This window comes from Pseudoalteromonas sp. MTN2-4, from assembly GCF_042848605.1.
Lineage (GTDB): Bacteria > Pseudomonadota > Gammaproteobacteria > Enterobacterales > Alteromonadaceae > Pseudoalteromonas.
In genome coordinates, this window is sequence record NZ_BTGK01000002.1 from 807398 (window position 1) to 865068 (window position 57671).

General features: G+C 40.0%; 50 protein-coding genes and 1 pseudogene (2 of these 51 running past the window's edge). 30 read left to right on the top strand and 21 right to left on the bottom strand.

The window, feature by feature from the left end; genetic code table 11:
• Both ACGHEH_RS08465 and ACGHEH_RS08470 read left to right on the top strand, forming a co-directional pair.
• Nucleotides 1-554 carry the 3' portion of a class I SAM-dependent methyltransferase gene (locus ACGHEH_RS08465; protein ID WP_390443958.1) on the top strand. It extends 238 nt beyond the left edge of the window, so 554 of the gene's 792 nt are visible here — the last part of the coding sequence; its start codon lies off the left edge, out of view; the stop codon is at nucleotides 552-554.
• 154 nt (nucleotides 555-708) lie between these two features.
• On the top strand, nucleotides 709-1557 hold the full coding sequence (locus tag ACGHEH_RS08470) for a DMT family transporter (RefSeq protein ID WP_390443961.1): 849 nt from the start codon (nucleotides 709-711) through the stop codon (nucleotides 1555-1557).
• Nucleotides 1558-1648: 91 nt separating this feature from the next.
• On the opposite strand, the gene ACGHEH_RS08475 is transcribed toward ACGHEH_RS08470, so the two are convergent.
• On the bottom strand, nucleotides 1649-4165 hold the full coding sequence (locus ACGHEH_RS08475; RefSeq protein ID WP_390443964.1) for an alpha/beta hydrolase family protein: 2517 nt from the start codon (nucleotides 4163-4165) through the stop codon (nucleotides 1649-1651).
• A 219-nt stretch (nucleotides 4166-4384) separates the two neighbouring features.
• Here ACGHEH_RS08475 and ACGHEH_RS08480 point away from each other — a divergent pair, with 219 nt between their 5' ends.
• The 4 genes from ACGHEH_RS08480 (at nucleotide 4385) to ACGHEH_RS08495 (ending at nucleotide 12077) form a co-directional block, all read left to right on the top strand.
• Nucleotides 4385-5620, top strand: a complete 1236-nt coding sequence (locus tag ACGHEH_RS08480) for a glycosyltransferase family 4 protein (RefSeq protein ID WP_390443966.1) — start codon at nucleotides 4385-4387, stop codon at nucleotides 5618-5620.
• Nucleotides 5621-5746: 126 nt separating this feature from the next.
• Nucleotides 5747-6973, top strand: coding sequence for a threonine/serine exporter ThrE family protein (locus ACGHEH_RS08485; protein WP_390443969.1), 1227 nt, complete (start codon nucleotides 5747-5749; stop codon nucleotides 6971-6973).
• A gap of 918 nt (nucleotides 6974-7891) precedes the next feature.
• Nucleotides 7892-10450 (top strand): TonB-dependent receptor, encoded by a 2559-nt coding sequence (locus tag ACGHEH_RS08490; RefSeq protein WP_390443972.1) that lies wholly within the window; start codon nucleotides 7892-7894, stop codon nucleotides 10448-10450.
• 283 nt (nucleotides 10451-10733) lie between these two features.
• Nucleotides 10734-12077, top strand: coding sequence for a TonB family protein (locus ACGHEH_RS08495; protein ID WP_390443974.1), 1344 nt, complete (start codon nucleotides 10734-10736; stop codon nucleotides 12075-12077).
• On the opposite strand, the gene ACGHEH_RS08500 is transcribed toward ACGHEH_RS08495, so the two are convergent.
• Nucleotides 12061-14118: a winged helix-turn-helix domain-containing protein gene (locus ACGHEH_RS08500; RefSeq protein WP_390443977.1), complete on the bottom strand. Its 2058-nt coding sequence runs from the start codon at nucleotides 14116-14118 to the stop codon at nucleotides 12061-12063. The genes ACGHEH_RS08495 and ACGHEH_RS08500 overlap by 17 nt on opposite strands.
• Before the next feature lie 167 nt (nucleotides 14119-14285).
• Between ACGHEH_RS08500 and ACGHEH_RS08505 the strand changes: the two genes are divergently transcribed.
• The 3 genes from ACGHEH_RS08505 (at nucleotide 14286) to ACGHEH_RS08515 (ending at nucleotide 19887) form a co-directional block, all read left to right on the top strand.
• Nucleotides 14286-16877, top strand: coding sequence for a TonB-dependent receptor (locus ACGHEH_RS08505; RefSeq protein ID WP_390443980.1), 2592 nt, complete (start codon nucleotides 14286-14288; stop codon nucleotides 16875-16877).
• 95 nt (nucleotides 16878-16972) lie between these two features.
• A complete protein-coding gene (locus ACGHEH_RS08510) occupies nucleotides 16973-19027 on the top strand; it encodes a S9 family peptidase (RefSeq protein WP_390443983.1) in 2055 nt (684 codons plus the stop codon).
• 176 nt (nucleotides 19028-19203) lie between these two features.
• Nucleotides 19204-19887, top strand: a complete 684-nt coding sequence (locus tag ACGHEH_RS08515) for a LipL32 family surface lipoprotein (protein ID WP_390443985.1) — start codon at nucleotides 19204-19206, stop codon at nucleotides 19885-19887.
• Nucleotides 19888-19950: 63 nt separating this feature from the next.
• On the opposite strand, the gene ACGHEH_RS08520 is transcribed toward ACGHEH_RS08515, so the two are convergent.
• The 4 genes from ACGHEH_RS08520 to norR all read right to left on the bottom strand — a co-directional run bounded on the left by ACGHEH_RS08520 (nucleotide 19951) and on the right by norR (nucleotide 23448).
• Nucleotides 19951-20283: a zinc ribbon domain-containing protein YjdM gene (locus ACGHEH_RS08520; protein WP_390443988.1), complete on the bottom strand. Its 333-nt coding sequence runs from the start codon at nucleotides 20281-20283 to the stop codon at nucleotides 19951-19953.
• A gap of 356 nt (nucleotides 20284-20639) precedes the next feature.
• Nucleotides 20640-21128, bottom strand: coding sequence for a bacterioferritin (gene bfr, locus ACGHEH_RS08525; protein ID WP_130255369.1), 489 nt, complete (start codon nucleotides 21126-21128; stop codon nucleotides 20640-20642).
• 3 nt (nucleotides 21129-21131) lie between these two features.
• Nucleotides 21132-21602 carry a bacterioferritin gene (gene bfr, locus ACGHEH_RS08530; protein WP_130255370.1) on the bottom strand — a complete coding sequence of 157 codons (471 nt, stop codon included), beginning with the start codon at nucleotides 21600-21602 and terminating at the stop codon, nucleotides 21132-21134.
• 238 nt (nucleotides 21603-21840) lie between these two features.
• A complete protein-coding gene (gene norR / locus ACGHEH_RS08535; RefSeq protein WP_390443991.1) occupies nucleotides 21841-23448 on the bottom strand; it encodes a nitric oxide reductase transcriptional regulator NorR in 1608 nt (535 codons plus the stop codon).
• A 183-nt stretch (nucleotides 23449-23631) separates the two neighbouring features.
• Between norR and ACGHEH_RS08540 the strand changes: the two genes are divergently transcribed.
• Nucleotides 23632-24849, top strand: coding sequence for an NnrS family protein (locus ACGHEH_RS08540; RefSeq protein ID WP_390443993.1), 1218 nt, complete (start codon nucleotides 23632-23634; stop codon nucleotides 24847-24849).
• A 586-nt stretch (nucleotides 24850-25435) separates the two neighbouring features.
• Here the strand turns inward: ACGHEH_RS08540 and ACGHEH_RS08545 are convergent.
• A complete protein-coding gene (locus ACGHEH_RS08545) occupies nucleotides 25436-25888 on the bottom strand; it encodes an Lrp/AsnC family transcriptional regulator (protein WP_390443996.1) in 453 nt (150 codons plus the stop codon).
• A gap of 96 nt (nucleotides 25889-25984) precedes the next feature.
• Between ACGHEH_RS08545 and ACGHEH_RS08550 the strand changes: the two genes are divergently transcribed.
• From ACGHEH_RS08550 to ACGHEH_RS08580, 7 genes and pseudogenes are all read left to right on the top strand, one after another.
• Complete coding sequence (locus ACGHEH_RS08550) at nucleotides 25985-26578, top strand: LysE family translocator (RefSeq protein ID WP_390443998.1); 594 nt, start codon at nucleotides 25985-25987, stop codon at nucleotides 26576-26578.
• A 110-nt stretch (nucleotides 26579-26688) separates the two neighbouring features.
• Nucleotides 26689-27828, top strand: a complete 1140-nt coding sequence (locus tag ACGHEH_RS08555; protein ID WP_390444001.1) for an alpha/beta hydrolase-fold protein — start codon at nucleotides 26689-26691, stop codon at nucleotides 27826-27828.
• Between the two features lie 93 nt (nucleotides 27829-27921).
• On the top strand, nucleotides 27922-28266 hold the full coding sequence (locus ACGHEH_RS08560; RefSeq protein ID WP_390444004.1) for a HopJ type III effector protein: 345 nt from the start codon (nucleotides 27922-27924) through the stop codon (nucleotides 28264-28266).
• Nucleotides 28267-28326: 60 nt separating this feature from the next.
• Complete coding sequence (gene sigZ, locus ACGHEH_RS08565) at nucleotides 28327-28872, top strand: RNA polymerase sigma factor SigZ (protein ID WP_390444006.1); 546 nt, start codon at nucleotides 28327-28329, stop codon at nucleotides 28870-28872.
• A gap of 79 nt (nucleotides 28873-28951) precedes the next feature.
• Nucleotides 28952-29635: pseudogene (gene arsH, locus ACGHEH_RS08570) on the top strand (arsenical resistance protein ArsH); the annotation flags it as partial.
• A gap of 456 nt (nucleotides 29636-30091) precedes the next feature.
• The gene (locus tag ACGHEH_RS08575; protein ID WP_390444008.1) at nucleotides 30092-31000 is read left to right on the top strand and encodes a hypothetical protein; all 909 of its coding nucleotides are present in this window, start codon (nucleotides 30092-30094) and stop codon (nucleotides 30998-31000) included.
• Nucleotides 31001-31099: 99 nt separating this feature from the next.
• Nucleotides 31100-32002, top strand: a complete 903-nt coding sequence (locus ACGHEH_RS08580; RefSeq protein WP_390444011.1) for a TolB family protein — start codon at nucleotides 31100-31102, stop codon at nucleotides 32000-32002.
• Between the two features lie 62 nt (nucleotides 32003-32064).
• Here ACGHEH_RS08580 and ACGHEH_RS08585 read toward each other — a convergent pair whose 3' ends face one another.
• Nucleotides 32065-32958 (bottom strand): LysR family transcriptional regulator, encoded by an 894-nt coding sequence (locus tag ACGHEH_RS08585; protein ID WP_390444014.1) that lies wholly within the window; start codon nucleotides 32956-32958, stop codon nucleotides 32065-32067.
• Nucleotides 32959-33050: 92 nt separating this feature from the next.
• Here ACGHEH_RS08585 and ACGHEH_RS08590 point away from each other — a divergent pair, with 92 nt between their 5' ends.
• Nucleotides 33051-34115 (top strand): alpha/beta hydrolase, encoded by a 1065-nt coding sequence (locus ACGHEH_RS08590; RefSeq protein ID WP_390444016.1) that lies wholly within the window; start codon nucleotides 33051-33053, stop codon nucleotides 34113-34115.
• Nucleotides 34116-34159: 44 nt separating this feature from the next.
• Here the strand turns inward: ACGHEH_RS08590 and ACGHEH_RS08595 are convergent, their stop codons facing one another.
• A complete protein-coding gene (locus tag ACGHEH_RS08595) occupies nucleotides 34160-35029 on the bottom strand; it encodes a PhzF family phenazine biosynthesis protein (RefSeq protein WP_390444018.1) in 870 nt (289 codons plus the stop codon).
• A gap of 94 nt (nucleotides 35030-35123) precedes the next feature.
• Complete coding sequence (locus tag ACGHEH_RS08600) at nucleotides 35124-37148, bottom strand: methyl-accepting chemotaxis protein (protein WP_390444021.1); 2025 nt, start codon at nucleotides 37146-37148, stop codon at nucleotides 35124-35126.
• Nucleotides 37149-37399: 251 nt separating this feature from the next.
• Here ACGHEH_RS08600 and ACGHEH_RS08605 point away from each other — a divergent pair, with 251 nt between their 5' ends.
• Entirely contained in the window at nucleotides 37400-38788 is a 1389-nt protein-coding gene (locus ACGHEH_RS08605; protein WP_390444025.1) for an ATP-binding protein, read from the top strand.
• A 4-nt stretch (nucleotides 38789-38792) separates the two neighbouring features.
• Here ACGHEH_RS08605 and ACGHEH_RS08610 read toward each other — a convergent pair whose 3' ends face one another.
• The 7 genes from ACGHEH_RS08610 to ACGHEH_RS08640 all read right to left on the bottom strand — a co-directional run bounded on the left by ACGHEH_RS08610 (nucleotide 38793) and on the right by ACGHEH_RS08640 (nucleotide 43673).
• Complete coding sequence (locus tag ACGHEH_RS08610; protein WP_349287578.1) at nucleotides 38793-39146, bottom strand: hypothetical protein; 354 nt, start codon at nucleotides 39144-39146, stop codon at nucleotides 38793-38795.
• A gap of 50 nt (nucleotides 39147-39196) precedes the next feature.
• Nucleotides 39197-39679: a GNAT family N-acetyltransferase gene (locus tag ACGHEH_RS08615; RefSeq protein ID WP_390444027.1), complete on the bottom strand. Its 483-nt coding sequence runs from the start codon at nucleotides 39677-39679 to the stop codon at nucleotides 39197-39199.
• 346 nt (nucleotides 39680-40025) lie between these two features.
• Nucleotides 40026-40412 (bottom strand): VOC family protein, encoded by a 387-nt coding sequence (locus ACGHEH_RS08620; RefSeq protein ID WP_390444030.1) that lies wholly within the window; start codon nucleotides 40410-40412, stop codon nucleotides 40026-40028.
• A gap of 34 nt (nucleotides 40413-40446) precedes the next feature.
• On the bottom strand, nucleotides 40447-40806 hold the full coding sequence (locus tag ACGHEH_RS08625) for an aldehyde-activating protein (protein ID WP_349287574.1): 360 nt from the start codon (nucleotides 40804-40806) through the stop codon (nucleotides 40447-40449).
• An 11-nt stretch (nucleotides 40807-40817) separates the two neighbouring features.
• A complete protein-coding gene (locus tag ACGHEH_RS08630) occupies nucleotides 40818-41225 on the bottom strand; it encodes a VOC family protein (protein ID WP_390444032.1) in 408 nt (135 codons plus the stop codon).
• Nucleotides 41226-41247: 22 nt separating this feature from the next.
• The gene (locus tag ACGHEH_RS08635) at nucleotides 41248-43275 is read right to left on the bottom strand and encodes a transcriptional regulator (protein WP_390444034.1); all 2028 of its coding nucleotides are present in this window, start codon (nucleotides 43273-43275) and stop codon (nucleotides 41248-41250) included.
• Between the two features lie 2 nt (nucleotides 43276-43277).
• Nucleotides 43278-43673 carry a MerR family transcriptional regulator gene (locus tag ACGHEH_RS08640; protein WP_390444036.1) on the bottom strand — a complete coding sequence of 132 codons (396 nt, stop codon included), beginning with the start codon at nucleotides 43671-43673 and terminating at the stop codon, nucleotides 43278-43280.
• Nucleotides 43674-43779: 106 nt separating this feature from the next.
• Here ACGHEH_RS08640 and ACGHEH_RS08645 point away from each other — a divergent pair, with 106 nt between their 5' ends.
• The 11 genes from ACGHEH_RS08645 to ACGHEH_RS08695 all read left to right on the top strand — a co-directional run bounded on the left by ACGHEH_RS08645 (nucleotide 43780) and on the right by ACGHEH_RS08695 (nucleotide 54027).
• Nucleotides 43780-44112 (top strand): hypothetical protein, encoded by a 333-nt coding sequence (locus ACGHEH_RS08645; protein WP_390444039.1) that lies wholly within the window; start codon nucleotides 43780-43782, stop codon nucleotides 44110-44112.
• 110 nt (nucleotides 44113-44222) lie between these two features.
• Nucleotides 44223-45566 carry a TolC family protein gene (locus tag ACGHEH_RS08650; protein ID WP_390444042.1) on the top strand — a complete coding sequence of 448 codons (1344 nt, stop codon included), beginning with the start codon at nucleotides 44223-44225 and terminating at the stop codon, nucleotides 45564-45566.
• Nucleotides 45563-46525, top strand: a complete 963-nt coding sequence (locus tag ACGHEH_RS08655; RefSeq protein ID WP_390444045.1) for an efflux RND transporter periplasmic adaptor subunit — start codon at nucleotides 45563-45565, stop codon at nucleotides 46523-46525. The genes ACGHEH_RS08650 and ACGHEH_RS08655 overlap by 4 nt, the downstream gene beginning before the upstream one ends.
• Before the next feature lie 9 nt (nucleotides 46526-46534).
• On the top strand, nucleotides 46535-49657 hold the full coding sequence (locus ACGHEH_RS08660; RefSeq protein ID WP_390444048.1) for an efflux RND transporter permease subunit: 3123 nt from the start codon (nucleotides 46535-46537) through the stop codon (nucleotides 49655-49657).
• Between the two features lie 642 nt (nucleotides 49658-50299).
• Nucleotides 50300-50581 (top strand): hypothetical protein, encoded by a 282-nt coding sequence (locus ACGHEH_RS08665; RefSeq protein WP_390444050.1) that lies wholly within the window; start codon nucleotides 50300-50302, stop codon nucleotides 50579-50581.
• An 11-nt stretch (nucleotides 50582-50592) separates the two neighbouring features.
• Nucleotides 50593-50973, top strand: a complete 381-nt coding sequence (locus ACGHEH_RS08670; RefSeq protein WP_390444197.1) for a hypothetical protein — start codon at nucleotides 50593-50595, stop codon at nucleotides 50971-50973.
• Nucleotides 50974-51288: 315 nt separating this feature from the next.
• Nucleotides 51289-51414, top strand: coding sequence for a hypothetical protein (locus tag ACGHEH_RS08675; protein WP_257720524.1), 126 nt, complete (start codon nucleotides 51289-51291; stop codon nucleotides 51412-51414).
• Between the two features lie 128 nt (nucleotides 51415-51542).
• Nucleotides 51543-52142, top strand: coding sequence for a Crp/Fnr family transcriptional regulator (locus ACGHEH_RS08680; RefSeq protein ID WP_390444053.1), 600 nt, complete (start codon nucleotides 51543-51545; stop codon nucleotides 52140-52142).
• 91 nt (nucleotides 52143-52233) lie between these two features.
• Nucleotides 52234-52860, top strand: coding sequence for a nitroreductase family protein (locus ACGHEH_RS08685; protein ID WP_390444056.1), 627 nt, complete (start codon nucleotides 52234-52236; stop codon nucleotides 52858-52860).
• Nucleotides 52857-53309: a DMT family transporter gene (locus ACGHEH_RS08690; protein ID WP_390444058.1), complete on the top strand. Its 453-nt coding sequence runs from the start codon at nucleotides 52857-52859 to the stop codon at nucleotides 53307-53309. The genes ACGHEH_RS08685 and ACGHEH_RS08690 overlap by 4 nt, the downstream gene beginning before the upstream one ends.
• A gap of 4 nt (nucleotides 53310-53313) precedes the next feature.
• Nucleotides 53314-54027, top strand: coding sequence for a GNAT family N-acetyltransferase (locus ACGHEH_RS08695; RefSeq protein ID WP_390444061.1), 714 nt, complete (start codon nucleotides 53314-53316; stop codon nucleotides 54025-54027).
• Between the two features lie 15 nt (nucleotides 54028-54042).
• Here ACGHEH_RS08695 and ACGHEH_RS08700 read toward each other — a convergent pair whose 3' ends face one another.
• The 4 genes from ACGHEH_RS08700 to arsB form a co-directional block, all read right to left on the bottom strand.
• Nucleotides 54043-54447, bottom strand: a complete 405-nt coding sequence (locus ACGHEH_RS08700) for a GFA family protein (protein ID WP_390444063.1) — start codon at nucleotides 54445-54447, stop codon at nucleotides 54043-54045.
• 43 nt (nucleotides 54448-54490) lie between these two features.
• Nucleotides 54491-55369 carry an HDOD domain-containing protein gene (locus tag ACGHEH_RS08705; RefSeq protein ID WP_390444066.1) on the bottom strand — a complete coding sequence of 293 codons (879 nt, stop codon included), beginning with the start codon at nucleotides 55367-55369 and terminating at the stop codon, nucleotides 54491-54493.
• Nucleotides 55370-55452: 83 nt separating this feature from the next.
• Nucleotides 55453-57012, bottom strand: a complete 1560-nt coding sequence (locus ACGHEH_RS08710; RefSeq protein ID WP_390444069.1) for a DEAD/DEAH box helicase — start codon at nucleotides 57010-57012, stop codon at nucleotides 55453-55455.
• A gap of 130 nt (nucleotides 57013-57142) precedes the next feature.
• Nucleotides 57143-57671 carry the 3' portion of an ACR3 family arsenite efflux transporter gene (gene arsB, locus ACGHEH_RS08715; protein ID WP_390444071.1) on the bottom strand. It continues 485 nt past the right edge of the window, so 529 of the gene's 1014 nt are visible here — the last part of the coding sequence; its start codon lies off the right edge, out of view; the stop codon is at nucleotides 57143-57145.

The following is a 57671-nucleotide window of genomic DNA, read 5'->3' on the forward strand; positions in this document are numbered from 1 at the left end:
AAAGCATCGATGTGGTGATATTTCAATTTCCATTGATACCGGCATTTTCTAATTTTGATGATTTTAAACAGCAGAGTCTGTCGGTAAATACCTTAAACAGACGTTTATTACGGTTATACATACACTTCGCTCACAAGTACGTACTTGACCCTGCAGGTCCCATGTTGTGCATTATCACGTCAAAAGATGTGAAGCCTTATTGTGAGTGGGATTTAGAGTCCTCACTGACGAAGGGCTTGGATATTAACTATCTTGGTCAAAGTATATTTAATATCAATGACTTTCCAGGTTATAAAATCAGAAATGTAGATAGAGATAAGCATGTAAAAGACACCAGTGGGATCAGTTATGTGTGGTCGGCAAAAACAACATCCGATGAATTACCTCACCTGAGCCAACCGCATTATCTTTTAGATAATCATTGTAGCTCCTGTCGCGCAGGCCCTTTCCTTACAGACAAAGATAAGCTCGCGCATACAAATTCTAAAAAGCATAAGAATATGAAAAAGCACCATGACGATTGGATGGAATATTTAAAAAGCGAGACTTTTTAATAAATGTGAGTATTTATCTATCTTAAGAAAACAGTATGTTAGAAAAGTAGATGCTCACCGCAAAAGCTATGAATAATGTATACAAGCCTATTGAGCAAAGTGAATTTCACGATTAGACTACGCCTCTGATTTAATATGAGAGTAAACATAACCAATGGCAAATAGAGATTTGCTTTTCGCGGTGGCTTGCTTACTGTGTGCAATGATCACCATTCAATCCGGTGCATCTATTGCCAAACAACTCTTCCCCTATGTTGGGCCAGAGGGCACGACGGCTTATAGACTTGGGTTCTCAGCCCTTATTTTATGTCTTATTTTTAGGCCATGGCGACACGTACCAAAAAAATGGGGACCAATTGTTGTCTATGGCCTTTGTTTAGGCGGCATGAATATCACTTTTTATTACGCCATTGAACGAATACCGCTTGGGATAGGTGTTGCCCTTGAATTTACCGGCCCTCTTGCGGTTGCTTTGTTCTCATCGAAAAGAAAACGTGACTATTTATGGGTTATCTTTGCTATCGCTGGCATTGTATTACTACTCCCTGATATGAGCACTCAAGAAGGGCTCGACCCAATTGGCGTCATACTTGCGCTAGTCGCAGGTGGATTTTGGGCGGGTTATATTTTATTTGGTAAAAAAACCGGTAATCAAGGCTCAGGTGGCGCAACCGTTGCAATTGGAATGGCAGTTTCAGCACTCGTATTAGTGCCATATGGCGCAGCCTCACAAGGTGTTGCATTATTGAATTGGGAGCTTATCCCGCTTGGTATTATGATAGGCATTTTATCAAGCGCGCTGCCTTATAGTTTAGAAATGGTTGCGCTTAGAAATATGCCTGCACAGGGATTCAGTATCATGATGAGTTTAGAGCCCGCTGTTGCCGCTGTAGCCGGACTTATTATCTTAGGAGAGCTTTTAACTGTATGGCAATGGTTCGCAATTTTTATGATTATTATTGCCTCTGTGGGCAGTTCATTTGGTAATACAGAGAAGCACTAAATTTAAGATTTGTAGAGCAACTAAAATTTTGACGGTCGAATTATAAATTAAATAAAGCCGAGGTCGTCCTCGGCTTTATCATGTTTAATGCTTAGTACTGTTGGAAGTCTGCATTATTTAAAAGATAGTCTTCTGGCTTTGGCATCACCCACTTTTCTAGCCACTGCTCTTGTTCCCATAACACATGTAAAATAGCTTCTATTGATTGATAATCATGTGATTCATTCGGAAGTAGTACTAAGCGAGCTTCTTTATCTAAGCTCAATAAGGTTTGATATAACAGCTCAGCTTGTAGTTTTGTCGCCATATCATCATCTTTACCATGGATAATCAAAACCGGTACATTAATTTTATCTACAGAGTTAAAAGCAGATACACCACTAAACAAAGACGCCTTTTGCCAATAAGCCTCATCACTGTCTAAATACCCTTTACTCGCCATAGTCACATTATATTGACCACTTCTTAAAATGCCTGATGAAAAGTAATCCGTGTTTGCCAATGCAAGTGAAGCAAGCGTTGCACCTGCTCCATGACCAGCGATTGATATTTTGCCAAGTTCAGCAACCCCTTTTGCAATTAGCGCATCTGTTGCCGCTTTAAAGCTAGACTTTAGATCTGTCATAAACGCTGCGCTTGAAGCTGCATTTTTTAAACTTGGCATGCTTGGGTTTTCTAGAATTGCGATACCTTTTGCAACATATGCCACCATATCTTTGTGGTTGCTCGTTACAAACTCACCCTTCTTGTTGTAGATATCATTACCTAACCAAAATAAGACAGCTAAGCTACCTTGAGTTGCATCGTAGTTGTTTGGTAAGTATAAGTTTGCTGTTAACGTTTGACCATCGGCGCGACGATATTGTAATTGCTCTTTTTTCACACCAATGAAACCTTCTATTGGGTGCGTATTTCTCGTTAATTGCTCCAAAGTATTGAAGGTCAAGTCACTAATAAAAAAGTTAGTAGGCTGCAACTGAGTCTCTTTACTAAATAAATAACGCATACCTTCATCATCAAGCATTGCAATTAAAGACTCTGAGAATTCAGGCTTAGATTGCCATACAGTTGATTTACTGTTTGTTTTTGCATCAAAGCGTTCGAGTAATTGAATGACAGAGTCACCTTGAATTTGTTGGCTATGCACAAACAAATATCGACCTCCAACGACTTTGAGTGCTTCTGTCCCTAAGTCATTCCTTTGTTTAATAAATTTATGCCAAGTTTGAGACGAGTTTGTTGCAGTGAATGTTTTAAATTCAACACGACGTTGGTCTGCATCCCTCGGAGTAATGATACTTTGTCGACGCTTTTTATCGTCTAACGACTGTTCAGTAAGCAATGCCAAACTGTCGTTAAACCAATCTATCTTATCTAGCTTCCAATCTAATGTTGCGAACGCTTGAGGCGCTTTACGAAACGGTGCACTGACAGTAAATAAGTTATCCGAACCATCAGGTTTAGCTTCGGCCCATAAAACCGTTGCGCCTTTATCCAAACGCCACTGGAACCTATTTTTTTGTAGAACGGGTGAGTCCAAAGCTTCAACGAGTGGGTTTGCTGCTAATTCATATAAAGCATGACCTGTCATGCCCCAGACTTGCCAAACGTTGGCAGAGTTTTCAAGCGGTCTATCTGATGTAATAGGATCATCAATCATATTGACGATTAAATTGGTTGAATCAGGTGACACATCGAAATGATTTAAAAAGGTCGCTTGACCAATCGGCTTTGCAAGTCCACTTAAGCTGATTTTAATCAGTTGACCTTGTGCAAAGAATTTGAACTGATCGGCAATCGGATCAGGTTCAATCTCTTCAAAAGCCGGCAGTCCATTTTCATCAAGCTGGTTTGTCACGTTGTTGGATTCAGGTTGCGAAGTTATTTGTAATGCATCACTGGTAGTTAGCTCGCTTTGAGTTGGTTCAGCAACTTCCTCTACAGGACGAAAGTACTCAGTGATAACTAAGCCATCTTGATTTGGGATGTTAATACGTTGCTCTTTTTGAGGCTCAATGGGCTCTTCTAATAACGGTTTGCCATGATTCACAGCAATATTAACTACAAACCCCGTGCTATCCGGTAACCATTGATAAGGAGACGTTGTTAAGAAGCCATTTAAGGTCGATTGAGTGACTTGCTCTAATCGTCTGGTCTTAACGTCATAAACCCATAACGTTGCAGAATTGACTCGCTCTAAAACAAGACTTAAATAACGACTATTCGCAGACCATTGCACGTCTCTAATTTCACCTTCAGGTAGATTATTGATGTTAAGCACTGAACCTGAAATAACATGACGTATTTCAATATCAGCATAACGCTTGAGTGATGCGTGCGAGTAATTATATGGGTTAAAGTTAATACCAAATAAAGACAGTTGCGGTTGTACTTGTTTAGATGAACCAATCGCATGCTGTGACAACTCAACTAACCAGTCGTTGTCTGGGCTCATTAAAATATCTGGTGTAGATTGCACTTCGACTAAGCGCGCAAACTCTTCCGTTGGTGTCTTGAATCCGATTGTGTTGGCATTCGCAATGGCTTCAGATGATAATAACAATGTAACGAAAAAAGCGCCAAATACAGACGATATTGTGCGATTCATACTGTTCCCCTAATCAATTAGTAGCGAAATAATATACTTAAATCATTAAAATTGCAGCTATTTACGTAACTTTGAATAATTCAAGATTTGCAGGGTATTTCAGAAAATTTAATACATTTATGTCTGTAGAATAGCCCTCATAATGACAGTACAACGTCGAGTTTTAGATTAAATTCAGGTAGACTTCGCGCCTCCAAAATCAACATCTATGAGAGTACAATGAACAAACGTGTTTTAGTAATTGGTTATGTGTGGCCTGAACCGAATTCTTCCGCGGCAGGCACACATATGATGTCTTTACTTAAGACGTTTCGAAATCAAAACTGGCAAGTTGAGTTTGCTACGCCCTCGCAACCAACAGAGCACATGGTTGATCTAAATGATTTTGGGATCAGCAGTAAAGAAATAGCGTTAAATTGTTCGAGTTTTGATGATTACATCACAAATTATAATCCCGATATTGTGATGTTTGATCGCTTTATGATGGAGGAGCAATTTGGTTGGAGAGTCGATAAGTTTGCCCCTAATGCTGTTAAAATCTTAGATACTGAAGATTTACAATGCCTCAGACAAGCAAGACATACTGCCCACAAAGGCAAACGTGACTTTACCTTAGCCGATTTGCAAAGTGATATTGCCAAACGTGAGATTGCCGCTATTTTGCGTTGTGATGTGAGTTTAATTATCTCGAGTTATGAAATGTCATTGCTCGAATCTCATTTCAAAATTGATTTGAACCTATGCCACCACCTACCGTTTATGGTTAATCTTGATAATTTGCCAAAGTCTTTACCTGAATTTGAGCAAAGAGCCCACTTTATGACCATAGGTAACTTTAGACACGCACCTAATTGGGATGCGGTTTTGTACTTACAAGAAATTTGGCCTCTAATTAAGAAACAACTACCTGAAGCTGAGCTACATATTTACGGCTCGTACCCGCCCCCGAAAGCCACAGCCTTGCATAACTCAAAAACGGGCTTCCTAATTAAAGGCTGGGCGGAAGATGCAAATAATGTCATGCAAAATGCCAGAGTATGCTTAGCACCTTTAAGGTTTGGTGCCGGTATTAAAGGCAAGCTATTAGAAGCGATGATAAACCAAACACCGAGTGTGACCACAGACATTGGTGCTGAAGGCATGACTGAAGACCATGCATGGCCTGGTTTAATTGCTAATAGTGCCCAGACGTTTGCTGATGCAGCAGTAAAGCTTTACCAAGATAAAAAGCTGTATGAGGAGAGTAAAAATGCTTCAGAAACGTTATTGAGGTCTTTTTACAATCAACAAGAGTTAGAAGCGTCATTAATGAAGCGAATTATCGATATTGCTGATAATTTAGAGGCGCACAGAATGCAAAATTTCATGGGGCAAATGTTAAAACATCACACCATGAAAAGTACGCAATATATGTCGCAGTGGATTGAGGCAAAAAACAAAAACAATTCACTATAAATTGCTAGACATAACATCAAAAGTGATTAGAATTCGCACCATTTCTAACAAAGCATACCAGTTGGGTTAACTTCGGCTATAGTTAACCTAATATTTACTTTTACTACCCTCATTTGGTTTAAAAACTTGAACACAGCTAGTTTTACGCAAAAAAGAAAGTTTATCGTTAAGCTTGGCAAAATGCTGCACAAATATGGTACGCCAGCCTATCGACTTGAAGCGCACTTAATGGAAGTCGCAACGCACTTAAACTTAAAATCGTCTTTCGTCATGTCACCGACTTCTGTGACCTTTGTTATATGGACAGACGGCCACGAAGAAGAGTATACGCATGTTGCGCGTGTCGAACCTGGCGATCATGATTTAGGTTCGTTAGCAGATACCGATGATGTAGTAACTCGTATGTTGGCTGGCGAATTAACTATCGAAGAAGCCGATGCGAACCTTGAAACTATAGATACAAGCAAGAACCCGTTTAATAATTGGTTTACTGGTTTTGCTTTTATGGTCTCTGGTGCCGCTTTTGCAATGCTAATGGGCACCAGCTGGAACGATGTCTTATGGTCAGGCTTGATTTCACTTGTCGTGTTTCTGTTTGTACTCTGGTCAGCCCGCTCTAAACGCGTGACCCATATGTTGGAGCCGTTGGTTGCCATTGCAGCTGCAATAGCAGCATGTGCAGTAAGTAGCTATATTGACCCGGGGGTCAACATACGACTCGTGGTGTTATCATCGATCATTGTATTTATTCCAGGCCTCGCTTTAGCACTGGGTTTTGCGGAGTTATCGGCAAGACATTTGGTATCGGGGACAGCGCGTGTGATGGATGCTGTCATGCTGCTGTTTAAACTTTATTTTGGCGCATTTCTTGGAATTAGTATTGGTTTTGCATTATTTGGACAAACTGACTTTATTCAGCCAGAAGCACTGCCTAAATGGACGGCTTGGCTCGCTGTATTACTACTTTGTGGTAGCTTAATAATTATATTCAGAACCAAGTTAAAACACGCGAGTTGGTCGGTTGCTTCAGGTTTTATCGCTTATGCAGCTAGTATCAGCGCTGCGGTTTACTTTGACTACAGCATAGGCGCATTCGTTGGTGCTTTTGCAGTCGGCGTGTTTAGTAATTTGTTTAACCGTGTGGTAAATGCCCCAGCCTCAATAGTGGCAATGCAAGGGCTTATTGTTCTGGTGCCTGGTTCTAAAACATACATTGGTTTGAATTCATTAATTGAAGGACAAAGTTTCGTGAATGCAGACCAAATTGGTCAACAAACATTTTTGATATTTATGTCACTGGTCGCGGGGTTAATTTTCGCAAACGTGGCGCTGCCACCAAAGAAAAGTCTCTAAGCTATTAATCAGGGGCTGATTGCTTCAGCCCTTATCTTTCAAAAATTTCAAAGTACCGTTTTACGGTCTCATCTTTAGAACTCTTGCAGCCCTATCCATAGCAAATTCTCTTTTGAACTGAACTATTAGTGTTCAAAATTTTTTACCATTCCTGTTAATTAGAAGATCTATTTTGAAGCTAGGAAAATTACTCAATAAAACCGTTCAAGCTTCCTGCAATCTCTGACAAACCGATTTTAGTATAGGCAATGCGAAAATTTTGCGATTAAGTTATTCTCGATAATTGCTCCAGCATTGCTCTATCTTCTGTATCCATACAGTCGTAAATAAAAAGTTTTTAACGAAGAACGCGTCAGTTTTGGTCCCTCAAAATGATGAAGTATGAATGATGTTTAGTATTAGTTCTGCTTTTTGATTAAACGATTTATTGAAGGTGTATATCTTATGATGCTTCTCAATGATACGTTTTCATCCCAATCACAGCGGCGTTGCTGTCTAAAGAATACGCTTAATCCGCATTCAATAAGTATGTAGTTGCCCTCAACCAATACAGGTTTCAGTTTTCCATCTCTATGTTTCAACAAGTTTAGTGAATTATTTTAATACTCAAGAGATTGAACATTATGAGAAGTGACCTTCTCAAGTGAAATATCATTGTAGGAAAATGTAATCAAACAAAAGAGTTAAAAAAACATTAATTTTTATTTGTGAATTCCACCTTGATTACATTTTAAAACTTATAAGTAAACTTAATTCATAAAAAATAATAACCTTAAAAATCAGAGCTTTAAATTAAAGATCCAACTAATCACAATTAATCATTTCGTTTCAAGATTTCCTATTAAACAAGTATTAACTTATTAAACATTGCAAAGCACACGCAATTGTTAATTAAATGCTTTCAAGGGGAATCAAAGCATGAGTACAAATAATAAAAAGCCGCTTGCTGTTTTAATCAGCAGCATTCTTATGGCATCAACAGCAAGTTTTAGTTCATCGAGTTTAGCACAAGGTGCACAAACAGATGAAGTTGAAGTGATCCAAGTCAGAGGGATCCGTGGCAGTGTTGTTAAATCAATCAACGCTAAGCGCTACGCGAACTCTATAGTCGATGCGGTTTCTTCTGAAGATATTGGTAAATTTCCAGATCAAAACGTAGCCGAATCGTTACAGCGTATCACAGGTGTCTCAATGAGCCGTAACTTTGGTGAAGGTGAGCGTATTAGTATACGTGGTACATCTGAAAACCAAAACCGTACCTTATTAAACGGCCAAGCCGTTGGTTCAGCTGACTGGTGGGTAGACTCATCAGCAAGCCGTGGCTTTAACTACACAATGCTCCCTTCTGAAATTGTATCAGGTTTAGAAGTGTATAAATCACCAGAAGCAGATATTGATGAGGGCTCAATCGGTGGTACGGTGATTGTTAAAACCCGCAAGCCTCTTGACTTAGATGCAAATAAAATTGCTGGTTCAGTCATTATGCAACACAGTGAAGTATCTGGTGAAACAGATCCGCAATTAGCTGGTTTATATAGCTGGAAAAATGATGAAGAATCAATTGGTGCCTTAGTCTCTGTATTTAGACAAGAGCGAAACCTGCGCCGCGATGGTATCGAAGCTTGGAGCTGGACGCATCGTGATGAGACGCTTGAGGATGGTACTGTTGTAGAAAATGTTTATACACCAGGTGGCGGTGGCTCTGCCATGTTTACTCAAGCTCGTGTTAGAACTGGCTTTAATTTTACGCTTCAATATCGCCCTTCGGATAACATGGACGTTACTTTTAACGCATTAAATTCGACATTAGAAGCAAATAACGCAAACCAAAACTTCCTGTGGTTACCAGGTTACGGTGGTTCAAAATATCAATCTCTAGATATCGTTGACCACGCCAAAGTAGGCAAGTTTGCGCAGGCTGGTACACTTGGTTTGTCTCCAGATGGTAGTAATATCTTAGATGAAACCAAAATTCGTAACTCTAAACTTAAAACAAATTCTTATGATCTTAAGCTAGTTCATGATGGCGAAATCTGGAAATCAAGTTACCACATCGGCGTAACTGAAGGCTCTGGTGGTACTCAAACAGACCGAAGTGTTGGCTGGGAAGGTAATGCTGTTCATAGTTACAATGCACAAAACGTCGAAAGCATTGAAACTAGCTATGCAAAAGATCCTGCTGACGGAAAACACTGGAATTTAGGGTTTTTGCGTTATGACTCAAATGATGCTTTAGATAAAGAGTATTATGGTCAGACTGACTTTGAACGTGCCATCGATGTTGCTGTGTTCAGTAAGATCAAAATGGGTGTCAAATATCGAGATCACAAACGTGAAAACGTTCGACTTCGCTCACAAACGCGTACTGATTTACACTGGAGCCTAGCGGATTATTCTTTTGAAGCACCGAGTGACTTCTTATCCGGTATTGGCACATCGGGTACTTTAAAAAATTATGCCATGACGGACTTAGCTAAAACCAGAGCAGCGGGTGACGCATTATCTTGGCAATACGATTACCTTTATGACAGCAACTTCGCAATCACTGAAAAGATCTTAGCCAGTTACATCAAAGCCGATATAGATGCTGACGGAATGCGTGGTAATTTGGGCGTTCGTCTTGTTGAAACTAAACAAACAACCGGTGCTTATGTAGGCCCTGCTGATGCAAAGGTTTGGCAAGAAGAAAATAAGAGCTATTTTGATATTCTTCCTAGTATTAACCTTGCTGTAGACATTGAAGAAGACATGATCTTACGCTTCAGTGCTGCACGTGTTATGACTCGCCCTGATTATGCAGCAATGACAAATGCAACCACGTATAACACAGAAACACGTGTAGGTACGGGTGGTAACTCAAATATAGACCCTTATCGCGCAACACAATTTGACGTTGGTTATGAGTGGTACTTCTCTGACGCAGGTATTTTCTCTTCTGCCCTTTTCTACAAAGATTTGCAATCAACACTTGGCGAAAATACCCAAACTGAAACTTTTGATAACGTTGAGATTGAGATCAGCCGCCCTATTAATGGCCCGGCAGGTACTCTGAAAGGTATCGAATTAGGCTATCAAACTGAATTGGCTGAAGGTTTTGGTATTGCTGCAAACTATACGTTTGTAGATGGTGAATCAAAAGATCTTGAGGGTAATGACATTCTTATCCCAGGCATTTCAGAACATACTTTCAACTTCAGCACTTACTACGAAAATGAGACTTACAGTGGTCGAATTTCATATAACTACCGTACGGGTTATGACACTGGCCGAGCATGGCCTGGTTATCAAGATGCGTATGGTCAAATTGATGCCTCATTTAATTACAACATCAATGAGAATATTACCGCTGTTTTCGAAGTGATTAATTTAACAGATGAGCACACTTTCAGTTACCAAGAAGAAGGTGTGAAGCAAGCGCTAACAGGTGTTTACAAAGACGGTAGACGCTTTATGGCTGGTTTGCGTTTTAGTTTTTAAGTCATTTCAGCTAACACAGGTATGACTTAAAAGTTTGGGCAAGCTCGCTTGCCCAAACAAGGTGCTAAGCCCGGAGCACACCCTAAAGCTGGTGTACGAAAGTACATCGGCTTTATTTTTTAGTGTTCGTTAATGTTGGTAAGAGTTTATAAAATACAACAAAAACTCGCACCATATGTATCCCATAAACTATACAAGACTAGTGATTTCATGTCATAGTTGAGTCTTTGCTTTTATTCAGATTCATCTCAACTTCGTTAAGATAGGTATTCATCTCGTATTTATGGACTTTTTGCGTTTAACAGGACCATTACTGCTATTACTTATCTGTTTTTCAAAGCAAAGTTTTGCCGATTTATTCAGCGCGACGCAACACTATCAACAAAAAAATTACTCCCTTGCTCATTCAGAGTTCCTTGAACTCAGTCAATTTGGTAATACTGACGCCATGTACAATTTGGCAGTTATGTCATTACATGGACAAGGCACGACTAAAAGTTTACCTAAAGCTTATGCATGGTTTTTACTTGCCAGTGATTTTGGTTTAACGGATGCAAAACAAACAGCTGAATTAGTAAAACAACAATACCCTGATAAGCAGGTGCTAGAAGACATATATTTAGCACTCAAATCGCAATATGGCTTTAATGTTATTTCTGAAAAATTTTATCCAAGTTCATTTAATAAGAGTAAGTTAGTCTTAAACAAAGTGAGAGACCATAAACCCAATTACCCCGAGCAAGCAATTAGACAAGGTGTAGAAGGTTGGGTATGGGTAGAATTTGATATCGACGAGAGCGGCGCAGTCACTGACATCAGTTTAATTGCCGCACATCCAAAACATATTTTTTCGACCGAATTAATTAATGCAGTAAGCCTTTGGCGCTATGACACTGACATACCAATAAAAAATCGTTCGCTTACATATCACTTCACAACGTTTAAAGGAAAACAATATAAAACGGCATTTCAAAATCAAAGAAAGCAATATAAACAATCAATTAGTGAGCATATAGACGCTGCAGAAAAAGGTAACAGTGAGGTTCAATTTTATATCTCTCAATGGTTACAATCGAGTGAATACAATGCCAGTCAACTTTTGAAATATCACTGGCAAGATGAGCAAGCTGCACAAAGCTTATTATTTGCTTCGGCAAAAAATAATTTCCCGTTGGCACAGTACAAGCTTGCAACTAGCTTGCTAAATAACAATACCCAAGACTCAGACAGAAAAGTGGCCATAAACTGGTTACGAGTTGCAGCTCAGAAAAATAGCTTACCTGCACTTTATCGATTAGGAACATTGTTTGCCGATCATAACAGCCCAGAATACAGCCCAAACCGCGCATTAAATTATTTCAAACAAGCCGCTGAACAAGGTCACTTTAGAGCAATAAAAGAAATGTGTTTATTACTTAAAACCATGCCAAATCAGCAAGAGGCCCTTAAACAATGCTTAGAAGCCGGGTTAGACATAGATAATGAACATCCCACGCTTTTACTGTTAAGAGCACAAACCCTGACGAATAAAACCTTGTCTATGAAATACGCCAAACAGGCACTCAATGTCGCTAAAGATAGAAATTGGTCGACCAAAGCAATCTCAGCATTTATTCAACGCCTTTAACACTTTTATGAAGCACAATATCCATTTCAATATCATCAATACGATTAAATAAAATTTGTTGCCCATCTTTACTGGTCGTTAAAGCAAGCGGCGTATTGATATCGTAAAGGTAAGTTCCAAGCTCCTTCAGTAAGTTAACTTCTCCAGTTTTATTCACATACTCATATAGAGACAACTTATGTCCCGATCTAATAACAAAATACGCACCATATTCGTGAAGTACTGGCAGATATAAAGCAAACGAAGCCGTCAACTGAGGCTCATCAAAATACGCAGTTAGTCTTGGGAGAAGGTACGACTTCAAATCTTCAGAAAATTGCGTAAATGTAATATTCCGCTCTCTTAATGGCGGCCACTTCTGAGGTGTACTTAGTAACTTATTGCCAGAATCAAGTAAGTCGTATTGCCAGTTTAATGGTTGGCCATTTTCATCAGAGCTCGTAAAGAATAATGAGTGACTATCTTTAGCCCAATAAACATTCCTTAGCGCAGTAAACTCTGTTGCGATTTTCACCGCAGATTTGGCAAATAAATTTATTACTAACAGTTTGTTAGACTCAGTCATCAAAGCTAAATACTGGTTGTCAGGTGAGAATAGCAATGATCTCGCTAATTCATTGTTTTCGAGCGTATAAGCAAGCTCAGCATTCGCTCTCAGCTTATTTCTTACCCACACCTCAGAGTTAAGGTTTTGCTGGGCTTGTATAGACACAAATGCATAATAGTTGCCATCACTAGATACACTCGGGCTTATATCAAGCCGAGTAGCTGAACTAATTGGTACCAAGTATTTATTACTATTTAAGTTATCTAATCTATATACACTGACTTGTGCATAGCCTTCAGAATGCGCGAGTGAGTGACTTGCTTTGCTTAATGCTAAATCACCAACCAGACTAGCGTTTGCCGTTATCGGCAATGCAGTATTCATAGCCGTATTTTGGATTAATAACTTATCTCGAACAGTGATGACTTGATCTGGCTGATACCATAACGCGAGTGACGCATTGAAGCTGCTAAATACACTTTTTTTTGTTTTTGGGTTTTCTAATGTCTGTGTGACTAAATCAAATCCGTCCCGACTTTTTGATTTTAATAATAGCTTCGTTGACCCTGGGAGCACGTCAATAATCTCGCCAGTTACATCTGGATATTGATGCAAATTAACTATGTTCAATTGTTGATCAAGCTCATATGATTCAACGATGAGATTATTTATCTTTTGGGTGCTGAAAGCGATGTGATTGTTACTCAGCCAATATAGCTTTCTTGGACCATAGCCAAGCTCACAATCAAAGAGTTTTTTCTCTCTTTCTAAGCGCCACATTTCTATAGTTTTATCCACAGCTATAACGCGAACTTCACACTTAAATGGATCAAAACGATAGTAAGCAAGCCACTTTCCATCTGGCGACCAAACCGGAGCTTCCTCACTATAGCTGCTGCTTTTTAAACTATGCACGATTTTGCTCTGACTGTCGTAAATAGCCAAATCAAATTGTGACTGGTTTTCACCTAAATGACTGAATGCCAAATAGCGTCCATTAGGAGAATAACGTAAGTACACTTCGAGGCCAGGCGCTGATGTTAATCTAGACTCATATTTAAATGGACTTTTTTGTACAATTGGCTGACTAAAATAGTTGACGCCCACTGAAATCAAAACACCAAAGAGACAACCAAATAACAACCAATTAACGGGCCTATTGATACGTGGCGCAATAAGTTTTTCTTGTATGCTGGGTGGTTCTGAGATTGACGCGACAAGCTGATACCCTTCTCGCGGAATAGTTTTTATAAATTTAGCTGCTGCTTTGTTGTCTTGTAGTGTTTTCCTAAGTTGCGCGATTAACTGTGAAACAGAGTTATCACTGACTAAAGTATTCGGCCACAACTTTTGAATAATGGTATCACGACTTACACAGTGACCTTGATGTTGAATCAATAGCAACAACAAAGCTAACTGCTTAGCCTCAATTGCTTGCCATTGTCCTGAAATTTTTATTTTCAGTGCAGCAGGTTCAACTAAGACATCATTCACTAAAATCCGTGACGACTGCAAAATTTCAAAATACCTTATTCTGTGGTCTTACCGTAAAGTAATGGTTAAATTCGTTATAAAAGCGTATATTGTTTCTCATAATACACACTCAGTATTGAACCCCATACAACTATTTTTGAGTTTGGTTTTTCTTGAGGTTTGCATAAATGACAAATAAAAATACAAAATCTCTCATTATCTTAAGTTTATTTTGCACTCAAGTTGCCGCTAATCCCTCTGAAAAAGACAATGAAAATCTCTTAGAAACCATTCAAATTAGAGGCTTTCATGACAGCGTTGTCAAATCTTTAAGTTATAAACGTTTAAATGATCAAATAAGCGACACCATCAGCGCCCAAGAAATAGGCAAGTTTCCCGATAAAAATGTAGCCGAAGCGCTTCAAAGAATCACCGGTATTTCACTTTCTCGTGTACAAGGAGAAGGAGAGCGCATTGGTGTTCGCGGCACAACGCCTGAACAAAATAGAACCTTTTTAAATGGCCAATATTTAGCTTCGGCAGATTGGTGGATTTCTTCTCAGCCAAACCGTGGCTTCAACTTTACTTTGCTGCCTGCAGATATTGTCTCCTCGTTAGAGGTATATAAAACACCTCAGGCAAACCAAGATGAAGGCTCTTTAGGTGGCAGTATTAATATCAAGACACTCGATCCTCTCTATACAGATAACGATCTAGCCTTGATAAGTACACAGCTACAGTACAATGACTTATCAAATGAATTTGACCCACAAATTAGTACTGTATTTAATTGGAAAAACAACAATCAAGATTTAGCACTTCTATTCACAGCGAGCCGTTTAAAACGCTCATTAAGGCGTGATGGGCTTGAATCCTGGGGCTGGCATGAAAGAAGTTTTAATAGAGTGGGTGAAAATCAATATACCAGTAGCAACGATGGGCAGGCCGACTTAAAAAACATTTGGACGCCTGGCGGTGGTGGTTCAGCAGTATTTCAACAACAGCGTATCTTAACCACGCTAACTTCAGGTGTTTCATATATTCTGAACCCACATTGGCAATTTAAAAGCCACCTTCTTTATTCACAATTAGAAGCCGACAACTCAAACCAAAACTTTTTATGGCAACCTGCCATTGTTTTAAACAACAGCGGTACACTTACAAACCCAAAATTCATTGATAATACACTAGTATATGGCGAGTACGGTAAGTTAGACGATGCAGAATTTAACACCAGCATGGAAGCCATTTGGCGAAAATCGCAAATTGATACCAGCAGTATTCAGCTTGAATTGAGCCAATCAATCCCTAGATGGCAAAATCAGTTCCGATTTGGTTTCACCCATGGTGGCGGTGGTACCAGTGAGGATTTTACGTCACAGTTTTCTGCAAATACCGACTATTCGGTTAGTACTGAACAACACAAAAATATTATTGCGAATTATACTGTGTCTCCTTTAGATGCTGCCCAATGGCGTTTAACTGAGGCAAGAAAAGATGCACAGGATGCAACAGACTCTTTAATTTATCTTCAAGCTGACTTTAATTATGAGCTGATACATACAGCCCTTTCTGACCTTCAATTTGGCTTTAAACTTAAACAACATAACCGTGAATTTTCTAGATTACGATCGCTTGACGGTGGACTCGATGGATTATCCGGTGCAATTAATACCAATTTATCAGAGCATCCTGATGCATTTGTCGATAACTACCTATCGCAAATTGGCAATCATGAAACCCTAAAGCTTTACAGCTTTGTTGATATTTCAAGTCTCAGTCAGGTATTTTCCCCCCTCCCTTTTAAACAAGAAGTAGAAACTGCAAGCCGTTTTGACATTGAGGAGCAATCGCTAGCTGGTTACCTCAAACTGCTTCTTGAAGGTAATGATTATCGCGCAAATATAGGCGTAAGAATCGTTAATACTTGGCAAGATGCATCAGCCTTTAAACAAACCGACTCGCAAAACAGTAACGGCTTTCAATGGTTAACTGACGAAAAGAGTTATACAGATATTTTACCAAGCGCAAATGTAAAATTTGACTTAGATGGCGATTTAATTGCCCGCTTCTCTGTTGCGCGTGTGATGTCTCGCGCTCAGTTTCATCACTTGATGCCATCAACTAATTATAATGTGACCCAAGCGCAAGGCCAAGGTGGTAATCCAAATTTAGATCCTTACCGTGCAACTCAATTTGATGCAGGCCTAGAATGGTATTTTGAAGAAAGCGCACTGGCCTCGCTAGCTATATTTAATAAAGACGTTGAATCCTTTATTGAATTTAAAAGACAGCTCGAAAACCATGAAGGTATTATCATGTCAATCGACAGACCAATAAATGGCAATGGTGGTAGCGTGAGGGGGATAGAGCTTAGCTATCAACAGCATTTGTTTAATGGCTTTGGGGTTATTGCTAACTATACCTTTGTCGATGGCAGCCGCACCCAGCACTTAACTGACACCTCAGCGCTCATACCTGGCACATCAAAACATAGTTTTAATGTTACATCATATTACGAAAATAGCTGGCTTAGTATTCGCTTTGCTTACAATTACCGTACTAAATTTGCCACAGGTATTGGCGAAGTCACCATGGATAATTATGGACAACTTGATGGCAATATCACTTTCTCAATTAATGACAAAACTGATCTGGTATTTGAATTCATTAATTTAAATAATGAAATAGCGTACACCTACGAAAGAAACCAATACGCACCAACGGGCGTGTACGCTAACGGCAGACGTTTTTATTTTGGTGCCCGTTATCAGTTTTAATTTATCGATTTTTATTCTCGATTAATCGCAAACATTGGTAATCCTATGTTTTCCCTTTAAAATAATGCGCAACAAGTGAAGAACAAGGTCAAAAAATGAAATTAATAAAATCGACAATTGCTCTTGCCGTGGGCTTAGTTACCAGCTCTGCATTCGCAAATGACACTATTACAATAGAAGACATTCCTAAAATTCAATCAGTTATTCAAACCGCAGTTGACCCTGAAGGTGAGCGAGTAGCTTTCACACGTTCAGTGCCTAGAGAACTTTATATTGATGCTAACGGTACAAACTATTCAGAGCTATATGTTGTTGATGATAGAGGTGTTGAACGCCCTTTCATCACTGGCAAAGTAAATGTTCGCAGCATTCAGTGGTCTGCTGATGGTAACTTCATCTATTTTTTAACTAAAAAGAAAACTGATAAATTCACGTCTTTGTATCGTATCGCTGCTAACGGTGGTGAGTCACAAAAAGTATTATCAATAAACGGTACTTCAATCTCTAGCTACAAGCTAAACCCTAATGGCAAACAAGTTGCTATCTTAGCTATGCCAGCTAAAAATAAGACTGAAAAAGAACTTAAAAAGCTCGGCTTTATGGCTGAAGTTTACGAGTTAGGCCTAAAGAACAAACAGCTACACCTTGTTGATTTAGTGCAATCAGATAAAGCAACGAAACCTACTGCGGTAGAGATTGAAGGATATGTAAGCGATATTAACTTCTCTGATGAAGGTGACAAGTTACTTGTTAAAACTCAGCCTACGGCCCTGATTGATGATAAATACATGAAGTCACAGTGGCACGTGATGGATGTAGCTTCGCAGAAAATTACCACTTCTTTTAAAACAGAAGGTAAGTTAGGTGCTGCTGAATTCTCATACGAAGGCGATTATGTTGCCATTCTTGGTGCTGAGGACAAGCATGACCCTGCGACTGGTCGTCTATATCTAGGTAATGCAAAAACGGGCGAAATTGAAGAGTGGATCCCGAACTTCATGGGCCACATTGGTGATTTCGAGTGGGCTAACCGCCGTAACACATTAAACTTTGTTGCAAACGTGGGCGCTGAAAGCTTCGTTGGCCAGATCAAAGTTGGCTCTAACAAGTACAAGAAGATCGTCAAAGAAGGTAAACTGATTGCCTCTAACCTATCTGTATCTGATTCAGACAAAACAATTATTCTTCGTGGTAACACTGACAAGCACCCGAACGAAGTTTTCATGCTTCGCGGTAAAAAGACAAAACGCCTGTCAGATTCAAATGATTGGTTAAATGATAAACGCTTTGCTAAACAAGAAAATATTTCATTCAAAGCACGTGATGGTGTAGAGATTGGCGGCGTATTAATTTACCCACTTGATTACCAAGAAGGTAAGCGCTATCCACTAATTATGGCGGTTCACGGTGGTCCTGAAAGCCATGACAAAGACGGCTGGTTAACAAGCTACTCAGATCCAGGTCAAATGGGTGCAGCACGTGGCTATGCTGTTTTTTATCCGAATTATCGTGGTTCGACAGGTAAAGGCGTTGATTACTCAAAACTTGGTCAAGGCGACTATGCGGGTAAAGAGTTTGACGACTTAGTTGATATGAAAAACTATTTAGTTGAAATGGGCTTAGTTGATAGCAAGCGCGTTGGTATCACTGGTGGTTCATACGGTGGTTATGCTTCAGCTTGGGGTGCGACTAAACTGACTGAGCACTTCGCAGCAAGTGTTATGTTTGTAGGTGTAACAAACCAACTATCTAAGTTTGGTACAACTGACATCTCTAATGAAATGTACCTTGTACATGCACGTTCATACCCTTGGGAAAAGTGGCAATGGTACCTAGAGCGCAGCCCTATTTACTGGGCAGGTCAGTCTGAAACACCATTACTTATCATGCACGGTAAAGACGATCCTCGAGTTCACCCAGCTCAGTCAATGGAGCTATACCGTTACATGAAAGTACAAGGTAAAGATGTTCGCCTAGTGTACTATCCTGGTGAAGGTCATGGTAACCGTAAAGTAGCTGCTCAATACGACTACAGCATTCGTTTAATGCGTTGGATGGACAACTACCTTATTGAAGGTAAGAAAACTATGCCGACTTATGAAATCGATCATGCTGCAAATTTAAAAGCAGCAAAAGAAGCTAAAAAATAATTTAACTTCGTTAAAAACAACAAAAAGCCACCTATTTTAGGTGGCTTTTTTGTATGAGTTACACTCAACTTAGATTAGCTAAGATGAAAAATCTCCATAAACTAATACTTTAGTAATAAAAATTTCACGCGTATACTCTATGCTCATTTCTCATACAGTGACATGGAGTCAAATCAATGAAAATTTCTCGTCTAGTTTTACCATTTGTAACTGCAGCTGTTTTAGCAGGTTGTTCAGCAACAGGTCCACATCTTAAAAGCTCGGTATCTGAAGGTGTAGCGGGCATTGAAGCGCGTTTGCCATATGCTAACTACTCAAACTACTATGGTTATGTAGACTCATCAGTTCAGCCTGAAGGCAAGTATAAAGGCAAAGATACTTATTATCTTTATGCTTGGGTACCTGCTGCAGTAGATGAAATCGGTGTATCAATGATCTCACCAGCGGTTTCAACACCTGAAGGGGCTGACTTTATTCATGCTAACTTCACACCTGGCATGCAAAAAGATGCTGATAAATTCTTTGATACTTATATTGTATTTGATCGTTTAAATATCATCGACAATACAAAAATCAAAAACGGTGGCAAGGTGCTACAAAACTTAGGGCGTAACGACGATACATCAGAGTTACCTGCAAACCCAAGTGGTGCAAACTACAACTCTCTTCTTCGTAAAACAACGTCAATGAATAATCCTAGTGAAGCACTTGTTCGCGGTGTTTACCGTATTTCATTTACGTCTTTCCGTTCAAACGTAGAAGGCTCATTTGAAGCAACAATAGGTACTAACGTACCGGGCGTTAAAATCGCAGCATCACTTGAAGAGTTACATGAACTAGTAAATGGCAATAAGCTTTAAGCTTAGCCTTTAAGATGACAAAAGGCCCAATTTGGGCCTTTTTAATTTAATGCATTATAGCTATCAAGCTTTTTTAACGAATTTAGCTGTTACCATCATTTCGCCAACACCATCAACCTTACAGTCAAGCTCATGATCTTTTTTATCTAATACGCGACGAACAAGAGCTTTAGTACCAATTTTTATCACCTGTGAGCTGCCTTTGATTTTAAGATCTTTAGCAACGGTCACTTTATCACCGTCAGCAAGCACAGTACCGTTTGCATCTTTCACTTCAAATGCATCTTCATCTATTTCATTAGGATTCCATTCGTGTGCACATTCTGGACACACTAGGTTTGTTTGATCTTCGTATACGTATTCAGAATTACATTTAGGGCAAGGAGGTAATGACATATTTCACAACTTCTAAAATTACAATTCCGCTATTCTAATAGTTAAAAAAATATCATGCGAGGAGATTTTGAAAAAACCTGATCGAACATCAGTTTTATTCGATGATTAATTCAGGTTAAATACGCGTTTTGCAGTGAATGCTGTTGTAGAAGTAATTACCCAGATTAGTCATGAAATAAAGCGAGCTGAACTTTAAAGCTTTAACAGACCGCTAAAAAGGAGGTAAAAACGGCCCTGTGCAAATTAAAGACTGACAATAAAGTTAGCTCATATAAAAAATTTAGGGCAAGTGTTGAATAAAAACAATGCCCTAAACATTGTACTTTTGTCTATAAAAACATCAAAAGTACATTCAATTACGCATCTGGTGCACTATTGTCCATCTGCAATTGTATGTAGTTTGGCAGACCCATAAGTTTGATTAAATTCAAGTGTTGTTCAAGCCAATAAATATGATCCATTTCGGTATCATCTAGAAGTTTCTCTAGAATTTCACGAGTCACATAGTCTTGTGCTTTTTCGCACTCACCTATGATGTTTTTTAAACTCGCAGCGACTGTCATTTCAGCCGCCAGATCGTTTTCAAGCATTTGCTGAACATTATCACCCACATTAATTGGCTGACGAGAGGCTGTGTCAGGTTTACCCTCTAAAAATAGAATACGTTCAATAATCGCTTTTGCATGATCAAGCTCTTCATCATATTCATGCGCCAATTTGTGTCCTAACTTTCCCAATCCCCAGTCTTCATACATTTTAGAATGTGCGAGATACTGATCCATTGATGTTAATTCTAGCGTCAACTGTTGATTTAGTAGGTCAATGATTTTTGGATTACCTTGCATGATTTACTCCTCAACCTGCGACTGCAGATAATTTTGAATACCTGTATGTTGAATTAGGAATTGCTGCGCTTCAATCCAATCGACATACTCTTCTTCGTATTCAAGGATCTCTTCTAACAGTTCGCGAGAAATGTAATCTTGCTCTTTCTCACACAATTCAATTGCCGCTTTTAAGGCAGGGATTTGCTCTAACTCGAATGCCATATCGCACGCAAGCATTTCTTCTGCATGCTCACCGATACGCAATTTTTCGAGGTGTTGTAAGTTAGGTAAACCTTCTAAAAACAAGATACGTTCGATAAGATCGTCCGCTTGTTTCATGTCTTTTATAGATTTTTTATAGGCTTTTTCGTTTAGCTCTTCTAGCCCCCAGTTTTTGAACATACGGGCGTGAAGGAAATATTGATTTATCGACGTCAGTTCTAATGTCAGAATTGCATTTAATTGCGCAATGACTTGTTTGTTACCCTGCATAGGGCCCCCTAATAAAAGTTACGAGACGCCCTATAACACTAGACTAAAATTTAGTCACTGCAAGACCAATTAAAGATAAGCAAAGAATTAATATATTCTTTTAAAATAAACAACTTATAACATTATTGAGAGTGATTTAGATTAGCAAAAACACTCTTAACACCATACTTTTTCACTAAACACATAAACATAGCCAACACAAAAATTGAAATAGATATTAACTATATAATTTGTATAGTTAAATTGTTTTTTTCACTGCAATACCTAAGCGTTTAGCCAAACGTACCAGATTTGCTCTATCCAGCTTTAATGTCCTAGCTGCTGCTGCCCAATTTAGTTCATGCTCTAATAAAGCCTGCTCTATTAATTTTTTTTGAAATTGCTCAGTAGCAGACTTTAATGAAGCTATTTGGCTTAAATCAGTGCTAGTTTGATTAAAGCTTTCCGCTTTTGTGCTTTCAAAACTAGAGCAGCTATTAGTAGAATTGTTATGCTCTTGGCTTACTGTAAATAGTTCGCAGTCACTTTCATCTACACTAATAATGCTACTTGGCCACTGTTTTTGTTTTGCTTTTAATGCTGCACGGCTTATCACATGTTCAAGTTCACGAATATTGCCTGGCCAATTGTAAGATTGTAGTAATTGATACAAACTCGGTGACAACTTTAATTGCGCAATGCCAAGTTGCTTACTGACTTTTTCAGCAAAGAAGCCTGTCAGTAACGGAATATCATCTAAGCGCTCGTTTAAAGATGGTACTATAATCGGGAATACACTGAGTCGATGATATAAATCGGCACGAAAACGCCCTGCCTCAACCTCCTCTAATAGGTTTCGGTTGGTCGCTGCGATAACTCGCACATCAACAGATTGGGTTTTATCTGCACCAACAGGTTGAATTTCGCCGCTTTGTAATACTCTAAGTAATTTACTTTGGGTGTTTAACGGCAACTCACCGATTTCATCTAAAAAAATAGTGCCGCCATCAGCAAGCAGAAACTTACCATCACGATGTGAGTTTGCCCCCGTAAAAGCACCTTTTCGATAACCAAATAACTCACTTTCGGCTAGTGTTTCAGGTAATGAAGCGCAATTTACTTGAACGAACACTTTGCTCGCACGAAGAGATTGATTATGCAGAGAGTGAGCAACGAGCTCTTTACCTGTGCCTGTTTCACCCGTGATTAGCGTCGTAAAGTCAGAACCTGCTACAAGTTGAATGTCTCTTTGTAATTGCTTCATGGCCAGACTTTGCCCGACCATTTCGTATTGGCCTTTACTCAGTTCGGTGATTAAGTGACTGCCCTGCTGCGCCTTAGTGAGCAGGTCTTGAGTCAGAAGTATGGCACTAACATGTCTGCTCAAAGCCTCATTGACCATTTGCAGAAAGGAAGACGCATAGTCTTCAAAAGTGCCCGCATTTAAACTGTCTACCGTGATCACTCCAAGCAATTGCTCTTGATGCTTAATCGGAAACCCCATACATGCGTGTACGGGAATATCACCTTCTTGTGCAATCAGCAACCCATCATAAGGGTCAGGGAGTTCACTATTGGCATTGAATCTAACAGCCTTATCTGACTGACTAATTGCCTGTAAACGCGGATGCTTGTCTATCACAAAATGTCTACCCAACACATCTGGCATCAATCCTGATATGGCAACAGGTACCAATTTACTGTTTTGATAAAGTAGTAAGGCGATGGCATCACTAATAAAACACTCTTTAACAGCCTGAATAACGGCTTCAAAACAATGCTCTACGTCAAATTGCGCAGAGTTAGGTAATGCCCGAGCTAACGCTCTATTAAGCATAAGCAGTGAAGATAACGAACGTTGCTCCATGTATTTTTGACTCTTTAATTATCAAAAGACACGCAAAGTTTAAGTCAAAATGACTTTCTCATTCAAATTATTATTTATTAAACCTTACTAATAATATGATTTTAATAAGAATAATATTTGGCACAGTAAATGCCATTACTCTCACAAGCCCTAAAAAGATAATTTAAATGCTGTGGAGTAGTCATGAGACCTATCAATCTAACTGAGCCGGTGCCTAGTGAGTTTAAACTTTTCAAACCACATCAATGGCCATTATTCATGCTTGGCTTTCGGCCATTCTTTTTATTAGCTGGGCTTTGGTCAGTGCTCGCTATTTTGCTATGGCAATTTATTTTAAATGGCACACTCTCTTGGCAAGCACAAATTCCTGCGACACTTTGGCACGCACACGAAATGATCTTTGGCTTTGCTTCAGCGGTGGCTATTGGTTTTTTACTCACAGCAGCACAAACTTGGACTGGTGTGCCTGGACTTTCTGGTAAAGGCTTAATTACCCTCAGCGCGATTTGGGTTTCTTGCCGAGCTATTTTCTTTTTTTATGCAGACAACCAATTACTTTTGCTACTTGGGCAAATATTTTTCTGGCTCTTTGCCATTGCTTATTTGAGTCATATGCTGGTGTCATCGGCTTCAAAACACAATTACATCATGATTGTTGTGCTGGCCTTACTCACTCTCTTTAATAGCGCATTCTTAATGAGTACTTGGTTAGGTGAATATTCTTTCGCTCGTTTATTCACACAATTGGCCGTACTTGGCTTTATGTTATTAATTGGCATTATTGGTGGACGTGTCATTCCATTTTTTACAGCCCGTGGTTTAAACCGAGATGAACAAGTAAAAACACCTAAGCTTGATAAATTGTTGCTGTTATTTAGCCTATTGGCGATGACTGGGTTTGCTAGCATCAAACTCTTTTCTCTAGATATCAATGTTGGTTTGGTTTTACTTCCTGCTGCCACTTTACATTTAACTCGCACCATTTTGTGGTTTGATAAAGGAGTATTCAAAGTACCGCTGCTTTGGTCACTGCATTTAGGCTACTTTTTAAGTGCAGTTGGCATTTTATTTCTCGCGTTTAGCTACCTGACAGGCCAAATTAATCCGGCCGATGCACTGCATTTAATTACCATTGGTGGCATTGGATTAATGATCTTGGCAATGATGGCAAGAGTCTCACTTGGTCATACTGGTAGAGCATTAAAACCGGCAAACATGGTAGCTTGGGCATTCGCTTTCATAGCTTTAAGCGCACTAGTTCGATCATTCATGCCAATTGTTTATTCTCCTCATCTGGCGTGGAATATCAGCGCTTATTTGTGGGTTGTCGGCTTTGCCATCTTCTTGTGGTTTTATACACCCATTTTAATGAAGAAAAGGGTTGATGGGCGTAGAGGTTAAAAAGCCGAGTTGGAGTTAACAATAACGACTCACTCTCTTAAATCAACACGGTAGCGCCGACTTTATGTCGGGTTAATAGAGTTGGCCAGTTGCCGTTAACAATAACGGCTTACTCTCTGAAATCAGCACTGTAGCACCGACTTTATGTCGAGTTAATAGAGTTAGCCAGTTGGCGTTAACAATAACGACTCACTCTCTAAAATCAACACGGTAGCACCGACTTTATGACGGGTTAATAGAACTGACCAGTTGGCGTTAACAATAACGACTCACTCTCTTAAATCAACTCGGTAGCACCGACTTTATGTCGGGTTAATAGAGTTGGCGAGTTGGCGTTGACAATAACGACACTCTCTAAAATCAACACGGTAGCACCGACTTTATGTCGGGTTAGTAAAGTTGGCCAGTTGGCGTTATCAATAACGACTCACTCTCTGAAATCAGCACGATAGCACCGACTTTATGTCGGGTTAGTAAAGTTGGCCAGTTGGCGTTATCAATAACGACTCACTCTCTGAAATCAGCACGGTAGCACCGACTTTATGTCGGGTTTATCACATTGGCGAAAAGCTCTAAAACAATAGCGCTACTGTCTTGTGTCTTTTGGAGAATCCATCACAACATGGGTGGTGATGGTTCTCACTTGAGAAATTGATCCCAGCACATCAGCGTGAAGTGCTTTGAATGTATGTAAATCTTTAGTTTCTATTCGCAAAAGATATTCATATGGGCCTGTCACATTGTGGCATTCTTTTATTTCATCAACATCCTGAAGAGCTTGCTCAAACGCGAGTTGAGAAGGTGTTGAGTGCTCAGTCAACCCAACAGCCACATAAGCGATAAAACCAACGCCCATTTTTTCGGGATCGACGACTGCCTTGTAGCCTTTAATCAGGCCTAACTTTTCCAATTCTTGCACTCTTCTTAAGCAAGCTGAAGGTGACAAGCCAATTTGCTCAGCAAGCTCTGTGTTGGCTATTCGTCCATCCCTTTCTAGAATGCACAATATTTGTTTGTTATACCCATCAATTTTCGTCATTAATTGCAAAATCCAAGTTTATAAAAGTGAAATTCGCGTGATAATTGAGCATTAAACACGTTAAACTTGTTTTATCACAATTAAAGGAATAATCCTATGACACAAGAAATCATTCTCGCGTTTGCGGCGTTCGCGTTTGTTTCATCTATCACGCCAGGACCAAATAATTTAATGCTGATGAGCTCTGGCGCAAACTTTGGTTTTAAAATGACTGTGCCACACCTAATGGGTGTCGTGGTTGGCTTTGCTATTATGATTGAGTTAGTTGGGTTAGGCGTCATGCAGCTATTCAATGCTTTCCCAGTGACTTACGACATTTTAAAAGTGGTTTCTATTGTCTATTTGCTTTACCTTGCCTATAAAATTGCAACTGCAACCCCCAGTGAGAGCAAAGATATTGCAGAAAAAAGCAAGCCTTTTTCATTTATGCAAGCCGCACTCTTTCAATGGGTCAACCCTAAAGCATGGACTATGGCACTCACTGCGGTGAGCGTTTATGCGCCAGAGCAAAACTTACTCACAGTCACTGTAATCTCTGTTATTTTCGCAATCGTTGGCTTCCCTTGTGTAGTGAGTTGGATTGTTTTAGGGCAAAAAATGCAGGCAATATTGAAACAGCCAAGTCACATGAAAAAGTTTAACTGGGCCATGGCGGGTTTATTAATCATCTCTATTGTTCCAGCGCTTTAAAAAACGGCTATAAACTTTTCATCAGCAAAATATCAGTTTTATATCAGTAGAAAATCAATTAATTACCAGTATTTACTTTCATCATGGTGGCAACTATTCAAGGAGTCACCATGAACATAATTAAACACTTCACGTTTTTCATATTTTTACTCGCCTGCCTATTAAACTCGCTCGCACACGGACAAGAACAACATGGTAAGGGTGTTAAAACAATAAAGCATCAACTTCAATCTAAGGCCGCCAAACAAACGATTACATTCGATGTTATATTGCCTTGGGGATATAACAAAAAACAAAAATACCCTGTACTTTATACCACATCAGGAGGCAGTCGACTTGATATGCTTGCCTATCAAACCGATTGGCTAAGTCATGTTGAAATGGGCCCAATGCCCGCTATGATCATTGTGCAACTGCCTCAACTTGATGTTGAGTCAACACTGCATCCTAAATTTGTATCGGCTTCCGGCATTGCTAGCCCCTTAACTTTAAATGTGCTTAAAAACGAACTCATCCCATTTATCGATAAAACCTATTTAACGTACGAGTATAAGGTACTGGAAGGCTATTCAAGTAATGGTAATTTTGTTCTGTACGCGTTTGAACAATCGCCGACTTTATTTAATGGTTTTATAGCTAGCTCACCAGCATTAGAGTTAGACAAGTCAGGACTTGTTGACAGGCTTTCAAAGCTAAAGTATTCAGAACAATACCAAGATAGGTTCTTTTATCTTTCTCTTGGCTCCTTCGTTAATAACGCACCACTGTTTGAAAACATCAAAGCGAATGTTAGTCAGCAAGCGTTTCACGCTCGATTTGCAAATTATAGCCAATATAATTTTTTATCGGTTGCAAGTCTAAGTATTACCGATGCCATGGAACACCTATTTGCTGATAAAACCCCAGAAATAGCGCAATTTGCAAATGCAGGCCGACAAAGTGTCATTGTTTACTTTAAAAAACTCTCTGAAAAATACCAGCAAACGCTCAGTCCAAACCCAAGCTTAATCGATTTAAGTTTTTACTATGTAGCGCACAAACAAGGTGAAAAAGCGATTTCAACTATGCAATATTTAGTAAATTCGCACCCAGAAAATACCTTCTATTTGAGCAGGCTCGCAAAGGTTTATGAACAATTAGGAGAAACTGAAAAGAGCCTCCTCACATTACAACAAGGGGTTAAGCTTGCAACAAAGCTTAACAATGAAGATGCCCTCACCTATTTCAAAGGTGAATTGAGCAAACTTTAGACTCAGTTTGTTTAGGCAAATTAAGCAGCTTAGTTTTATTCAATTGAGCTGCTAAGCTCTGCACGTTAAACTCAGCAAAAAAGGAACAAACTTATGACATTAAACGACTTCTTAGCTCAGCTTAACGCCAAACCAGAAACCATTACTTTTGAACAGTGTCAGCAAATAATTGCTGATAGTTACACTTATACAGCGTCAGCTTTTAACAATAACGGCTTGCAAAGCAGTGCTGAGCAAAACCAAGGCTCTTGTAAAATCTTAGCTTTTGCACAACTCAATAATTTAAGCAAAGAACAAACACTGCATTGCTTTGGTGATTATTATCGTATCGACGTTGTTCAACATCCTGAAAATGACGACCACAGTAATATACGTACACTTTTAAAAGCTGAATCGAGTGTCGCAGCAGTTACTTTCAACGGTACACCGCTTCAGTAGACTTTTAGTCATTCAGATAGTGGTTTAAGATAAAAAAGCTATAAACCACTATTTGAAATTATGTCTATCGAACAAATTTGGGCTGAATACAAAAACAGCCTCCACGCTTTTTTACTTTCAAAAGTGTCTAACCCAGCAGACGCAGAAGAGTTATTACAAGACATCTTGTTAAAAACACATTTGCAGATCCACCAGCTAAAAGATCAGGCCAGTATCAAACCTTGGCTTTTCCAAATTGCCAATCACGCCATTATTGATTTCTATCGCAAACACAATAATTACCAGCATACCGAGTTGTTCGAGATAATTGAAAAACAAGACGCAAACATTCGTGCTGATTTAATTAGATGTATCGAGCCATTTCTGCAAGCCATGCCTGAAGATGAAGCTGACTTAATAAGAAAGATTGACTTAGAAGGCTGCTCGCAAAAACAACAAGCTGAACAGCTTGGAGTAAGTTACTCCACCTTTAAGTCTAGAATGCAAAAGAGTCGAGCTGACTTAAAAGTGTTATTTGACCGCTGCTGTGACTTTGAATTAGATAAACAAGGCAATCTAATTGACTATCATAGAAAACCACAACAAACCGAAAAGAGAATTAAATAAAAACTTTATAATAGTTTCGTCTTTTTGAACCGTGCTTCGTCTTAATAAGTGAATACAAAACACCACTATTGGAGATGAAATGCATTTATTAAGCAACCAAGCTTTTGACGTAACCCCTAAGCAATTCTCAATCAGCAATCATAAACCGCGTGTATTGGTGCTATACGGCTCACTCAGAGCACAGTCAATGAGCCGTTATGCAGCAGAAGAAGCGGCAAGAATACTTGAGCATTTAGGCGCTGAAGTTAATTTGTTCAACCCAAAAGGGCTGCCTCTTTTTGATAACGGCGTATCTGTTGAAGACGAAAAAGTACAAGAGTTACGTGCTTTAGTAGAATGGTCAGAAGCACAGGTTTGGTCTTCTCCCGAAATTCACGGCAACATGTCGGCTGTACTTAAAAACCAAATTGATTGGATCCCACTCTCAGAAGGTGCAGTAAGACCGACACAAGGAAAAACACTGGCCGTTATGCAAGTATCAGGTGGCTCACAAAGCTTTAATGCGGTAAATAATATGCGTTTACTCGGGCGTTGGATGCGTATGTTAACCATACCGAATCAGTCTTCAGTGGCTAAAGCTTGGCAAGAATTTAACGAAGACGGTACCATGAAGGAGTCCGCCTACCATGCACGTATTGTCGATGTGATGGAAGAGCTGATGAAATTCACATTGCTGACTCGAGATAACCTTGATTGGTTGGTTGACCGATACAGTGAACGAAAAGAAAGTATCAATACTGCCGTTAACGAACAGGTGAGTCAGGCTGATGTTCTTGAAGTAAGTATCAAGTGTACAAAAAAGAAACAAGATGCTGAAAAAAGCACTGCCAAAGTAGCTTGCTGTTGATTAACTTTAAAGCGTGCTATTTAGACCTTACAAAACTTTATCCTAGCCAAGTTTCAAAAAGAAGATTAAAGCTCAAGGCCTAAGTCGATGAAAGACAATTTCCCTCTGAAATTGTCTTTCTATTTCTTCTATTTTATTTGGCTCTACAGAGCCTTTCTCCATAAACAGTACTTTAATAAATTGCTATTCAAGCAATATAACCCTACTCATAAAATCATAACCTACTGAAATAAATACCAATAAAAATAATCAGCAAGACGTCAGAACGATTTCATAGCCCTTTCATGTTTTTTATTTTTGCAAAGTGGAATATCAATTCGTCAACACAAATAACATTGACTTGCATTGAGTCTAGTTACAGGAATAAACACCATGTTAAAGAAATTGATCGTTTTAACTTTATCTATATTACCTCTTTCACAGCTACATGCTGAGCAGACAGAATTCGCCACATTCAAAGGCGCATATATGGGCCAGCAAACGCCGGGGTTAAATGCTGAACCCTTTGCACCAGGTATTATTTCAACTCAGGGTTGGGAACTTGAAGGTGTATTCGCACCCGGTATGAAGGAGTTTTACTACACCATTGACCTTGCGCAAGGCAACAAAGACAAAAAGTTCAGCCCCACGGTGATTGGCTACAAACAAGAGAATAATAAATGGAGTAAGTTTACCCAGTTCCCACGAAGTGGCGAAATTGTATTCTCTGAAGATGGTAACACCATGTATATGGCAGAAAAATTCAGAGAGCGTACAACTGAAGGCTGGTCTGAGTTAAAAAGCTTGGGGCCATTAATCGACAAAAAAGAATATGGCATCATGCGTCTATCAGCATCAAACCAAGGCTCGTACGTATTCGATGACTATAAAAGCAATGATCTTATCCGTATTTCTAAATTAGTTAACGGCAAACGCCAAGCCCCTGAAGCCATGGGAAAGCAAATAAACACAGGGAAATGGACTGCTCATCCTCTTATCGCACCAGATGAAAGCTATATTATTTGGGATAGCGAAAGAGAAGGCGGCTTTGGCAAGTCAGACCTTTATATCAGTTTCAAGCAAGACAACGGCGATTGGGGCAAGGCCATTAACATGGGCCCAGAAGTAAACTCAGCAGAAAGTGATTTTTACGCCAGCGTTACACCCGATGGTAAATATATTCTCTTTAACCGAACTATCGACAGAGAAAAAAGAGACATAGACATATTTTGGTCAAGCGCAGAAATCATTGAACGATTGAGGGAAAAGCACAGCAATAACGACGTGACTTTAACTGAATAAAAACATGCTCATTTCGGAGTGACACACTGAGATCCCAGTTTGATTGTGCCACTTGAGTCTAAAAATTCACAATAACAACACAAAATGTATTGGAAAGTTATGAACCTAAGATCTGTTGTAATCCTATTATTCATCTTGATACTTCCTTTAAGTAATATGGCTTATGGTCAAAATAAAGAACCAAAACTTGAAGGTAAGTATTTAGGACAAACACCGCCCAGCTTAACTCCTCAAGTCTTTGCGCCAGGCCTTATATCTATTCAAGGTCGATATGAAATGGGGGTTTCATTTACTCCAAATTTCGAAGAAGTCTATTTTTCCTCGCAAAAAGAAGGCGATGTGGCATCTATACACTACTCACAGATAACTAATGGTGTATGGCAACCCATTAAAAAAGCAAATTTTACCCAAAGTCAGAAGGCTGGAGAAATGGAGCCATTTGTGACACAAGATGGAAAGCGTATTTACTTTACTGCGTATAATAAAGACTTCACAGACACCAAGATTTGGGTAGTCAATCGAGAAGATAATGGCTGGAGTACAGCTAAAAAACTTAAATCTCCGATCAACAACGAAGAGGTATTTAACTCCACACTGGCAAGCAATGGCGACCTTTTTTATACGGATATCTTTAAATCACAAACCTTTTATTCACCGCTCAAAAACGGGCAATACCTAGAAATATTCCCAGCAGATATCCCTTTTGGTATTCATGGGTTCATTTCACCTGATCAAAGTTATTTACTCGTTGATAATAGAAATAAAGAAGAAAATTCTCGAAAAGACAGAGACTTGTATGTTTATTTCAAACTAAAAGACGGTGCTTGGTCAAAGCCTATTAACCTAGGAGATAGAATAAACAGCACTGTTAGTGAAACTGTACCCACGGTTAGCCCAGACGGTAAATATCTGTTTTTTAGTAGATTTGATGAAAAAGAAGGCTTCTCTAATATTTATTGGGTAAGCACTGAGGTGATTGAGAAGCTAAGGCCTAAAATCTAGCTTTGTAATTACAAATAATTTTTTTGTTCAGTTGACCTGATTTTCTACTAAGTTAGGTCAACTTATACCTCTGTACTCTTTAAAAGTGCCAAGAGCCGCTTCATTTTTTCATTTGAATCAAACTTTTTACAATATAAGTAATAATCTACACTCGGTAAAGATTGCTCAATAAAAGCAAAATCCACATCATCCTTAAAACGCTTCACGATGCTAAATGGTACAATCGCAAACCCTAAATTATTTGCTACCAAAGACATAGTCACAGCCTTTGATTTTACTTGCTGTATACTGCAAGGCTTAGATTTTACTTTCTCAAATTCACTGGCAATTTTATCGAATAACTCAGGTTGGATCATACGTGGATAGCTTATATAAGGCTTATCATTAAATTCTGATAAGCACACTGTCTGTTTAGCTAGATCCACATTCCAGCTCTTCGGATATACAGCCACATAGTCTTCTTGCTTTAATTTATAAACTTGATGTCTAGGTAAATCATGTTCGTGAAGCCTGACGACTGCAGCATCTAATAAATCTTTATCACAGGCTTGAAGCAATTCTTTCGTATTACCTTCCTGAAGATTAATTATAATATCTGTGCTTTCTTTGTGTAGGCACGCCATTCTTTCACTCAAGAAAGCATCGAATGCAAGTGGTATTGCACCCAATGCAAGAGGCCTATTTTCAATATTTTTAAGCGTTTCAGCGATGGCTTGATGACTTTCTAATAGTCCTTTTGCAATTGTGACTATCTTCTTGCCTTCCATAGTCAAGTTCACAGACCGTGTTGAACGCTCAAAGATTTGTAGCCCTAGGCGAGACTCAATATTTTTTACTTGCTGGCTCAAGGGGGGTTGCGCCATATTTAAACGCTCGGCCGCCCTACTAAAACTAAGCTCTTCTGCAACCACCACTATGTAGCGACATTTTTTTATATCCAACCAATCTATATTCATTTCATATAAATAACACTTATTTTTATATTTGTTTTGTATCAATTATCACGGTATTAATAAAGAAATTCTTAAGCCGTATAAAAGGAATCTTTATGAAACTACTTTTAAAAACGATATGTCTAACACTGCTCTTGAGCGTTTCGCTACCTGCAGAAGCGGATTTACAGCAACATCAAATATATTCACCCGCCATTGCAGATAACTTTATTGGCACCAATGCAACTCGAACCATTAGCGTCTATTTACCAAAAGATTACGAAAAAAGTAATAAAGCATACCCAGTTTTATATTTTTTAGGTGCTTATAATTGGGGAGCTAACTTTGCAAATTCCTTTGAGAAAATATTCGCTGATTATGAGCAAACCAAAGAGCCGCTCAAATTCATAGTCGTTATGATAGATGGTGACACGCCGCTTAGAGGTAGCTTTTACGTCAACTCTAAAGCACATGGCCGATTTTCAGACTTTGTTACTAAAGAAGCAGTTCAATGGGTAAACAGCAAATACCGTACTGAAACAAATAGCAAACACACAGCAATAGCTGGCTTTTCAATGGGAGGCACAGGTGCATTAAGATTCGCCGCAGACAACCCAACTCAATTTGGTCATGTTTATGCTTTAAGCCCAGGTTTAATTGACGAAAATGGCCTAAGTACTTCATATTTAGGTAATGCCAAAGCAATTGCCCATTATGAACGATTTAGAAATGCACTTGCTAAAACAACTTCACCAAGAACCTTAATGAAAGAGGAGTTTAAAAGTTTTCAAGGCATGGCGCTTTGGCAAAATGGCGAAGATAACAGTAATGCTGCATTTGTAATGGCATATGGTGGTGCGTTTGCGAGTCACAATGGTGAGCCGTTTGGTGCACATTTTAGCCAAGTTGAATCACAAACAGATAAGTGGCGTTTTGGTTTTGGAGAGTTAATCAATCAATATAGTGATAATAAGGTGTTATCAAAATTATACTCGGTAAAAGTTGAAGTAGGCAAACAAGATGAATATAAATGGATTGCTGATGGTAGCCTCAAGTTAAAAGCGTTAAGCGAAGCACAAAATACCAAAGTAAAGGTTGTCGTGTTTGATGGAGATCACAGTAGCAAAGTCAGAGAACGCATAGCACAAAGCATGTTACCTCATTTTCAATCGTTATTATAAATACCCTTTTTAATACTGTGGCGTTAGTTCAAGCCACAGTATTTTTAGCCTACCTTTAGAACACCTATTTCTTTAGCTTCACCACCTACCTCGACTTTGCTTACTTGGCCGTTTTCTAATTTTACTCTCGCACTCAACCTAGACGCACAGCCCATAGCGCGACCTTGTTCAAAAACAAAATCATGGGACCCCTCTTCTTTGAAAACATGCTTTGTAAGATAACAAGCTAAAGCTCCACTTGAACTGCCTGTCGCTGATTCTTCTGGAATACCAAAAAGAGGCGCGAAATTTCGGCAACTGGCTGTAAACTCACTTTCAGAATTGTTTAGCTCAAAAGCATGCATGCCTATAAGATTGTGCTTTTTACAAAACTCGCTAAGTTTCTCGTTATCTAATTCCAATTTGTCTAAATAGCCTGAAGGCACTGGCACTATCACATCATGTAAGCCTGTGGAAATGACTTCGATGGGTAACTTAATTAAAGATAATATATCAAGCGGTAAGCCAATTAACTGAGCTATATCTTTGTACTCGAAGGTTTGTAGATAAGTCGGGCAAGCTTGCTCCATCACTACACGGCCATTTTCTTCAACATTAACTGATAAAATACCGGCTTTCGTGCGTTGTTTATACTTGCCTGCAGAAATTAGATTCTTGCTAAATAAAGTTGAAAAAGTAGCAAGCGTCGCATGCCCACAAAAGTTGACTTCATCTGTGACGGTAAAGAACGACACTTCAAAGTCAACCTCTTCATCTTTTGACACAAATGCTGTTTCTGAGTAACCGACCGCTTGTGCAATTTTGAGTTTCTCATCATAGGACAAGTTGTCAGCATTTAATACTACCCCCGCAGGGTTTCCACCCTTACCATCCATTGTGAACGAATTAACTAAAATGGCGTTTGTACTATACAAATCAACACCTTTGAATCATTGACTAATAGGTATGAAGTTAACCTTCAAAGTAAAGAAGCGCAAATAAAACGGTTACTTATTAATTTCAGAGTAGCTAAAGCTTAAACCTCTCAACAGACTCAGCCAGCCTGTGTGCAAATTCACTCAACGATTCACTGCCTTTAGCCATTTGCTTCATCGAGCCAGCATTGTCGCTTGCAGTATCTTTAGCCTCAAGCATGACATGGCCAATACGCTGACAATCGCCCTCTTGTTGCTCTGCAGAGTGTGTCACTTGCTCACTTAAATGGGTCACTTCATTTAGCGCATCTTCAATTTGTTGCATAACCGCAACCAATGCTTGGCTTTGTTCAACACAAACAGATGCATCTGTTTGCCCTACATGAATCGCATCCGCAGCTTGTTTAGTATCTTGCTGTAAGGCCGAAATCATCTTATTGATTTCTTCTGTTGAGTCTTGAGTGCGAGATGCCAGTGTTCTTACTTCATCGGCAACAACCGCAAAACCTCGACCTTGTTCACCCGCCCTTGCCGCTTCAATAGCTGCATTCAGGGCAAGCAGGTTAGTTTGTTCAGCAATCGACACGATGGTGTCTAAAATCGACCCTATATTGTTACTGTGCGAGGTTAATCGGGTCATCATTTCCACCGCCTCTGCCATCTTTTCATCCAGTGATTCGATGTGAGACTGATTATCAACCACTAAGGTTGAGGCCTCTGCTTTGCGTTCATTGGCTTGAAGTAAGCTCTCTAAACTTTTCTGTGCATTTTGAGACACATTTGATGCTGAACTAGATACATTTTGTGCCAAGCTTGCTGCGTCATCCATTCTGATCATTTGTGATGCCGCATTATCTGCTACTAACCGACTTTCAGACAGTGACTTCTCAGACACACTATCAAGCTCATGCACTTTCTTGTTTATGTCATTAAGCAGCTCTCGAAGGCTGTCTTTTACCTTATTAATATTATCAATCAAAGTACCAAATTCGTCGTCATTACGCTTTTGCATATCGCGAGAGAAATCTCCCTCGGCCAAAAAATTCAGCATTTTATTTACCGCTTTTAATGGTGAAAGCATGGCCTTACTAGTCGAATATGCGATAAATGCAGCTAGGCCCACAAAAATGATGACTAAGATAATCGCACTGGTTTGTGCTTGAGCAATCAATTCTTGCGTTAGTTTTTGTGATGATTCAAACGATATTTTGGTCTTATCTTGTATAGCATTTAATGCGTTAATGGCATTGACTGAGTTCTGCTCGGTTTGACGGTAAGCTGATGTCGCATCAACTTGAGACTGACGCTGTTTATTCAGCTGATCGTATAAACTACCAGGTGATCGAAGTAGACTCTCAAGCTCACGTTGTGCACTTTCAAAGTTGCTAAATACTTCCTCAGCATTAATACCTTGAGCTTGACGTTTTAGAAAAGCAAAATTGTCACTAATATTATCTAAAATAAAAGACATATCCTCTTTGTGAGCACTGATATTAGTTAGGCTTAATGTCGGGATCTGTTTTGCGTTATTTTCTAACGTAAACAGCATATCGTCAATGCGAACACCAGTCCCCATCATTTCTTCCAGCTGACGACCATCAGCACCTTCGATCAGTTCTATATCAAGCATTGCTACACTTGCTTGCTCTTTGCTATCAAGAAGTTTTACTAGCAGTGAAGAGATGTCTTTCTGAGCAAGGAGTGATGTGGTTTTAAGTGCAAGCATTCTTTCGCCTGCTTGCTCCATAGCTTGTATGGTTTGTTCGACTTTTGATACTGAACCATTTAAAGCCCTGTCGTACGACAGCTTATTCTTTAGTTGGGTTATCAAGGTTTGCTGTTTTGAAGCTGCTTGGTCAAAACTTTGTTTTGCTTGAGTAACCTCATCAGAAGACTCTAAATTGTACGCTTGAGCAATAAGTTTACTTAACCTCAATTGCTGAAGTTGAAGTTCATCAACAGCCCTTTGCCCAGGCAGTGTTATGTCTGTTACTTTCCTATTTGCATCACTGATCTGTGATAGCGCCATATATCCCAAGGAGCACGCCAGTAGAAGCAAAATCCCGATTGCGCCAAAGCCTGCTGTTATTTTTTGTTTTATTGATAAATTGCTAAGCATAAAAATGGTTCCCACGGTTGAGGACCGACCACTATGTTATAAAACAAAGTAAATTCCAAGCTTTTACTCTAAAACAATTGATGTTTATTTAATAAATTTAGGCAATTAACATTAAAAGTTGCAAATTTATAATGTCGATTTTTAAAAATTTAAATGATCAAACTCAAATGTTAAAAATTCGTAGTACATTCAAGTGGCAATGTTTGCTATAGTCAAACAGAGATAGTTTGAACTTGGCCTGGGAGTTTTGTATGTCCAATGAGCCTGAAAATGATTTTTTATTTCAAAACGAGCCCGTTTTTTCAACACCCCCGTCCCCCCACTTTCAACTTGATACCTGGCCTGTATTAATTGTAGATGACGACGACGAAATCCATAAGCTATCTAAACTGGTATTAAACACCTACCAATACCAAGGCAAAAACCTTACGCTTTATCATGCTTATAACTCTGAGCAAGCACTTAAGTTCATTCAATCTATAGATAATTTGTCGCTCATTTTATTAGACGTCGTTATGGAAACTGATGATTCTGGCTTGAAAATAGCAGGTCATGTGCGCGAAGTATTTAATAACACTTTAGTTAGAATAATCCTAAGAACTGGTCAGCCAGGTGAAATGCCAGAACATGAAGTAATGTTGAACTATGACATCAACGATTACAAATCTAAGACTGAACTTACTAAGCAGCGACTTTTTACTTCTATTACGGCTTCACTTAGAACTTATGAACATCTCATTCAATTGGATGAAATGACAAAAGAGTTATCAGCATTCAATGAAAACCTCGAAGCCAAAGTGATTGAGCGCACAAAGCAACTAGAGCAAGCAAACACAGATTTAAGAAATACTCTGGGTGAGTTAGAAGAAACGAAACAGCAGTTAATCCATTCAGAAAAGCTAGCGTCAATTGGTCAACTTGCTGCAGGTGTGGCACATGAAATTAACACCCCCCTTGGTTATGTCTCCAGCAATATGGAATCTTTGGCTGAATATTTAGATGATATTAAACTGGCATGGGGCGATATTGAAGAAAATAACTCAGAACTAGCAAAGCAATTATCGGCCAAGCATGATCTTGAGTTTATTTTTGATGACACTCACTCTATATTAGAAAGCGTTGAAAGTGGTTTAAAGCGGATCCGGGTGATATCTAAAGACCTAGGCCATTTCTCTCAAATGGAAAAAATGCCAATTGCCAATGTCGATATCAATAAAGACGTCATTCAACTCGCTATTAATATGGTTGCCTCCGAGCTTAATCCCAATATTGACATTGATATCAACTTGGCAGAACTTCCCCTCATTAACTGCCTACCAATCGAATTGAGCCAAGTGCTCGTCAATTTACTGATGAATGCCAATGATGCAATCTCTGATAACGGTAAAATAGACATACAAAGCCGTTTACATAATCAGTGTATTCATATCACTATTGCAGATAACGGCTGCGGTATGGAGCAATCTACGGTTAATAAACTCTTTGACCCTTTCTTTACAACAAAAGAGGTTGGAGAAGGCACAGGCTTAGGGTTATCTGTATCACATAAAATTATTGAAAGTCATCAAGGTTCGATTACTGTTGAGAGCAAGCCAGGAAAAGGTAGCCGCTTTAATATAGCTATCCCAGTTCCAAATTAGCAGATCAAATACTGAGATAGCTTAATATTGCAACAGCTAAAAAGAGCCACCATGAGAAGTGTTTACCTTTCGTAAAATAAGCCGACAAAGCAGCACTCAGTAAAAAAACTAAACTCACAACATAAAGAATATTTTCACTGCTACCTTCACTATGCATGAATAAAAGCGAAGCAAAGCCAAACCAGGCAATTGAAGTGATATGCCAAGCAAACCTCATAGTTCCTTTAGTAAAAGCATCACTACCGTAAATTTTTGGCAAATTATCACGACGAAATAGCCTGATAAGTATAAACTTCTCACCCAGTACCGAATGCAGAACCCCCAAAATAATAAGAATACTTGCAGCAATCAATAACATAATCCGTCCTATAGCTTTTTACTTATGCGTACTTTTACTTATGAGCGCTTTTATTTATAACCACTCTGTTTCAGTGCCACCTTTTCAATACCGTGCTCGGGTGTAAACTGCTTAAAAATTCTAAAACCATGTTTCTCGTAAAGCTTAATTGCTGGTTGGTTAACCACAGCCGTTTCGACGATAGCATATTCAAACGCTTTAGTGTGAAGAACAAACTCAATTAAAAGACTCGCTATCCCTTGTTTAAAAAACAATGGAGATACCGTTAAGCTCTCTATTTCTAGTGCTGTTTCTAATATGTCCTGGACTGAAAACTCATTCAACGATATTTCAATCACACCAGCGAGCTCACCTGCAACAATAACCCCATAAAATTCATTATTTGATTGCTGTATCTGTTCAACTGTGCGTGATAAAGGCGGAAAGTTCTGAACACCAATAAGATCAGCTTCGATTTTGTAAGAGCTTTGAAAAACCTGATAGATTTGCTGGCAAACCTCTGGCGCTGTATTATTTAATTGTTGGATCATCATTTTTTATTGTTATGGATATAGAAAAGTACCGAGAATAACTCACTCAACAACCAAAAGATTGTCTTTACTCAGCATTTTATGCGCAATGGAATTATAAAGCACCAACCAAACAAACACACTAGTTAAGACCGCGTAGCCTCTAAAGGCAGGTAAAAGCCAAATCATCAACACCACAACCAGCAAATATGTAATTAATACTGACAAAAGCAGTTTTAAAGATTTAAGCTTGAGCCTCACACTACAATGATTGCACTTAAAGTAGAACGGAAAGAAAGCGAGCGACATCGCAAAAGGCTCGATTTTCTCGTGGCACTTTGGGCAAATCGCATCAGACATCTTGGCTCCTCTAAACTTCGTACAGCTCTAAAGGTAAACCATCTGGATCTTGGAAAAAAGTAAAGCGCTTTCCAGTGTATTCGTCCACACGAATAGCCTCGACATCAACCCCATGGTTTTCTAATGCCATGACTTCAGTGTCGATACATTCAACGCAAAAAGCCAAGTGCCTTAACCCTAGGGCTTCGGGGCGGCTCACTCTTTTAGGCGCATTGACAAAAGAAAACAATTCAACTTGGCTGCCATCAGGCAAAGCCAAATCTAGCTTGAAAGAATCTCGCTCTGCTCGGTAATTTTCTGCAACGACCTGTAAACCTAAAACTTGTGTGTAAAAAGCTTTAGACCTTTCATAATCAGAACAAATAATTGCCACATGATGAATACCTTTTAAATTCAACCTCTTCTCCTAACAGAATAGAATATTATCAAGCTTACTCATCTATAAACGTCCAAGTATCTGCACCGTCAAAACGCCTTATTCTAATATCTTGCGCAGCTGCGGGGTCTACCATACGAAAATTCACAGCGGTTTTCTCTCTACCGGCTTTTTCAGTCAAGGTGTAATGGGTGGTGCACCCACATTTTCCACAGCGATGAAAGTGTATGTATTCATCACTATGACTGTAAATTTCTATACCACCTTGGTGAATATTGAGTGAAACTTCTTTCGGAGGGTAGTTTCCCCAAAGGGCTGCTAAACGATGGCAAATAGAGCAATTACAACTGGTAAGTGACTCAGGTTTCGGCATAGTTAATTGAATATTCCCGCAATGACAACTTGCATTTAGCATTTTATTTTCCTTTATTTTTTATTAAGTTGTAATAAGTCCCACTTATTGCCGTAAAGGTCTTGAAATACCGCTACTGTGCCATATTCCTCTTCTCGTGGTTCTTCATGAAACACCACGCCTTTACTTCTCATAAACTCATAATCGCGCCAAAAATCATTGGTATGGAGAAATAAGAACACCCGACCGCCCGTTTGATTTCCGACTGCATTTTTCTGCTCTTCAGAACTTGCCTGCGCAAGCAATAAATTCGTGCCATTCGAGTTTGGCGGCGACACTTGAACCCAGCGTTTTCCGCCTCCCAAGTTTGTGTCTTCAACTAAGGTAAATCTAAGCTTATTTGTATAAAACTCAATGGCATCATCGTAGTTTTCAACCACTAAGGCAATGCTGCCTATACTTTGTTCAATTTTTTCTGACATCTGCGACCCATCTATTTTTAACTTACTTGAATTCAATCATGACCAATTCGTTATTGGTTTTCACAAAGTTATCGCCCAGCATCTTTAATGATTGTTTTGAGAAATCACTCATAAACAAATTGTTTTCATCAAAACCACCAATAATTTCAGCTTGCTCTAATGATGGGTTATAAAGCCAAACATTTTGCTGTTTATCTTGCAAATAAACCTCATTGCCTTTCATGTAATAGCGGCCCTGAAGTGTTAATGCTGGGAGTGCTGTAGTTTCGGACACTTGACCGCCAATAACTTTTTTAAGTTGGCTGCTGTCATTTAATATCAAGGTGTTGTCGTCTAACACCTGTGCCCAATGAAAAGGCCCTTCAAACAGAGTACTAAGGCTATTCGTCTTTAAATCTATCGCAATTAATGAAGTATTTAGCTCTATTTCAGATTGTACGTACAATGTTTTTGATGTTGCTTGCAGCAATTGCTTTACTGGTACATTCAACTCGAGCTTTATTGGCTTGGGGTTTTCATCAGCAAGACTTAGAAGCCAAACATGATTTTCAATGAGATAAGCTACTCGACTTTTATCTAACCAAATATGATCTGTAACTGCCGCTGCTTGAGTCAATTGTAAAAGTTGCTCACCTTGTTGCAGCCAGATCTGAGTTGACCCACTTCGACTGCTGAGCACACTGATAGCATTTGAATCGGGTCGAAATTTACCCTGCATATCAGTAAATTTCGACGGCGCAATATCAACTACGTTATTTAGCTGCGTTACTGAACTTAACCGAACCTGATGGTTGTCTCGACCGAGTAAAGCAAACAACTGCTTGTCATTAAACATTAACTCAGACACTTGCATGCTGCTGGCTAGGTTAGTGTTGCTGATGACTTTTCCCTGAGGACTATATTCTACAAGTGATTTATCTAGAGCTACCCATAGGTTGCCATTGTCTGAAAATGTCATAACCAAGTTGCTCGAACTTAACGCTTGGTTGAAACTTTTAGGCAAGCTAATGGCTTCAAGCTTGTTTTCTTTTAAGTCAAACACCTGTAATTGATTATTGAAATTAATAGCAAGTCGAGTTTTATCAGGCGATATGAAAGCATTATCAATCTGACCTGCAAGCAAACTAGTTTGCTGCTGTGTTTGAATATTCAAAGAAATAAGCTCTGACTGCCATTGTTTGTCGGTTTTAATAAACAAAAGCGTTTCATCATTTTTGAAAAGCGGTGTGTGATTGAAGTCATTTTGGCAAGGCAATACACGAGTAAGCGCTTTTGTCTTGATATCTAAACCCACTAATTCAGCGCATTTAACGCCATTTTGATCAATGGTTTGGCCAAAACGCAGTTGTTGTTTATCTTCAGCTAAAACCATTTGACCATAAACATGCACTTTATCTAACAGCACTTCTCGCTGGTTGTTTTGTGTATTGTGAAGCACTAACTGGTTGCCAGCTTGTTTATCGATAAAGATAAACTCAGTCTTAGGCAGGGGTATTACTTGAGCAAATTGCTCCGTTTGTGTGTCTAAACTGATTAAATTTGCCTGCGCAGCTCCTGCTTTTGTCGTCGGTTTATAAAACAAATGAATAAACGTAAATATGACTATAATTAATGAAACAATGCCCAATAAAGCAATTGGTTGATTCAAGAAACGCAGGTTTATTTGATGGGCGGTTGTGATGTTCTGCTTTTCAAGCGCCTCAACGTCAAGCTTTTCATTCTCACGACCTTTAACTTCAAGACCTTCACTAATCAAAACCAAGCTATAACCGCGTTTAGGATGCGTTTTAATAATAGCCTGCTGTTTGGCTGTATCGCCAAGAGATTTTCTAAGTTGTGCGATAACACGCTGTAACGCATTAGGCGCAACAATGACACCTTGCCAAACTTGTTGCTGCAATTGCTCATAACTGACAAGCTCACCTTGGGCATCAAACAACACTTTAAGCACCGCCACCAGCCTAGGTTCGAGTTGCGTTACAGTGCCTTGTTTGCGTAGTTCGCCCGATTGCCAGTTTATGGTGAAACCATGAAAATGAGCCTGATGCATACTTAGTGAGCTCGCAAGTTCTGTAAGATATTGCACTGACTCGAATTTGCGTCATCGCAGCCTTCCAGCAAGCCTGTTAAGGTTTGCTCTAGTGCTTCAAGTTCAATTTTGGCTTTTTTCACTCGCTCTAATTGCGCTGCGATTAAGTCATCAACATGATTATTATGCCCTTCGCAGGCATTACCATGATCGCACCCAAGCACTTTTTTTATCTCTTCAAGAGGAATTTGTAAATCTCTACAACGGCGGATAAACGATAAACGCTCAACATCTTCTTGCTGATAAACGCGATACCCATTGGCAGCACGTGCCGGCTCTGGTAGTAAGCCAATTTGTTCGTAATAACGAATGGTTTTACTGGTTACCCGAGTTAATTTTGAAAGTTCGGCAATTTTCATGTTGACCTTCCTGTTACTGGAAGCTTTATAGTGGCATTACACTAACGCACTTTTTATTCGTGTTAAATAGTTAAACTCATTTAAATTATTGGTTTATAGATTAGTCATGTTGAAATCGCGCATCGCATACATTTTTGTATTGGTCTTGCTGCACAGTTTATTAAACTGTGACCGCGCGCCTTTTCATGCCAATAATAGCCATGATGAACCAGTCCATGTTCATGAGTTAGTTAAAGCACCTCATTTCGATCAAGCCGATGACGGCTCTCAGGTCTTTCACGCTGATATTCATAACCACCACACTTGTCACAGCGGCAATAGCGTTAAAGTGCAAAGTGTGCTGGCTTATAGCGAACAAATAAGCAGTTACAACTCTGCTTATCAAAGCAAGAGTTACCCGCCTTTAGTACCGCCTCCGAGTTTACTCAATCACGCCTAGCGCACACATATATAAATTTTTGAACTGATGACTAATAGCTTCTAGCTATCATCCAGTGTGCGCTTGACTGTTAATTTTCATCCAGAATTTTAATAAATTGAGTAATGAACATGAAAAAGATCTCTATTTTGATCATGGGTTTGGCTATTTGTATGCCACAACCTGTGTGGGCCGAGCAAACGCCGCTTAGACTAAAAACCGTGCTACAACGCACACAAGCAAACCACCCTAGCTTGCAACTTTACAAAGAAAAAGCAGCAGTTATCGAAGCGAACCGCTTACAAGCGGGTTTATCGCCTAACCCAGAATTAAGCTTCTCACTCGAAAATGCATTCGGCAGTAACGAAGCAAAAGATGTCAGTGGTATAGAAGGCACTTTGCTTATCAGCCAACTGTTTGAACGTGGTGATAAAAAGCAGCGACGTATTGCGGTGCAAGATAGCAAACTGGTGCAATTTAAGACCGAATATCAACTCACGCAACTAGACGTATTTGCTGATGCCACCGCGCAATATTATCGGGTGATGCGCTTACAAAGCTTACTCGCATTAAGTCAAACACAGCAAAGCACGGTGTCGGCCGCGCTTAATACCATTAAACAACGCGCAGCAGCAGGTGCGGTATCGAATGCCGATGTAGCTCGGATGCAGTTTGAATACGGGACATTACAGCTTGAACAACAGCAACTTGAAAGTGAATTTACAACAGCAAAACTGCGCCTAGCCCAGTTTTGGTTAGGTGAAACTGACTTTAATACTGTCCAAAAACTACTACCAATACGCAGAAGTGCTAACGGCAATGTGAAAACAGAACTGAGCCTGCCAAATTTAGCTGACTTACATAACGCCATTGATATGGCACCTGAAATTCAACTTATCTCACAACAAGTGCTAGCCGAACAAGCAACTATGCAATTGGCTTCAGCTAATTCGATAGCAGATATCACCCTTGGTACAGGAGTCAGATTTGATAATGCCAGTAATAGTGCTTCTCTGCTGTTTGAAGCAGCAATGCCTCTGCAACTCAGCAATCCGCAACAAGGCAATATTAAAGCGGCACGTGCGCAAATCGACTTATTGAGTGAGCAGCAGCAATTAATTCGTCAATCTCTCAAACAACAGATCAGCCAAACCTACAATCAAGCACAAAACCAACAGCGCAGGCTGTTGCAGTTGCAAAGCCAATTGCTTCCTTTGGCAAAAACTTTAATCTCGCAAAGTTTAAACAGTTATCGCCTTGGACAGATCTCAGTGCTGCAACTGTTAGATGCGCAAAAAGAGCGTTTCAATACCGAGCAAGCGATCATAGACACACAGGTTGCACTGCTCAATTCACACCTTTTATTACAACGTTTGATCGGCAACACCTCACTATCAGCTCTAAATAAAGCTCATTCACAGTCACCTCTAACTAAAGAAACTGTAACTTCTTCGCCATGGAGCAACACACTATGAAATCATTAAAACCATCTACTATCGCCTTAATATTCACTTTTTCAACGCTCGGGATGACTCATAGCGCTATGGTTTTTGCTGGCAAAGGACATGATCACGATGAAAAACCAACTTCTGTTCATAAACAACAGCAACATGATGAAGAAGAAAATGTCGTGGTGCTCACCGAGCAAGCCATTCTTGCCAATGGTATAAAAACCGAACGTGCGAGCAGTGGCACAATAAGCCAACACGACACCTTGTTTGGCGTGGTCGCGCCAACCATAGACAACACTTTCACCATCATGGCGCCTTATCAGGGCATTGTTGAAAAAGTATTTGTTGAAATTGGTGATCGAGTGACAAAAAACCAGCCGTTACTCAAAGTACAAAACCGCCAAACGTTACAAAGCTATATCATCAAGAGCCCTGCCGATGGTGAAGTCACTGAACGTTTATTTGCACAGGGGCAACTCGCCTTAGATCAAACCTTACTGACCATCATTAATCTTGAGCAAGTGTGGGTTGAGCTATCGGCATTTCCTGAAAACATCGAAAAGCTCAAAATCGGTCAAAGCGCAGATATTTACGACTTGCATCAACACTTAAACACCTCGGGCAAGGTCTCGTATATCGCCCCGATGATGACAGGCGGACATATCGCTCGGGCAAGAGTGGTGATCGACAACCGTGACGGACACTGGCGACCGGGCATGCATGTGAAAGCTGATGTAAAAACGGCAGAGCTTACAAACCAATTAAGAGTGAAACAAACCGCCATTCAAAGCTTAGAAGACGAAGACGTAGTGTTTGTTAAAACCGCAAACCGCTTTGAGGCGCGCCATGTAACACTTGGTGAAGCCAACCGCGAATGGGTGTCGGTCATTGAAGGCTTAAATGCGGGCGAAGAGTATGTCACTGAAAACAGTTACATCTTAAAAGCCGATATTCTTAAAAACGGCGCAAGCCACGCACACTAAGGAACAGACATGATTGATTTTATCGTTTCTTTTGCCGTAAAGCGTCGCTGGCTAGTCATGGCTGCCACTTTGCTGGTTGCCGCATTTGGTGTGTATAACATGACACGGTTATCAATAGATGCGGTCCCCGATATCACCAACGTACAGGTGCAGATAAATACCAAAGCCACCGGTTTCACCCCGTTAGAAACCGAGCAGCGGATCACCTATTTAATAGAAAACGCCATGGCAGGATTACCAAACCTCGAAACAACACGCTCGCTGTCGCGTTATGGTTTATCTCAAGTCACCGTTATTTTTGACGAGGGCACCGATATTTACTGGGCAAGACAGCAAATTGGCGAGCGCCTGCAAAGTGTTCGCAGCGAATTGCCCAATAACATAGAGCCAAGCATGGGCCCTATCGCCAGTGGTTTAGGTGAAATATTTACCTATATTGTCAGAGCAAAATACAGTGCCAAAAAGCCCGATGGCTCGGCTTATAGCGCAGAAGATCTGCGCACTTTGCAAGACTGGGTTATAAAACCACAACTCCTGAAAGTTAAAGGTATTACAGAGATAAACAGCATTGGCGGCTTTGAAAAGCAATATCAAGTCACCCCAGAGCCGAGCAAACTACTGGCGTATAAACTGACTATTGCCGATATAGTTAATGCGCTAGAGCAAAATAATGCCAATCGCGGCGCAGGTTATATTGAGCGAAATGGCATGCAATATTTGGTTCGCTCTCCCGGACAATTGAAAACCCTGACGGACATTGAACAACTTGTAGTCGCAAAACGTGACGATGCACCTGTGCGTATTAAAGATATCGGTACGGTTTCTTATGGAAAAGAGCTGCGAACCGGTGCTGCCAGCTATGGCGGTGAAGAAGCGGTACTCGGCACAGCTATGATGTTGATGGGCGAAAACAGTCATGTGGTTGCCAAAGCTGTGGCCGATAAACTGCAAGTCATTCAAAGCAGTTTACCTAAAGGCGTTATCGTCGAAGCCGTTTATGACCGCACAACATTGGTTGATAAAACCATAGCCACCATAGAGAAAAACCTATTTGAAGGTGCGATGTTGGTCATCGTTATTTTGTTTTTGTTACTTGGCAACATCACAGGCGCGCTCATCACCGCATTGGTTATTCCACTGAGTATGTTGTTTGCCATGACTGGCATGGTAAGCAATCGTGTCTCAGGTAACTTAATGAGCTTGGGCGCCATAGATTTTGGTTTGATTGTAGACGGCGCGGTCATAGTCGTTGAGAATGCCCTGCGCCGTTTGGGATTAGCGCAACAGCAACACGGTCGCTTGTTAACCTTACAAGAGCGTTTAGACGTTGTATATCACAGTACCAAAGAGGTCTTTAATCCCGCCGCATTTGGCATGCTGATCATCATGTTGGTGTATTTACCCTTATTTGCTCTAGAAGGCGTCGAGGGCAAAATGTTCCAGCCAATGGCGTTTACTGTAATCGCTGCGTTAATTGGCGCGCTGATCTTTTCTATTACCTTTGTGCCTGCGGCCATTGCCATTTTCGTTAAAGGTAAAATTGAAGAAAAAGAAAACCGAGTTATGCGCTCAGCAAAAGCCATTTACCAGCCGTTACTCGCGTTCTCTTTAAAACACTCTGTTGCGCTAGTCGCCGTGGCATTTACTTTTGTGGGTGTTGTCGCTTGGCAAGCACAAAAACTTGGGGCTGAATTTTTACCTAAACTCGACGAAGGCGATATTGCTATGCATGCGCTTCGGATCACAGGCACTGGGTTAGAGCAATCGGTTGAGATGCAATTAACGCTTGAAAGCACCATTAAAACCCTGCCTGAAGTGGCGCATGTGTTCTCAAAGATTGGCACACCGGATGTCGCCACCGATCCTATGCCGCCGAATGTGGCTGACACCTTTATGATCTTAAAGCCAAAATCTGAATGGCCGAATCCTGATGAAAGTAAAGCCGATGTACTTACTCGACTCAGAGCTAAAGTCGCAGACATGCCGGGTAATAACTACGAGTTTACTCAGCCCATTGAAATGCGCTTTAACGAATTAATCGCCGGTGTGCGCGCCGATGTGGCACTGCGTATTTATGGCGATGACTTAAGTGTACTTAAACAATATGGTGAAAAGACCACGGCACTATTGAAAAACGTCAAAGGTGCCACCGATGTACGCTTAGAGCAAATGGCAGACTTACCGACTTTATCGGTCGAACCACAGCGTGATCATTTGGCATTACTCGGCTTAACCGTCAGTGATATTCAAGACACCCTCGCCGCTGCTGTCGGTGGTGTTGAAACAGGCCTAATTTATGAAGGTGACAAACGCTTTAAACTCTTAGTCAAGCTTGATAAACAATGGTCACATGATTTAGAAGCCTTAAAATCACTGCCTGTGGCTTTGCCTGCAAGTCAGAACCCAGATCTGGCGTTTGTGCCCTTGGGGGAAGTTGCCAATATCGAGTTAACCACAGGACCGAATCAAATTAATCGTGAAAGCGGCAAACGCAATGTGATTGTCACCGCCAACGTTGATGAACGAGATTTAGCCAGCTTTATCAGTGAAACAAAAACGCTTATGAATGGCGAACTAAACCTGCCAGCAGGTTATTGGCTCGATTACGGGGGGACTTTTGAACAACTCGAATCAGCCAGCCAGCGACTCAGCATTGTTGTGCCTGTGACTTTATTATTGATTTTAGGGCTGCTTTATAGCGCGTTTAATTCAATCAGAGATACATTGGTGATTTTCAGTGGTGTGCCATTGGCGTTAACCGGTGGGGTATTGGCTTTAATGCTCAGAGACATGCCATTCTCAATTTCTGCCGCAGTGGGCTTTATCGCCCTCTCTGGTGTCGCAGTACTTAACGGCGTAGTCATGCTGTCATTTATCAAGCAGCTCAGGGCGCAAGGTATAAACCTATACAAAGCCATCGAGCAAGGGGCCTTGCAAAGGCTGCGTCCGGTAATGATGACCGCTCTAGTTGCCAGTCTCGGTTTTCTCCCCATGGCGCTGAATGTAGGCACAGGTGCAGAAGTACAAAGACCACTGGCCACAGTCGTTGTCGGCGGCATTATCACCTCGACACTACTGACTTTGGTAGTATTGCCTGCTCTATATAGTTTGATTTATAAAAAACATCGTTAACACGTTTTTGATGACATTAAAGCAGCCTGTATTGAACAAGCTGCTTTTTTTATTTGAAGTGAAAAGCTTAGATATAAGGCTCGAGTTTACCCACCACCAAATAAAAATAAGCGCCAAATAAAAACTCGCGCGATGTAAAATCTGCACCTACACAATAAAACCGTGCAGATCTGCAGGCTTGGGTTTACCCCACGCCATTTAACAACAAGCACGATATAAAGTCAGCACCTACAGACTAAAACCGTGCAGATCTGTAGGCTTGGGTTTACCCCACGCCATTTAACAACAAGCGCGATATAAAGTCAGCGCCTACAGACTAAAACCGTGCAGCTCTGTAGGCTCGGGTTTACTCCACGCCATATCGCAATAAGCGCGATGTAAAATCGGCGCCTACAGGCTACAACTGTGAAAATCTGTAGGCTTGGGTTCACCACACGCCGAAACAAAATATATCTGGCTGATTTTTAATGTCGCTTTCGTTAAAATAGCAAACTTAACAAGTGTTCAATTCCACACAAAACGCGTACTAAAATAAGGCAAAAGCTCATTTCTCACAGAATTCACTTTAACTCAACGCTATTAATCACCTACTCAATTGGCGCGTTTGCTTGCTTTTTATTACACGCTTTCTTTGCGTTCCCTGTGGTTTTAGCTGCAAGTATCCCTGCATTTGTCGCAAGCTTTATTCCAAGCAATGAAAAACTCGCACACCACCCCCATGCAACCTTGTATGCTGGCTGCTTTACCGGTATGTGCTCTATCGAATTAATAGAAAGCTTTTGGGCGTTATCGCTTATTTGCTTAATTGGTACCTTGCTCTATGTATCAAGTATTCGCCTATTCAGTGGTTTTGGCGGACGACTTGGCGGAATTTCGTTTACCTCGGTCGCTATTTTTGTTTTTACTCGACAGGTATTGATTTGATGCTAAATTCAATTACGATTGATTTGTTATTTATCTCTTTATTAGGCGCCATTTCAACCTACCTGTTAGCAAAACGAAACCGCTTTGATGCCATACGCGCGTCGAGCTGCTTATCTATCTTAGCCTATGGTATTTTCTACTTGGTTGGTTTGAATACTGAACTTTATAGTTTGGTATTTTTTGGCAGTACTTTTGTGGGCATGAGCGCCCCTATTCGGTTTGGTCTTGAAAGTATCTGTTTATCTGCAGTTTTATTTGCGCTGTTTTTTGAGTATCTCATCCCTCACTTAATAGGATTTGGTGGCGCACTTGGGATAAGTGCATTCTTATCAGTATGTATTTCCCATATCGCTTTTCTTCTGTTCGCCAAGATAAAAAGATTTGTTCACTAACCTTTCTCAAAAGCTAGCAAATACTAATTCAAATCAATAACTTAAAAACAAAAACTACAAGAAGCACTAATCTAAAACCTAATAACCTTTTGCATTTAGAATAAATTTACTTTCATATCTAATTATTTGTTAAGAGCATAAATTAAAGTTATAAACACATTTAAACCCTCCACACAAAAACCTATTAAAACAGATACTTAAAAGCAAAAACACACAACATTATAACTCTTAATTACCCCCTATAAAAAAGATCAATAAAACCTTTATAATTCGAACTCTAATTATTAGACCGATAAACAAACCAAATAGGAAATCATGAATACTTCTAAAAGCCTTACAGAGCTTGTCTGTTTCTATACCATTCTTTCTGTTGGTTATGTTTTCGCTATCTGCTCTGAAATCGTTAACTATAACCCTAAGTGGTCTCACTCGAACCGCTAATTATAGTATGGCCAGTTCGCTGGCCTCCAAATCCCCCCTCAGTTTTAATCTCTCTTTCATCTTAGTTCTTACCTATTCTTTTATTAGTTGTTATAGTCAAAGCCTTTACATTATCTAGGTTCATCTCATTGCAAGCTGCGTTTACCCATTTAGAACAGACACTTAAAAAATACGCGCCATTATCAGATCAAGCTTTAAACCGCTATTTTAGTGCCTGCCACTATACTCGTATTGCTAAAAGCACAACCTTGTACGCCATTGGTGAAATACCAAGTAGTTTTGCCTTTATTCATAAAGGGCTGATGCGTGCTTATTTGATCGATGAAGAAGGTAATGAGTTTAATAAAAACTTTTTTTCTGAAGGACGGTTTCCAGGCTCAATGAGTGCCTTACTAAAGAATGAAACTAGTTTTTTAGCCATAGAAGCACTTGAAGACTGTGACATCATAACCATAGATTTTAAACAGTTTCGCCGTGAGTTGTTTGCTTATAGTGAGCTCATGGCATTTCATATCAACTATTTAGAGCAACATTGGCTGTTAGAAAAAGAGCCAAAAGAAATAGGATACTTACAACACGAAGCAAAACAGCGATATATGATGTTTTTAGACAAATACAAAGCTATTTTGTCTAGACTCCCTCAGTATCATATTGCCAGTTATCTAGGGATCACGCCTACCCAACTCAGTCGCATTAGAAAAGACTTAAATAAACTGAGCTTTGGTTAAAGAATTAATTGCTTTTATCAACATATGTAAAGGCGTTCAAAGTTCATCTTTCATAAACTTACCACATCAACCACATGCAGGAATGAAAGCTATGAACTATTTAGATGCACTAAACTGGCGGTACGCTGTAAAAGAATTTTCGAACCAGACTTTATCGCAAACGCAAATTGATGGCCTAGTTGAGAGCGTCAGACTCAGTGCCAGCGCTTATGGTATGCAACCTTACAAACTTTTAATTGTTGAAAGTGCTGCACTTAAAAATGCCTGCTTAGAGTTTAGTTACGGGCAAAACAAAGTCGTCGAGTGCTCACATTTATTGGTATTGGCAAATTATACCGAGATCACCGCTGACACTATCAATACTTATATTAGCGAACTTGCGGCATCTCAAGGCAGAAAAGCTGAAACCTTATCAGCATATAAAGACATCATCTCGCAAGACATTCTGAGTAGAACATCAGCACAGCAAAGTATTTGGGCTCAGCAACAATGCTACATCGCTCTCGGCAAGCTACTCAGTTACGCAGCAATACATCAAATTGATGCCGGTCCTATGACAGGGTTTGATACACAAGGTATCAACCAAGTGCTTGGGCTCGATAAACAAGGGCTCAATGCCGCTATTCTTTGCCCTGTTGGTATTCGTAGTAAAAATGACAGCACTGCAACTCGACCTAAATTTCGAAAAACAACTGAGCAGTTGGTGGTAACATTATGAATTCGCTCGGTATGCTGGCAATCTTTGCTGGTGGCTGCATTGCTATTCAGGCAGCCATGAATGCAAGGCTCGGGGTACACTTAAACAGTGCGTTACTAGCCACAGGTTTTGCGTTTTTAGCAAGCTTTGCGCTTATCGCCAGCTTTATTGTGCTCAGCCAGTTTAAGACGCTGCAAATCACTTTTAGTAACATACAGCTCACAAGTGTGCCTTGGTATTTATGGTTTTCTTGCGCTTTGAGTGTGATTGGTGTCGGTGCAATGTATTGGTTAATACCAAAAATGGGCGCGGGTATGATGATGAGTTATGCCCTCACTGGCCAGCTTATTATTGCCATGCTGATCAGCCACTTTGGGCTATTTGAGAGTCCACAAAAACTCATTACCAGCAGCAAGCTATTAGGCAGCACGCTGCTCATCGTCGGCATTATTTTAATTAACAGGGACTAAGAACATGACTTCAAAACTAGCAAAAAACTTACAGAATTTAGACGCCTTTTGGTCTGCAATGGCGCACAGCCCTGAGCTAAAAAGTGAGCAACAAAAAGAGCAAAAAAGCGAGCAAGAACTAAAAATACATACCAATTGGCCAAATAAAGCTTGGCAAGCAGACTTCGGTTTAGATTATCCAGAAAAAGTGCCCCCATTACCCGTAGGCAAATCTAGAGTGACGATATTAAAGCCAACAGAGCATAGATCAGAGCAAGTAAAAATGTCACTGCAAGCCATGGTTTTGCCTTTAGAAAAGGCACAATTTAATGGGTCAAGCCAAGTTGAAGTGTTAACTCAGTCTGATGACTTACCATCTTGGGCTCAAGCTTGTTCAAACGCATTTGGTTATATCATCGCGCCAGAAGCTCTGTTACCTCTACTCACAAACCCAAATGCGACTTTGTTTTCCTATAAAGTTGACGGAGCCATAGCTGGCACAGCCATCGCATTTCAAAGCGATGACGTGATGGGCGTGCATCAAGTAGGTGTCGATCCTAATTTTAGAGGCCAAGGCATAGCAAAAACACTCATGAATCACTTGGTTGATTTTGCCAAGCGCCAAAATACTCGTTTAATGACGCTACAAGCTTCAAAAGCAGGGCTTCCGCTTTACCAACAAATGGGATTCAGCTTGCTCGCTGAGATCTATCACCTAGAGCCCAGCCAAGTAATCTAGACCACATTCAAATTCTTATTGCCGATTTGGCTCGTGGGCTTCGTATTGGGGTAAATCTTGATTTAGGCTATCCCAACACGCTTTTGAAGTAACGAAGTTATGTGAAATTGGTCGTTCTGAAATGTCAGAATCAAGAATACCAAGACGTAAGCGGATGCGAGATTTATCGGCATCATTTGAGCTATAAACTGGCGAACCACAAGTTTTACAAAAGTGACGTTTACGACCGGTTTTCATCTCAAAAAAATTTAAATTATCAGCGCCTTTGACTATTTTGAATTCGTCGCTGTTCACAAACCCATTGGTTGCAAACGCAGTACCGCTCGATTTACGACATAAAGAACAATGACAGTGAATAATAGAACTAATTTGACCAACTTCGACGTTGATAGCACCACACAGGCAACTTCCTTGATACATTATTTTTACTCATTACTATTTATTAGCGACTAGTGTAATCAGCTTATACACATAAATGAAGGATCTCTTTATATATTTTATGAGCATACTCTAATGCTACTTTGCCATCATCTAACGCCTTAATTGAATTAAGGTGTGCTCTTGCCCATTCAGCCAATGGCATGATGTGTTTTACTTCTTGGATCACAGTCTTCTTTGTCACTCCCTTAATGTGATACACCATTTCGCTACATAGATCAGAAAGTTGAATAATTCTAACTAAATGCATTTCTTCTTCATTCAACTCATGATGTGCTGATAACTCATAGTGATGATGATGTGCTACTATATTCGATATACATTTGGGTATCTTCCAATGTCTGCAGATCTGCTCTGATAACACTGCATGGGGTTCATCAAATAATTGCTTTTCTGATTCAACAAACTGAGCGGGCGTTGACCACACATAGTCATCAATATGATTAAACTTGTTTTGACTTTCTTGGAAGCGAAGAAATAATCCAAGGTCATGCAATAAACCTGCTAAATATGCTTGCTCGGGTTTCACATGACACTCCTTCAAATGACTTGCGATAAGTCGAGCCAAGCATGCAACCTCAAGAGAGTGCTGCCATAACCGTTTTTCAGCATCAGTTACAGGCACAAAGACTAGAGTGACAGCGATGGAAGCCAATAAATTATGGATTTGATCTATACCCACTCTAATAACTGCATCATGGATACTGACAATTGGACTACGAATGCCAAACGGTACAGTGTTGCTTAATTTTATGATACGAATAGCAAATGTTGGGTCAGACTCAGCAAGCTTGATGACTTTATTAAAATAGTCAGGATCATCAACAGACAAAGACAATAGTTGAGTTATCACACTCGGCAACATAGGAATGTTGTCAATTTGTTTTGCTAGCGCATTCGTCATATAGCATCCTCAAAACAAAGCCCATACTAAAAGTATAGGCTTTGATTCAAAAAACTAACAAAATGCTTTAGTGTGAATTTACATTATCCACGTGTATTTCTGTAACTGCTTCTTTTCGGTCTGTTCGTACTATCATTGCTGCCATTTCTCGAACGACCACCGCTGCTTGGGCGATTACTATTATTTGAGCGATTCGAGTTATTTGCCTTCCCTTGTTCACTGCGTTGCCCTTGACCACTCGGCTTTTTATTACCATTTTGTGGTTTGCGATTTCCCGAGTTAGGCTTATTTCTGCGCGGCTTATTAGCGTTCGATTTGTCGCCTTCTACGCTATTACCTTGTGACCTAGGCTTTGATTTAGGCTTAGCTGCGTTGCTTGAATTTGATTTAGCTTTACTCTGCTGATTACCCGTTGACGCTTGTTCACCATCCACTTGCTTAGGTTTTTTCGGTTTCTTAGGCTTTTTCTTTTTCAGTGGACGTGTGTCTAGCTTAGATTCTGGCACTGGGTTTTGCGGCTCAAACCCCGGCTCAATTTTACGTGGAATAAGCTCTTGAATGAGTCGTTCAATCCCAAATAAATCATCGGCATCTTCATGTGTTACAAACGATACAGCCTCGCCAGTTGCGCCTGCACGACCAGTACGGCCAATTCGATGCACATAATCTTCATATACGTTTGGTAAGTCGAAGTTCACTACATTAGGTAGCTCTTGAATATCTAAACCGCGTGCAACAATGTCAGTTGCCACCAGCACTCTAACTTCGCCATCTTTAAAACCCGCGAGAGCTTTCATCCGAGCATTTTGGCTTTTATTACCATGAATAGCTGCAGCCGCAATTTTTGCTTTTTCTAAATCGCGAACCAAACGGTTTGCACCGTGTTTAGTACGAGTAAAGACAAGAACTTGTTGCCAATTATGAGTTTTCACTAAATGCTTTAGTAACCCAGTACGTTTGCTTCTATCAACTTCATAAACGCTTTGCTCAATGCTTTTCACTGTGCTGTTCGCTGGCGCCACTGAAACCTCAACCGGATCGTTGATAAGGCCTTTCGCCAGTTCGCGAATTTCATCAGAGAAAGTCGCAGAGAACATTAAGTTTTGACGATTTTTAGGAAGTAGTTTAATCACACGTTTAATGTCGTGAATAAAGCCCATATCTAACATGCGATCGGCTTCGTCTAATACAAATAGCTCTAATCTGTCGAATTTAATGGCATTTTGCTGGAATAAATCCAGTAATCGGCCTGGCGTTGCGACCAAGATATCTGCACCACGACGCAACTTCATCATTTGCGGGTTAATTTTCACCCCGCCATACACAACCTGTGTCGACAAATTTAAATGCTGAGAGTAAGTTTCAACGTTCTGCCAAACCTGATCAGCAAGCTCGCGTGTCGGTGTTAATACCAACGCACGTACTTGATTCGCTCTGGCTTTATCCCCTTTACTCAGAAGTTCAAGCATAGGCAGTGTAAAGCCCGCCGTTTTACCTGTGCCCGTTTGTGCGGCTGCCATCACATCTCTGCCCTCTAAAACGGCAGGTATAGCTTGTGCTTGAATGGGAGTTGGTTGGGTATAACCTTTGTCGGTTAGAGCTTGAAGAATATTTTGGGATAAAGCGAGATCAGAAAATTGCATATAATTACTCAAATTTGTAAGGCGATGCAGAGTACAGGATCGCAGCTAATTTAGCAAAAAGAGAATGTGGCTTATTCAAGCAGTATAGATTCTTAGCACCTGAAATCGACTTTCAAGTGCTCTAAAACACTTAAAACCAATGGCGCGTTTTATTAGCAAACCACACAAGACTGAGCATCACAGGGACTTCGACCAATACGCCCACTACGGTTGCAAGCGCAGCGCCCGAATGCAGGCCGAACATTGAAATAGCCACTGCAACTGCCAGTTCGAAAAAGTTAGAGGTACTGATCATACATGCCGGTGCGGCGATGTTATGAGGTAACTTCAGCTTTTTAGCGAGCCAATACGCCAAAGCAAAAATGCCGTAAGTTTGAATAAGAAGCGGAATAGCAATTAAGCCGATGACTTGTGGCTGCTCAATAATCGTTTGTGCTTGAAAGCCAAATAGCAGTACCACAGTGCCTAACAAGCCAATAACAGAGAATGGCTTAATACCAGCCAAAAAGCGATTTAACTGCGTCTCACCCTGCTGTTTTAGTAAAAAGCGTCGAAATGCAAAACCTACAATCAATGGGATCAAAACATAGAGTACGACTGAGATAATCAATGTTTCCCAAGGGACTGTAATGTCACTCACCCCAAGTAAAAGCGCGGTG

Excerpts from the sequence above, each read along its gene's own strand:
- ACGHEH_RS08605 (WP_390444025.1), top strand. The coding sequence starts at position 37,400 with ATGTCCAATGAGCCTGAAAATGATTTTTTATTTCAAAACGAGCCCGTT.
- ACGHEH_RS08490 (WP_390443972.1), top strand. The coding sequence starts at position 7,892 with ATGAGTACAAATAATAAAAAGCCGCTTGCTGTTTTAATCAGCAGCATT.
- ACGHEH_RS08685 (WP_390444056.1), top strand. The coding sequence starts at position 52,234 with ATGAACTATTTAGATGCACTAAACTGGCGGTACGCTGTAAAAGAATTT.
- bfr (WP_130255370.1), bottom strand. The coding sequence starts at position 21,602 with ATGCAGGGTAACAAACAAGTCATTGCGCAATTAAATGCAATTCTGACA.
- ACGHEH_RS08480 (WP_390443966.1), top strand. The coding sequence starts at position 4,385 with ATGAACAAACGTGTTTTAGTAATTGGTTATGTGTGGCCTGAACCGAAT.
- ACGHEH_RS08580 (WP_390444011.1), top strand. The coding sequence starts at position 31,100 with ATGAACCTAAGATCTGTTGTAATCCTATTATTCATCTTGATACTTCCT.
- ACGHEH_RS08640 (WP_390444036.1), bottom strand. The coding sequence starts at position 43,673 with ATGAAAATTGCCGAACTTTCAAAATTAACTCGGGTAACCAGTAAAACC.
- ACGHEH_RS08585 (WP_390444014.1), bottom strand. The coding sequence starts at position 32,958 with ATGAATATAGATTGGTTGGATATAAAAAAATGTCGCTACATAGTGGTG.
- ACGHEH_RS08615 (WP_390444027.1), bottom strand. The coding sequence starts at position 39,679 with ATGATGATCCAACAATTAAATAATACAGCGCCAGAGGTTTGCCAGCAA.
- ACGHEH_RS08695 (WP_390444061.1), top strand. The coding sequence starts at position 53,314 with ATGACTTCAAAACTAGCAAAAAACTTACAGAATTTAGACGCCTTTTGG.
- ACGHEH_RS08690 (WP_390444058.1), top strand. The coding sequence starts at position 52,857 with ATGAATTCGCTCGGTATGCTGGCAATCTTTGCTGGTGGCTGCATTGCT.
- ACGHEH_RS08540 (WP_390443993.1), top strand. The coding sequence starts at position 23,632 with ATGAGACCTATCAATCTAACTGAGCCGGTGCCTAGTGAGTTTAAACTT.
- ACGHEH_RS08630 (WP_390444032.1), bottom strand. The coding sequence starts at position 41,225 with ATGTCAGAAAAAATTGAACAAAGTATAGGCAGCATTGCCTTAGTGGTT.
- bfr (WP_130255369.1), bottom strand. The coding sequence starts at position 21,128 with ATGCAAGGTAATCCAAAAATCATTGACCTACTAAATCAACAGTTGACG.
- ACGHEH_RS08560 (WP_390444004.1), top strand. The coding sequence starts at position 27,922 with ATGACATTAAACGACTTCTTAGCTCAGCTTAACGCCAAACCAGAAACC.
- ACGHEH_RS08710 (WP_390444069.1), bottom strand. The coding sequence starts at position 57,012 with ATGCAATTTTCTGATCTCGCTTTATCCCAAAATATTCTTCAAGCTCTA.
- ACGHEH_RS08590 (WP_390444016.1), top strand. The coding sequence starts at position 33,051 with ATGAAACTACTTTTAAAAACGATATGTCTAACACTGCTCTTGAGCGTT.
- ACGHEH_RS08645 (WP_390444039.1), top strand. The coding sequence starts at position 43,780 with ATGTTGAAATCGCGCATCGCATACATTTTTGTATTGGTCTTGCTGCAC.
- ACGHEH_RS08610 (WP_349287578.1), bottom strand. The coding sequence starts at position 39,146 with ATGTTATTGATTGCTGCAAGTATTCTTATTATTTTGGGGGTTCTGCAT.
- ACGHEH_RS08575 (WP_390444008.1), top strand. The coding sequence starts at position 30,092 with ATGTTAAAGAAATTGATCGTTTTAACTTTATCTATATTACCTCTTTCA.
- ACGHEH_RS08550 (WP_390443998.1), top strand. The coding sequence starts at position 25,985 with ATGACACAAGAAATCATTCTCGCGTTTGCGGCGTTCGCGTTTGTTTCA.
- ACGHEH_RS08625 (WP_349287574.1), bottom strand. The coding sequence starts at position 40,806 with ATGCTAAATGCAAGTTGTCATTGCGGGAATATTCAATTAACTATGCCG.
- ACGHEH_RS08470 (WP_390443961.1), top strand. The coding sequence starts at position 709 with ATGGCAAATAGAGATTTGCTTTTCGCGGTGGCTTGCTTACTGTGTGCA.
- ACGHEH_RS08505 (WP_390443980.1), top strand. The coding sequence starts at position 14,286 with ATGACAAATAAAAATACAAAATCTCTCATTATCTTAAGTTTATTTTGC.
- ACGHEH_RS08475 (WP_390443964.1), bottom strand. The coding sequence starts at position 4,165 with ATGAATCGCACAATATCGTCTGTATTTGGCGCTTTTTTCGTTACATTG.
- sigZ (WP_390444006.1), top strand. The coding sequence starts at position 28,327 with ATGTCTATCGAACAAATTTGGGCTGAATACAAAAACAGCCTCCACGCT.
- ACGHEH_RS08545 (WP_390443996.1), bottom strand. The coding sequence starts at position 25,888 with ATGACGAAAATTGATGGGTATAACAAACAAATATTGTGCATTCTAGAA.
- norR (WP_390443991.1), bottom strand. The coding sequence starts at position 23,448 with ATGGAGCAACGTTCGTTATCTTCACTGCTTATGCTTAATAGAGCGTTA.
- ACGHEH_RS08510 (WP_390443983.1), top strand. The coding sequence starts at position 16,973 with ATGAAATTAATAAAATCGACAATTGCTCTTGCCGTGGGCTTAGTTACC.
- ACGHEH_RS08520 (WP_390443988.1), bottom strand. The coding sequence starts at position 20,283 with ATGTCATTACCTCCTTGCCCTAAATGTAATTCTGAATACGTATACGAA.
- ACGHEH_RS08660 (WP_390444048.1), top strand. The coding sequence starts at position 46,535 with ATGATTGATTTTATCGTTTCTTTTGCCGTAAAGCGTCGCTGGCTAGTC.
- ACGHEH_RS08555 (WP_390444001.1), top strand. The coding sequence starts at position 26,689 with ATGAACATAATTAAACACTTCACGTTTTTCATATTTTTACTCGCCTGC.
- ACGHEH_RS08655 (WP_390444045.1), top strand. The coding sequence starts at position 45,563 with ATGAAATCATTAAAACCATCTACTATCGCCTTAATATTCACTTTTTCA.
- ACGHEH_RS08600 (WP_390444021.1), bottom strand. The coding sequence starts at position 37,148 with ATGCTTAGCAATTTATCAATAAAACAAAAAATAACAGCAGGCTTTGGC.
- ACGHEH_RS08650 (WP_390444042.1), top strand. The coding sequence starts at position 44,223 with ATGAAAAAGATCTCTATTTTGATCATGGGTTTGGCTATTTGTATGCCA.
- ACGHEH_RS08700 (WP_390444063.1), bottom strand. The coding sequence starts at position 54,447 with ATGTATCAAGGAAGTTGCCTGTGTGGTGCTATCAACGTCGAAGTTGGT.
- ACGHEH_RS08495 (WP_390443974.1), top strand. The coding sequence starts at position 10,734 with ATGGACTTTTTGCGTTTAACAGGACCATTACTGCTATTACTTATCTGT.
- ACGHEH_RS08515 (WP_390443985.1), top strand. The coding sequence starts at position 19,204 with ATGAAAATTTCTCGTCTAGTTTTACCATTTGTAACTGCAGCTGTTTTA.
- ACGHEH_RS08635 (WP_390444034.1), bottom strand. The coding sequence starts at position 43,275 with ATGCATCAGGCTCATTTTCATGGTTTCACCATAAACTGGCAATCGGGC.
- ACGHEH_RS08705 (WP_390444066.1), bottom strand. The coding sequence starts at position 55,369 with ATGACGAATGCGCTAGCAAAACAAATTGACAACATTCCTATGTTGCCG.
- ACGHEH_RS08675 (WP_257720524.1), top strand. The coding sequence starts at position 51,289 with ATGAATACTTCTAAAAGCCTTACAGAGCTTGTCTGTTTCTATACCATT.